We start from the raw sequence: 56489 nt of genomic DNA, 5'->3' as shown, positions 1-56489 counted from the left end.
CGGCCTGATGCCAGACAACCTTTTGACGGAGCATCTCTGTCAATTGTTCGACTTCAGTCCCTTTGAATTGTGCAGGAACTTTAAGTTCAGTCAGATAATCCTGGGCACCATACCAGGCCTGTTCTGCCGGAAGAGAAAATTTCACCTTCAGGTGTGTAATATTTACGATAAAGCCACGTCCGAATCTGCTGGAGGGTGTATTGGTTGCCATACCCCTAATTATTGAGAAACAAAGGTATGAAGGTTACATATTTATAGTTTTGATCTGGCGAAGGCTTTCCCCATAAGATAGTATGCAGGAATCATACGGGGATGGGAGAGAAGTGCTTTGATAAGGCCTGATGGACGATCCATATCTCCCTTTCTGGTGATAACTTCCTGCAAATTCGGATGTGACAAGGTTCTTATCAGAGATTCCATATCTTTTTCAGAGATCTTCTGCCGAATTTGAAAGAAGTGAAAACCCCTCAAAATCTCATGACCAAAATCAGCTTTCCAGGCATGTTCATACGATGCCATGGCCTTCGGGCTGAAGTCATCCATTTCAATACACCGGATCGCCACCTCTGCCGCGTGACGGGCTGCCCGGATACCGGTATATACTCCGCCACCTGAGGTAGGTTTTGCCATTGCTGCCGCATCTCCTGCAATAAGTATCCGATCATCATAGGATCTTGTCAAAGTACCAAGAGGGATAGTCCCGCTTACGAAGTGGGTGGCCTTGTTTTGAAAGGGTTTTATAAATTCAGAAAAGCGTTCCTTCACGTGATGAATTCCACAAAGACCTATCCGTGTTTGATCCGGATGCAAGGGGATCATCCATCCGAAAAATTCAGGAGATGCATTTGGATATATCTGCACATGGTCGGGGGGAAGAGCATGGTGCACATCACATTGCAGACCAGAAAGATATACCGGGGCACGGGGTATCCCAACCATCCGGCTAATTGAACTCCGGGGGCCATCTGCGGCGATGAGCATCGAATACGAAACATCCTCTGGTCCATTGACTCCTTTTAGATGTAGAATTCCAGATGTGCGCGAAATACCTGATGCTATCGTCTTCAATTGGATATCAGCACCGGCATCAGCTGCTGCTTTTCCCATCTCATGATCCAGTGCTCCCCGGTCAACCACATATGCCATAGTTCTACCGGCATCAAATGAGCAGGTTGCTTCTCCCGCGTGCACATCCGCACCAGAGACGGTATTGAGGACAGATGAGCAGGAGACTTCGCATTCCCGAAAAGCACTATCAGAGAGCAGACCGGCACATTGTACAGGATATCCGAAATGTGCCTGTTCTTCGATAAGTAACGTTTTAAGACCTGATTTTGCGCAAATTCGGGCGGCTGTGGATCCCACCGGCCCTCCACCTACAATGGCAACATCATATGTCCGGTTCATGTGCTGGTATAGTACTCTTCATAACCGGCAATCAACTCACCGGAGAACAGACCTTTGTACTCGTCACACCAACGTCTAAAGGCAGATGGCGACAGAACCTGAATTCAAATATAAGCAATGTATTATCATTCGTAATGATGTGAAGATGAGTTGTGGGAAAAAATGTGCTCAGGCAGGACATGCGGCAATTGGTGCATATGAAAAAAGTTCGCTGACACTTAAAAAAGCATGGATGAATGAGGGCCAGAAAAAGGTGGTTCTGAAAGCAGCAGATCAAAAGACATTATTTGAACTGAAAACCCTCGCAGAATCAGCAGGAATTGCAGCGGTTCTCATTCAGGATGCGGGAATGACGGAGATACCACCCGGCACTATTACCGCTCTTGGTCTTGGACCGGCGAAATGTGAAGACCTTGATAAAATTACCGGATCCCTCTCATTACTATGATGGAAAGTCCCTGGGATATTGATAGGGAACTTGGTCTCCATTACTATCTGACTGAATCGCCCGGCACCGGGGGAGTACTAAGAGATCTGCCTGATGATTTTGAAGTTCAAGAAATTGCAGACCATACGTATTCCGACGGGCCGTATCTTATCTGTTCACTGAACCGGAGGAACTGGGATCAACACCGTGCAATAAAAGCGATAGCATCCGGACTTGGGATCAGTCATCAGCGGATTGGATTTGCAGGGACGAAGGATAAACGGGCTGTTACCACACAATTTATCTCGATTTATAAGATCAAGGCAGAAGAGATAGCACGGCTTTCAATTCCCGATATTACCTTGACCGCCCTTGGAACATCACAACATCCGATAAAACTTGGAGATCTCCAAGGTAACAGTTTTGCTATTCGTATCAGGAAGATATCTGATTCATCGTTATTAACTTCCCTGGAAAGCTTTCAGAAATCGATCAAGGAAGGTATACCAAATTATGTAGGTTATCAGCGGTTTGGTGTCTCACGACCGGTCACACACCTTATCGGATTTGAGATACTGAAAGGGAATTACCAGGAAGCCGTCAGGGTGATGATTGGAAAACCAGGCTCGCAGATGGAGGATCATGAACAGGAAGGAAGAGCTTGTTATCTAGAAACTGAAGATGCTGCCCGGTGTCTCCATCTTCTCCCTCCCCGGTTATCACTGGAACGTTCAGTTCTACATCATCTGGTACGTTATCCGGGAGATTACCTGGGTGCCATCCTGCAACTCCCCAGGACCCTTCGTTCTATGTATGTGAGTGCGGTGCAGTCATGGATTTTTAATACTACGTTGAGCATGCGTATCCGGGATGGTCATTCATTATTCGAACCGGAAGTTGGGGATTATCTTATCTGGCCTGATGGAAGGACTGATAAAATCACACCGGCGACCATCCATGCAGCGAAGGTTCAGCTTAAAAGAGGTACATGTGCCCTCGCACTGGTTCTCCCCGGAGGATCGTATATTTCTGATGCCGGACCTGATGACAGAAATATCCACACTGTTCTCGAAGAGAAGGGTATTTCAAGTCAGATGTTTGAGAAGGTATCATCTGTTCTTGATACAAAATTTGCCGGATCATTTCGTCCCATGCTGATGAAAACAGATCTGACATATGAGATTATTGATGGAGATCTTCTTGTCAGGTTCTCTCTGCCTCCCGGTCAGTATGCTACAACTATCCTTCGTGAACTCATGAAAGCAGATCCAATGGATATGGTTTGATCTGAATGCTCTTTCAGGATCTGACCACACGCCATTTTGTGATAAGGTTTTCACCAGCCATGAAGTGAGTAATGAGATCCAGTTTCAGAAGATCTGATACATCACGGGGATGAAGGCCGGTGACCAGTGAGGGCGTATCCTCTCCTCCAGCAATGAAGGGAAGATGAATGAGCAGAAGTTCGTCGATTAAGCCTTTTTGGAACATATTGCCATTCAGGGTAGACCCTCCTTCTATCATCAGGGATTGCACGGAATATTTTTCAAAGAGTAAGCGCATCAGAATAGGAAGATCCACGAATTCATCTCCACAGATCTCTATGTAAGCACCCTTTTCTGCCAGAATCGTACACGTTTCCTTATCTGCCCGTGCAGATACTGCGATAATGGTTGGTGCATCAGGTGAGAGGACATTTGCATCCGGAGATATATCTGCTTTTGAAGACGGAATGACCCGGATTGGATTTTTACCTTCTACATGTCTGACGGTCAGAAATGAGTTATCTATCCGGATGGTATTTGCCCCGACCATGATTGCATCAGAATCAGCCCGGATCTGATGGAGCAGTACTTCAGCCTCATGAGACATAAACTGCATCAGGAGCTTTGATGAAGCGCCCCTCGTAACTGTGAGTTTTCCATCAATTGTCACTTCTGATACCAGGGTAACATAAGGGCGGTTTATATGGTCAGACATATGTAGCAGTAATGTTTGATGGAACAGGACTAATATATGCTGTGAGATTTGAACTGATATCCACGATCTCTTAGAGGAAAGTTCATCAGGAGCTGTGCAAAGGTGGCATGTTCATCGGCAGAAATATCTCATATCATTATCAACGACTGAGCGAAGAATGAATATTACTGCATTTCGGTACAGGTTTATCAGGTATCTCGAGCCGATAGCAGAAATATGTAAAAGGGCCGGGCTTTCTCCCAACATAATCACGATATTATCAATTCTGACCGGCTGTATCTGCTCAGTATCCTATATTTTACATTCATACTTTATCGGCAGTCTTTTCCTGTTCTGTTCGGCTATTCTCGATCTCGTCGATGGATCAGTTGCCAGAATGACCGGGAGGGAGACACGGTTTGGGGCAGTTTTTGATTGGATAGCAGATAAATATGTGGATACTATCGTCCTTCTGGGGGTAGGTCTTTCAGGAATTCCCATTATCTCCGGATTTCTGAAGATCTCTCCAGTCTGGGATTTTGGTATTGTGGCAGTTGCCATTATCGGGTCGATGATGAACACATTCATCAAACCAGTTACCTATGCTGAGATTGGATTTACTGAGCGAAAAGAAGGAAAGATTGATGATCCTTTGGAAGGAATCGGATTTTTTGGAAGACCTGAAACTGTCCTGGTGCTCGTTCTTGGAGGTCTTACCGGTTTTATCTGGATATCTGTTCTGATAATTGCTCTCTGTACTAATCTCTCTGCACTTCAGAGGATTGTGTATCTGTACCGACGATACTCTTAATCTCTTTTTCATACGATTGGACAAGATCTCCGGCAAAATCTCCAAGAGCAGGGATGAGCTTGAAAAGGCTGTATGCAAGAAGTATAAGGAATATCAGGGCAACCCCCTCTGCAAAAATATTGTGTGCCCAGAAAAAACTGGAGTATCCATATTCTGTATTCCCCGAAATGTCCGGCAACCATGAAAAAGACTGGCTGGTATATGTGATGATAACTCCAGCATTCCGAAACAGATTCAGGACATAGATGACCGGAGCAATGAGGAGGAATGCAAGACACTTTTGTCTGGTGGTTGTAGGGACTGCTGATGCGACACCAAGCATGATTGCGATAGCCTGAATACCCGTACATGCGAGGATTATTTCAACCCTGAAAAATCCACTTTGAAAGGTGTTCCACAACACAAGATATACAGGGTACCCCAGAAGCTGGAGGACAAGATATGTGTGGTGGACTACGGTTGCTATCAGGTATTTTCCTATCTCTTCTATAAATGCGAATGGCGCATAAATAATAAATGCTACCCCTGCAGCCCGTGTCAGCCTTATAACGGCATCATTCCCCTTCAGAAGAAGCCGTGTAGTAATGATGAGGAAAGGAATAGATAATAGAGCCATCACCGGATATAGGATATTACTATCCTCTATCCACGTCGGGAGACCGCCGATAAAGACGATAATGATTGTTATCCAGGCAATGATGGCTGCATAGGTCCGGTGTCTTCCCGGAACCAGAGCGAACAGGAAAAACAGACAGGAAATGGGAATAAGAAGTTCAAACATTTCCCATATTGTCTGGATGATAATCAGATAATCCTTCTCTCACTGGTATTATCTAACGTTCTGGTATGTCAGGCTGCTGTATGTTTTAAATGTTTCTTTGTCAGACCTTATGTGTATGTTTTGTGAGAAGTGCGGCAAATTATTAAAAAATCAGGCAGGCTCTTTCATCTGTACCTCCTGCGGCTGGGAAAAAGAAGGTCATGGTGAGACAAAGATGAAGATCACCGATAAAAGAAAGGAGAAAGAGATAGTTATCGTCGATGATACCGAATCGGTCCGCACCCTGCCCACCATTGCTGTAAAATGTCCCAATTGTGGGAATGGAGAAGCATTCTGGTGGCTCCGGCAACTTCGGTCTGCTGATGAAAGTGAGGTCCGGTTCTTTCGGTGTACAAATAGTAAGTGTAACCATACCTGGCGTGAGTACGATTAATATTTAGTCATATTATATATTTCCTAAAAATCCAATATTTTTTGTTCCTCTTTTGGAGATTCCCTATTGCAATATATCAAGATAAACCAGATAATTATCAGATATCGTGCGTGAATTGAATAGATATTAATAATATGTGTTAGATTTTACGATTTCCTCTTCTCCGGCCGGATGATATTGATCGCCTGGTCTGCACTGATGTCCTGAATCGGAGTGATTCATGCACCAGACTTTTTACCCAGGAATCCATCGAGACCTCAATCTCTTCAGGTGTCAGATTATACATGCAGGGCCATCGTAAAAGATCTGGTAACTCATCAAGTTCCCATCGACGGTTATCATATCCCTGCTTTTCATCCTTCCCCAGATTACATCTTCCAAGCCCGGTATCGGTGGTGAACACAAAGAATGCACATACAGAACAGGGTCTTATCTGACGTTTTTCTGGCGGCGTTACAACCATGATGCTGTAAAATTATTGGTTGAGGAAGTACTTACAACCCCAGTATCTGAAGATACCACAATACACCAGACAGCCCTGCCACAAATACCAGCACCACCATCCAACGCGGGAGATGAATTAATTCAGGAATGGTCTCAACCGGGAACTGACCGATTGATAGGATTTTATCATTTATGCCCGGATAGAAATGTGCAAACAGACCGGTTCCGATAAGAATTCCAACTGCACCTCCGAGTAGGGCATCCATCTGCCCTTGTCCTATCGCACCGGCCACAGTGCCAGGACAGTATCCGAGAAGGCCAAATCCTATTCCGAATAGTAATCCGCCAATAACACTGGAGCCAATTGAACCCTTAAATGTGTGAAACTCTATCAGATTGAGGCTTTTCATTACATGAATTCCTATCATGCCAACAATCATGGCAGAAACCATCACTTTTACCACGGTAAAATCTGTCAAAAGCAACTGACCGATGATGGTATCATAGTTGGTCACTCCGCCCTTCTGCAGAAAAAAACCAAACCCAATACCAATGAGGAGTCCGAGTATTAACTGAAGGCGCTCATTTGCATGACATTTTGTGAACATAATCAGCCCTCACCATGAATAGAGTATCATAGCCGTCCCGATACCGGCAATAAAAAAACCCATGACTGCAACCAGACTTGCGAGTGATAACTGAGACATTCCTGATATCCCATGGCCGCTTGTGCATCCCCATGACCACCGGGCACCAAGCCCCATCATAATACCTCCCACCAGAGCCATAAGAAAACGCAGGAGAATATTATCTCCGAATGCAGCCTGAAATGTTTGAGGAATAAAAGAGATCTGTAATGTACCTGAAAGAACCGAAGATAAACATGCACCAAGAATAATTCCAAAAACCATCATCCACTGCCATTCTATCTCAGGAGCAAACATTTTGTAGTACTCCTTGTTTTTTACCTTATCTGGGCAGAAAATACTCTCTATCATTCCGGATGTTCTGCTAAATGCAGTACTGCACCCTAAGGGTTTGTTCGAGAAGAGGAATGAGCACCAGAGCAGAACACCTATCCCTGCTCCGGCCAGATATGGAGACCACTCTGTCTCAAAGAGAAGATCAAGCATACCATTGTTCGTCTTTCTTAAGATTTGAATAGATCGTAACTATACAAAAAGATGAATTTACCGGGGTATTTGGGTTTTATTCCGGTTTAACAGGAACGTTAATAGTGAATCAATAAATTCATTTCCTCTTTTATAATGAGATATATTCTGAACTATGTCGTCTTTTGGATAATCCTGATGAGTAATTTCGGTATCTTTTTCCACGAGTTCCAGAAATATTCGGATATCAGATTCATCAAGTTCAGGATGGAACTGGAGACCGACAGTAGTATCGTTATAGATAAATCCCTGATTTGGACAGATATATGATTTGAAAAGATGGATTGCTCGGGGAGGGATTGAGAACGTATCCTGATGCCACTGAAAGACAATCAGATCAGAAGGGATTATTGATGAGAATGGGAGGTTCTCTGTTACATGAGTTGTTCGTGAAACTGAAATCCATCCGTATTCCGGGTATGATAATCTGGTAACCGCCCCTCCCAGAACATCAGAAATGAGTTGTGCACCCAGACAGATACCAAGCACAGGGATATTGCTGTCAATAACGGATCGAATGAATCTCTTCTCCTTGATAAGCCAGGGATATTTCTCATGTTCATAAATATTCATCGGACCTCCCATGATAATCAGAAAGGAAACCTCTTCCACTTCAGGAAGATCATCTCCGTTCCATAAATTGACATCTTTAACCGGTATGGATTGATGATGAAGCCATTTTGAAATATAACAGGGCTGTTCATAGGGGGCATGCTCTAGCGCGAACGCTGATTGGTTACCTGCGTTACAATGAGATGATGACGGTATATTCATAATCAATGTACCTGATTTATTGATTTTTACTCATCATAGTATAGTATGAAAGTACTATGTATCACAGGAATAATTCTGCTGACCTTGATCACTGTTTTTATCAGCACGGTCAGTGCAGATATCCAGGTTGAATCTTCCTATACCACTGGAGATTTGATTGGTATAGCAGGTACGACAAATTTCAATACTGATAATTCAGTTCTCATCGAGATCTGGCCTGCATCATTTGGACCGAAAGGGAAGTATGAGCCTTCCATGGCAGGGGGCGGATCGGTAGTAGTACCGGTTCAGAGTAGAGAGAATTTGGATTATCATTGGAATGGATCATTTGATTCATCAGGATGGGCCCCAGATACGTATATGGTCAGAGCAGAGATCATCGGAAAAGGCTATGTTGAAACTGCAATGTTTGACCTCATGGAAAAAAGTGAGGTGGAGACGACCCCGGCAGATAATGAGGTGCAGTCAGATATAAACCAGACCGAGATTACCACGGTTATAACTCCTATGATACCTGAAGAGACCCCCACAGAGAGTATTCCGGATTCCGTACCGGTTCCAACTCAAAAAAGTCCGTTGAGTGGAGGCACCATAATATTATCCCTGGGCATCCTGACCGTGAGTCTGTTTATGCTGGTGTCTCGTCGATAAATTCGTTTAATTTTCGTTTAAAAAACTTTTCAACCTCAATCATGATCTCTTTTTTCCCACGTGCGGCGATAAGATTCCTGACATCTCCTTCCATATTTGCAAAAGAGAGGGACTCAGCCCGTTCCACGAGCTCTACATCAAATGTATTGATTATCTCACGAATTATAGTCCGCGGAGTCCCCGGGGGAAAAACAAGGTCATAATATTGCTCTTCTTCCATATTTTATAATTTACGATTATTCATGGATGAGCATTTCCTTTTGAATTCGAGGAAGATGTTATCTTCCAATGGCAATACGCCTGGACATGATACATTTACCACCCCTCATTCCACCTATTGGTTTATCCGGCTTTCCAAGGGAATTCATGCACCTGCCCATCAGAGCTGCGCCTCGTGCAAGGCCATCATCGACAAATACCACATGATCTACCGGGTTCTGGAAGAGTTTTCTATCAATAATTCCCTGGAGAATATATTCCGGTTTCTTTCCGGATATTGCAGCCCTGCCAGTGAAACCAATGGAGGTCTCAGGATATATCATACCCAGTTCATGTACCACATCAATCATGCGCAGGGCCATCCTCGAACAAACATGGTCGATAACTTCATTCAGGACCGGTAATGAATATTTCGTGATAATCTCCTTTCCTATCTCACCCAGTTTAGCAAGATTTGTCCCATTGGTTCCTGCATCAACTCCTATCAATGCAACACCTGATTCCATGGCAACTTCTGCATATACCGGCACCATACCATATCGTTTTCGTTCTTTTGGAACCAGTTCAACAGATATCAGGTCATGACAGCGATCAACGTACGAGTTGACTACATCTGATGATTTACGGGATCCAATTGCTGCAGAAAGCCGGCTCTTCTCTCCAAATATGTCAAGGGCAGTTCCGTTCTTTTCATTCACTAGTCCGGTCCCTTTCACGATTGCATCAGGGATTGCTCCGGCCAGACCGCAGAAATTTCCTATGGTTTTAGCAAACGGATTTGTTGACTTCGGATCTACCGGAGAGGTGATCCGACCGTCAAGGGTTGTACCAAAGTCGATAGAGATGCAGGGGTTTCTAAAGTCTACAGGGGTCCATTTTGCACCTTCCTTGATACCCGCCATAGCCAGCTCACCCTCCATCTCATTTGCTACCATCTCAACTCCGGTGGTTCCCTGAGGGGGGACGACTCCTGCGACTGCACCTGAAAAATTTACCCGGTCTGCGAATGAAAAGGGTTGTAATTTCTGAGCCTGATTCATCTTGGACATCGGTGGGGTCATCTTCTTGGGAGGAACCCCTGCCTCAAGGCACCCGTTTGCAAGTGCAATGATAAAATCTCCGACCTGATCAGGAGAATCCATCGCCGCAACGACACCAGTACTTCTGACCACAAAATCAAGGTCTTTTTTGATGTCCAGCTTAGCATCCTTATGACATTTGATAAGCGTGTCACGCACCAACTCGGTTACTGATTCACGTGTCAGTTCAGTGCCGTCCAGGGTCCTGCCAAATATCTCTTCACCAGGACGGGGCGGTCTGACATCGCGGCTCATACTGACAGTTTTATTGATGACATAGCACATTCCGGTTTCAAGATTCACACCGGTCAGGATGCATTTTGTTGTGGTATTTCCCATCTCAACAGAGGCCACAATAAAGTATGGTTTCTCGTTATACTCCCGGCATTCCATACCCGGCCCCCTGATAATCAGAGGTGGGGGAGGACTTTCGACAATGTGTGGTTTCGGAGAGGGTCTCAAAAATTTGTCGAAGATTCCAGGATTCATAAAAACCTGTGATTCGGGGTGTACGATATAGGTTTCGATTTGACTGTCAGGAATAAAGAGTACCTATAAATGGTGCCGACATCAGAACTAATCAGTTATGGCTGATCCGCATTTCTGTCAGAATTGTCAATTCTGTGTTCCGATCTTTGGAAAAAATAAAGAGATATTAAGGCTTGAATGCTGGAGAAACCCCCCAATCCCGGTATATGCCGGGAGTGACAGTGATGGAAAATACAAGATCATTCATATCAGACCAAAAGTTGAATCTACCTGGAAATGTGCTGAGTGGAAAGAAAAGAAGATGGGATTTTGGTGAGTAGCCAGATTTGGATAGTTATGAGTTATGCCAGGCATATTCCAATCCATTATTTTATGAAAACAAGGTGAATTTTGGAAATTCTCCTGCGTCCAACGGGGTGAGATAAGAATTTTCGTTTAGTAATCTTTGAATATTATACGAATACACGGTGTACGTTCGTTTGTAGGTTATACGATTTCCCGCTCTTGTCTCCTCTCCTGATGTATCCAGAGAGAGTGGCTCAGTAATCAGGTAATAGTCAGGATCATTCAGAAATAGTTTTTTGGAATTATCCCATCCCAATCCGGTCGCAAGATACGCTTCATAGGTACCATCTGGAATATCTTTTATTCTGACTGATGTACCCCCGGGAATCAGAATTGCAAAATCCGGATGTGGCCACTGTGGTTTTTTGAGAGCGAAAACAATATCCTGGTTATTGTTTATATTATCGATAATAAGGTTATTTAATCCGCTTTTTGGAACCCGTCCATATATAATTGCACCCGGAACAATTCCGGATTCATCATTTAATGGATTTGTCAGATATACCGGTGGCGGTTCTGTGTGCGGTATCGTAACATAATGTGGGGAACTGACATAGGTCACATTCTCCGATATGAAATCCACATACTCTTCTTTTACTTCAAAAGCACTACTTACTCCCCAACCAAACAGAACCAGACATAAAAATATGACTAATATGGAAATAAATCTGTCATTCCTGAATCCTTTCAATTTAATAACTTTTTTCATACAAGAAAATTATTCATCATAGATAAAAATTTTCTGTCACAGCTCTCATATAACGGGCTTTATCTACTCTTCCGAGTACATATTAAAAAATTATTGAGAGATCTCTATGGTAGTCAGAAAAATTACTGAACGTATTTTCTCTATCGGCACTATTGATTGGGACAGAAGACTTTTTGATAGTTTGATTCCCCTACCTGATGGAACATCATATAATTCCTATCTTATCAGAGGTACTGAGAAAACTGCTCTTATTGACACTGTTGATCCTTCACATGAAGAAGAGTTTATTACTAATATTGTCTGTGCAGGTTGTGACCGGATTGATGCTATCATAATCAACCATGCAGAGCAGGACCATGCCGGAAGTCTTCCAATAATCCTTGAACTGTTTCCTGGAGCAAAAGTATATTGCACAGAAAAATGCAAGGATCTCATCGGGCACCTGCTCTCTATTCCTGCAGGCAGAGTGCAGGTTGTAAAAACCGGTGATTCTCTAAACCTTGGAGGAATGACTCTTCAGTTCTTCGAATATCCCTGGATTCACTGGCCGGAGACCATGATTACCTACTGCCCGGAAGATAAAATCCTCTTCTCCTGTGATCTCTTCGGATCCCATTATGCCACATCCTCCCTTTATATGGATGAACCATGTCGGACAGAAATATCGGCCAAACGATATTACGCAGAAATTATGATGCCATTCCGTTCGAGCATCAGTAAGTATCTGGAACCCATTTCCCAGATGGATCTTGCAATCATTGCACCCAGTCACGGCCCCTTACACAATAATCCAAAGTGGATATTAGACAGATACAAAGAATGGACCTCTGATACCGTTAAAAATAAGGTATTAATTCCCTTTGTATCGATGCATGGCAGTACTGAGCGTATGGTTCGGATGCTGACCGACCTGCTCATGGAACGGAATATCGGAGTAAAACCATTCAATCTGACTGATGCAGATAGCGGACTTCTTGCAATGGAACTGGTTGATGCTGCCACTGTGGTTCTTGCAACCCCTACAGTCCTGTTCGGTCCGCATCCGGCAATGGTCAATGCCGCCTATCTTGCAAATCTGGTAAAACCAAAAACCAGGTTTGCAACTATTATCGGTTCATTTGGGTGGGGAGGAAAAACAATTGACGTAATCCAGTCCATGATACCTCATATCAAGGCTGAAATTCTTCCCCCGGTTTACATCCAGGGTGCACCTGATGAAAAAACCAGGGATGAACTCATGAAACTTGCCGATATGATAGCAAGCAAACATGCCTCTGAACCAGCAATATTATAATTAACTGAAAAATTAAGTCCAAACCAACGTGAGATCCTGAACCTTATCATGAGTCAGCCTGAAAATTTCCGGGAAGTAATTCGGCATTCTCCATTGGTCTATCTTATTGGAGTCGCAGGAGATTCCGGTTCAGGTAAATCAACTTTTACACGAGCAATATCAGATATTTTCGGTGAAGAACTCGTCTCTTCTATCACGGTAGATGATTACCATCTCTATGACAGAAAAACACGAAGTGAGATGGGTATAACCCCTCTGCTCCATACAGCAAATAATCTGAAATTATTGGAAGAAAATCTGATGGACCTGAAGGCAGGCAGAACAATACAAAAACCGGTATACCTGCATGATCATGGAACCTTTGGTGAACCTGAACTATTCTCTCCGACGAAATTTATCATAATCGAAGGACTACATCCATACGCAACGAAATCTCTTCGCGCGCTTTATGATTACACCATCTTTGTGGATCCGGAACGAGATGTTAAATATGACTGGAAGATACGGCGGGATATGAAGAAACGAAACTACGATAAAAATGAAGTTCTTCGTGAAATTCTTCAGCGTGAACCAGATTATTTTCAATATGTGTTCCCCCAAAGGGAGGTGGCTGATGCAGTCATCCAGATTTCTTACTCATCGTATGGAAAGGAAGAAGGAGAGAAACGCAATGTATACCGTGTTATGCTCTCGATGCCGGCACAAGAATACTGCTTTGAAGATATTGAATTGAATATCGACCTGTGTGACTTATTTAAAAAATCATCCCATGATTTCTCATTATCCTGTATCTCCCATACTCCGGATTCACGAAATATGCGTGCTCTTGTTGTGGATGGAGAACTGATGCCAGACACCATCCATAAGATAGAACGGCAGATAGAATTCCAGACAGGTATATCACCAATTAATATTTTCAGAGGTCAGGAACATATCACCGGAACCGACCTTGTACGGCTGATACTCTCCTGGCAGATAATCAATGGAAGAATAGCATTATCCAATCATCTGGATCAATAAACCGGATACCTCAAATAATACGCATTATTACTGAATAGGGATGAAACAGATCGCTCTCTATGGCAAGGGAGGTATCGGTAAATCCACCACATCAGCAAATCTTTCCGCAGCCCTGGTAAACCGTGGTCTTTCAGTTATGCAGATTGGGTGTGATCCGAAACGTGATAGTACCCGGATGCTTATGAAAGGGATACTTATCCCGACGGTGTTGGATCTTATCCGTGAACGTGGTGAAGAGAACCTTACCCTTGATGATGTTGTATTCACCGGATATAAGGGGGTTCGGTGCGTGGAGGCAGGAGGACCAGAACCTGGTGTCGGATGTGCAGGCAGAGGCATTATTGCGACTTTTCAACTTCTTGAACGACTTTCAGCATTTGATGAAGACATAATTGTGTATGATGTTCTGGGCGACGTTGTCTGTGGCGGGTTTGCTATGCCCATGCGAAAAGGATATGCACAGGAAATATATCTTGTCACCTCCGGAGAACTCATGTCTCTCTATGCTGCAAATAATATATGTAAGGCAATCTCCCGGATATCTCAAAATGTCAGACAGGTCTGCAGACTTGGAGGAGTTATCTGTAACAGCAGAAATCTTCCAGATGAAGAGAAACTGGTGGGAGCATTTGCATCTGAAGTCGGTTCGAAGATAATCGCCTATATCCCGAGGAGTGGCCTGGTACAGTATGCTGAATTAAATAACCAGACAGTTATTGAATTTGCACCTGATTCATCACTCTCTGCAACATATCAATCCCTTGCCGAAGAAATAATGACGAATACAGATTTCGTAATCCCCAAACCACTAGAGATTGAAGAACTTGAAAAACTTGCCAGATCTTATCTTCCAACGATCGATCATCAGGGAATCAATCACTAAAAAAGTCTCATTTCCGAAAGTGAAAGGAAAAAATTTCCTCTATTAATTTTGGTTAAAAATGCTTTTGAAAGATAATTTAAATTTTATTCTATAATCATTATAAATTAATTTTCACTTTCACCCTGCTTTTTAAAGATTTAAATAGGGTACTGCTGACCCTCTATTATCAACTGGGTGATAATAAAAATGCTCGAAAAAGCAGGATATATGCAGAAAGCAAAAGCCGTTACCATTGATGAGGAAGGTCTTCCAACTGAGATCATAGAACTGGTCATCGACGGCAAACGATTCGGAATTGTCCTTGAAGATTTAAACCATGCAATCCGGGGTAAAATCTCTGCACGGACTTTCCAGTTACGATTAAACTGGAAGCAATATGTCAGTACAACCGCCGGACTTGCATATCTTTCATATTCAGGGAAGGCCTTAAATATTGAACTGATGGATGGAAACCGGTATACAGTTTCTCTTGATTCCCTGAAATCGCTTTTATGCCGTCGTTCTTCATATGCTCCGGTTGCCCGGCTTCCGATGAGCAGTGCTATCAAATATCCATCAATTCTTGGAGATACTCAGAGCATACTTGCTACCTGCTGACCGGTTAACAAGAGGATTTTATGCGTCTTCTTTCATATCCAAGATGTTCCCCTTACCAGCCCTGGATATCAACATCTTTTATACCATAACCTTTAATTAATTAAACCGGTAATATTTCCACGGTTTTCTATCAAAGAGATGGCTCATAAATTTTCATACCCAGTGTTATCTGAAGGCTATAAGTATCATCTTTATACTCACCTCTCTGCTGGATTACCATCGGATATCATTAGATTGCGAATATGGAGTCTGAATTACCTATGGAAAGAAATCTTGGATTTAAAGAACGTAGATATATTGAAGAGCTTAGAATTCTCACAAAATCAACAGCACTTGATTGTTTAATCGACGATAAATTTGATCGAATCATTTATGTTATTAAAGCCGGTGACATGGGATATGCCATCGGGAAAAAGGGGGATAATATCAGGCGTCTCCAGGGAGTAACCGGAAGAAAAGTTGAGATGGTGGAATATGCTGAAGATCTTCAAGAATTTCTCTCAAACATTTTCAAACCAGCCCAGGTGATAAGATTTGCCTGTGATGATCAGACAAAGAAGATGAATATCTATGTTTCAGATAAAAATGATGTTGGTATTGCGATTGGGAAAGGGGGCTGTACCATTGAAAAAGCACGAATCCTCATTCGAAGGTTTCATGGATATGAAATTGGTGAGGTTTTTCCAGAGGAGAGTGCAGCTTGAAAAAAGCTGAAATTATGGATGAGATCTGGGCGGTAATTGAAGAAAGAGCTGCTCACCCATCTGAAGAGTCATATACCTCAAAAATTCTCACTCATAGTAAGGGAATAGACAAGTCTCTTGAAAAGATAGGAGAAGAGTGCACCGAATTTATCATTGCTGTAAAAAACGGTGATAAAAACAGGATTTCAGAAGAGGGTGCGGATCTTTTATTTCATTTTATGCTTGCTCTGAAGAGATCAGGAGTTACGCTCCAGTCGGTATGGGATGAATTACAATCCAGGCGTCATTAAAATTCTGTTGTGAAGAGATGAAAATTGTGATGGACCTGTAAAAGACCGGCCCGGACAGAGGTATCGAGCCAGCCATATCCATAGCAGAGATATCCAAGTGCAGGAATGGTCTCTCCATCTTTCATCAATTCTTCACCTCTTTTTAACGATTTTTTGACTTCATTCAGGGATTTATCTGCTGCCAGAGTAAGAGGAGATCCTTTTCCCGGAAAGCAGGATACGGAGTTGATTGCAGTTTCAAGCATTGAATGATACCGCTCTGTTTTTTCGTAGAGATGAAGGGAATCATAGTGATCAGGGAATTCAATGTCTGAAAAATCAAGTGTCCCAAAAGAGATATTATATAATCCCAAAAATACCCCTGCTGAAAGCCATCCATGTGCATATACCAATGATGCATACTGATTGACGATATCGCCATTTTTTTGAAAATATACCGAATCCTGAAGATAGGATGTTATCATCTCGCAGATTTCGATTCCGAGAGCATGATACGGAGATCCTCTTGAATTTAAAAGAGTGATGTTATTAGCTGATTCCATCAGTATGAAATAATAATTACTGAGGATCATATCCGGCAAAGTTCTTCAGATATTCTTCTTCTATCTCATGTAAGCTTGCTGGCACTACCAGAATGTGAAGTGGTGGACCGAAATCAACCAGTTTTAGTCTCTCACTGGATCCTGCTGCAACAACCGGAGAGTTTGATCCGGCTCTTGCTATCCCAACAAATAAAGGAATTGAATCGGTTGATCCCTCCATGAGTTTTTCAAGAAGTTCAATGCCTTCATGAACCGACATATATCGGTTCTCCTGTATATCCAGATACACAATAGTATGCAGGTTCTGTTTCAGATTTGCAAGAATAGTATCAAGTGGAGTTTTTGGAAACCATTTGGGGGCTGGATATGGAATAGAGCAGGACTTCCCAAACCGGTAGTTCTGCAGCCCGGTAAGGCCGGAGACCGCACTTACGATGGAAGAGCCATGAATTATCTTTGTTGGGATACCCTGTTCATGTGCCCTGATGCGTAGATCTGCATGGGTGGTTGAGACCATAGGATCTCCACCGGTCAGAAATACTGCTATTCCGTTCTTAGCCGCGGTCAGAATCGGTTCGGGTTTCTGCTCAACATCTTGTCGTTTTAAAATAATGAGATCTTTGCCATACTTCTCGCGCATCTGTTCTATCGTTGTACCAGTGAGAACAGACGTATATGTTTCAAGGAAAACAGCATCTGCTTCTTTTATAGCCTGTAATCCTTTTAATGAAATATCATCCAGGTCATAAAGACCAAGACCGACAAAAATTAGCATGATAATTATGGCGTAATGAGTAAATTTCCATTTTCTATTGAGAAATGACTCCAGTTCATGGAAAGGCCCATGCTTCCCTGGATCCGGATTTTCTTCCCCTCGTCGTTGTTCTGAATTTCAACAACGATATTCATAAGTTGTTTTACGATAGCCACCGTCTTTTGATCAAATGACTCATTATTCAGTAAGAATACTCCTATAGAGCCTATCTTTCGAAGTTTTGATGTTACTACATGAAGGAACTGATAGATAATATCAATTTTTCGAAACATGAGCATAGATGTCAGGGAGAGAATACAATACCGGATTGGGGTTGGGAATAATTGATCAGGATCATCTGTAAAGTCCCCTTTCATTATCTCTTCAGTTAATTGAGAAAATTTAATGTCCATACCGGTCAGATCGCTCGGACTTCCCACATACTTTATCTTTTGCGTATCCTCTATGGCGGTAAATGAAGTCCGGGTGATTGCATCAATTATACCGATATAATTCGTATCAAATCCGTTTCCTGCAAAGAAATCAATGAGGTCTTCAGACTGGGTTTCGGTTGCAAGAACAATCATGTACTCTTTCTTTCTGGGCATAGCCAGAAATGATGCAACCAGCTCTCCATCACTGAATGATGGTGCCAGAACCAGGATATTCGTTCCTGGATTAACGCCTCCCTTCTGATCTATTATATCGATGCCAGTCAGATACTTGTACATCAGTGTTTAAAAAATGGTTTTGCTATCATATTAACCCAATGATATCTCCCGGGTTTTCGTACACATTCTACCATTATCATATCGAATCCTTTTATAGTTATCATAAAGAAGTTATAGGGCCAGTTATTCTGAAAGGATATGTGCAAATCTCATAATATAACCGAGTATAATAAGAGAATTCTAAATTTCAGAGGACAATGCATACGTTTGACCTGCAAATTTGAGAGGATACTATGATCTACCAATTTTATGAATGGCACCTTCTTCGCAATCTTGATAGTATTCCTCAGGTTATCTGCTTTATGATATCAGATGCTGAAATGGAGAATGATCCAAAACACATAAGGCACATTATTTCCTGGTGTCTGGAGATATCAGAAAAAGTCCGAAGGAAAGATCCACAAAATATCGGAATTTCTGAAATTATTATACATATCAGCACACAGAGGCCGTATACAAAACCACAATATCTCTCATATATCTACGAATTATCTGATCTCGCAACCGTTCATCTCCACTATGATGATACATCTGAAACATTCGGAACAGGCATTTCCGTTACTATCGCTATTGGAAAATCCGGTCGGGAGGAGATATCTGATGCAATACAGTCTATGGCCGATAATAATGTAGCACCTGAAGATGTCACAACTGACGTTCTTGAAAAATACCTGACATTTTCCCACACCCCTGACTGTGTCATTAAAACAGGAGGGGCGCATCTGGTTGATTTTCTTATCTGGCAGTCAGTCTATTCGGAACTCTTCTTTTTGGACCTGAACTGGGAAAAAATTAGAAAAATAGATCTGATTCGCGCGTTTAGGGATTACCAGTCACGAAACAGAAGATTTGGAGCCTGATCCTAACACGCCGATCTTTTTTTCATTTCCTGTCGTTCTGAATACACCCTGATTGCACGGAGCATGTCAAGTTTTCGAAACATCGGCCAATAGGGAGCACAGAAATATACTGCGGACTCATGGCCATTTGCAAGCCATGGAAGAAAGTTTGAAGTTCTGCACTCATTACCTGTCCTTATGATTAGATCCACCGGCGGGAGTGATACACTGTTTCCGTAGAGATTTTCTTCAAAGAGTTCTGGAGTGATGTCTTCTCTTTTTATCTTCTTTTTTCTGACATCATCCAGTATTTTGGCAGTTGTCCGGAGCATCTCATTTCGTCCACCGTATGCCAGAGCCATGTTCAGATAAAAATTATCATAGTGTGCTGTCGCCGCTTCAGCCTGCTCAACAGCACCCCGGAGGTCATCAGGAAGCATATCTTTATCCCCGATCATCTGGATTCTGATACCATATTTATGGACGCGCTCGTCGATACTGATACGACTTAATTTCTCTTTGAACAGTGCGAACAGATTCTGAACCTCTTCATCGGATCGAGTAAAATTTTCTGTAGAGAAAGTATACAGGGTTATATGCCGTATTCCCAGTTCCTGTGCCCATTCCAGAACCTCTTCGGTCCGATCAGCCCCTGCGCGATGTCCTGAAGATGTGGCAATTCCTCGTTTTTTTGCATACCTGCGATTCCCATCCTGAATTATTGCAATATGCCGGGGGATATGCATGCACTGTCTTGAAATAAGGTATTCATAGATATGCTCGATACATCTGCGAATCATACCGGTGTCACCTCAATAATAATGCCGCCATCAGGATACCGTTCAACAAAATAAGCTGAACCTGTTATCTTATCCGCTATCTCTTCCAATATCCACCAGCCGGTTTCGATCCGATCTTCAAATCGTTCGAACAGATCATCATCCAGATCACCGGGTATAGATACATGCTTCCCGTCACATTCCCAGACTCCGTAAATGATTGTACCGTCATCGGTGATCTCATCAAATTCTCTGGCAGTATTGGCTGCAATTCTTCTAAGCCGCATCCTCAGCTGGACCCGATCCTTAAAATCTGATGAACACCAGTGAACTTTTGGAAGATCAGCCATATTTTTCGCACTTTCCCATCCACCCTGAACTGCATTGGAAATATCTCCCCTGAGGAGATACCCTCTGCTTCGCATCTCATCAGCGTTGAAATCTCCCCATTCCAATTCATTGATGTTGAGAAAATCTATGCATTGAAGATATTCTTTCAGATCATCAATATTGGGAAGCGAGGGAACTTCAATACCAACATCCAGCCCGGCATCTTTTGCAAACCGGATGCTCTGATGAAAGGGTGTTTCTTTCAGATTGGCCCATAGATCACCAGGAGGGTGGAACCGGATTTCATCAACAAGCCCGGTAATAGAACGAATGATATCCTTATCCGGAGCCATCCCGGTATAGAGATGAATATGATGTTCAGGACCAAACTCTTTTTTCAGTGCTTTGGCATACTCTATCAGTCGGTCCGGGAAAAAGAATGGTTCCCCTCCGGTTATGCCGGTTCCAAGAGCTGACATCCGTTGTGCTACCCGGATCATTTCTTCAGGAGAAGAAATAAGATGTTCATTTGCATAGATGACATCCCGGTTTTTTCGTTCCTGTGAAAGCGGACAATACCAGCAGTCACGATGACATAATCCTGTGAGGAAAAGAACTAATTTTGCCCCCTCATAACAGAGTTTACATCCTGCAGATAGTCTACTATGAGGGGGAAGGTCTTCAGAAGTGTTATCATCCATTGCAAATCAGATAATCTCCTTCTATATTCACTATAGAGAGATAAATAGTATCCGGAGAAAGGTTAAAAATTAATGAGAAATTTTCTTTTCAGCAAGTCTTGTAACAGCAGTGATATCAGTTTCCTGCATAACTTCAAGCATTCCTGAATGCACCGCACTTTTTACAAACTGATCGCCAACTCCGGTTCGGATGAGAAGTGTTGTCCATCCCTCCGGTGTTCCAACACTGCCTGCGGAAATATCAGCATCTAGAGCAGTAAAATCCTTACAGGATTTACATCCTTCCCTTATTGCAGATTCTATCTCTTTCAGTGGAATGTTTTCAGTATTTCCATCTGACAGGGTCAGCTCGAGCTTCCCCTTTATGTCCATTCGAACAATTTCATACTGTTGTATATTGTGGTTCTTTTTTAGTATCTCTTCCATTAAGGGATAATAATTGAAACTCTCCGTGCAGAACAGACCGACCATCAGTCTGATTGCTTTTCCGAAGGGCCTTACCAAGTCATGAGAAGAGTCTTTCATGAGACGGGCAGCCTGCATGACACAGGGGGTGCCGATGATGGCAATCCGGGTTAACTTTTTGGTGACGACCGCTGTTTTTAATGCCTTTAATACTGGAACACTCCAGTTATATCGGCTCCCTGCATGTTCAAGCATCTCCCCGGCACTGGTAACCAGAACTGATATCGGTTTATGAGTCCAGCGATCCTCTGTAACAGTAATAACCCCATCGATGAGACCTTTCGAGAATGCGTCTGCAAGTATCGCAGTGACTGCTCCTCCACTTTGTTTATTTGAAATTTCAGTAGTTGCACGCGCACCTATACAGGAGAGATAATTACCGAGCAGTTCTCCATTTTCTGGCTTTGTCCGGGGGCATACTTCATAGCACGCTCCACATGGTACCTGATCAGTCTCCTGTTTACAATATCCGGATGAGATAGGGCGGACAATACCAGGATCATCAGGAACATAGAGAGCATCAGCAGGACATACCGCAACACATGCCCCACATCCGCTGCATATACCCGCATCCCAGACTTCTTCCTGTAATGCAGTGTAGGTTTTTTTCTTTGTCATGTCCTCACTCCCAGGTATATTTACCGGCAAATGGCCGGGCACTCACGGGTGCTATCCGGGTATAGGAGCTGTTCATCAATTTCGCAGGGTCATTGCCATAATATTGAGAGAATTCAAAGATGAATGATTTTATTCTATCAATATCCTCTGATGTTGCCGGTCTCGCACTACTTCCGATACCCAATGTCCATTCTTCAACTGACCCTCTTATGAAAATTTCACCACCATGAATACCGCTTGCGAGCCCCATCTCTGCATATGGTTCTTCATCCTGCATCCGGAACATGATAACAAGTCCGCCAGCCATATATTCTCCTAAGAATGCCTTGGCAGTCCCTCCAATAATCAGGACCGGACGTTTATCCTGATATTGTTTCATGTGAATTCCGCCACGGTAGCCGATATCATCCCGGATGAAGACTTTCCCTCCCCTCATGCTATGAGCGGTTGCATCACCACTGGCACCGTGAATGATAATTGTACCTTCATCCATGGTATTTCCAGGTGCGTGATCTGCATTCCCGAATACCTCAATAGTGGGCCCTTTCATGAACATCCCAAGATCGCCTCCGGGTACTCCATGAATGGTAATTTTTACATTGCCGATAAGCCCATCTCCGATAAAACGCTGTCCCATGACATTTTTTAAAATTATTTCAGAGACTCCGTCGCGGACAGCCTGCCTGATCTGTTTATTGAGCGGAGTATAGTGAATTCCTGCAGCATCTATAGTAATAGTTGTCATTTCAGGCTCCTATCGGTTTGACATCCAGAACATCAAGCATTGACTGATCAAGCATATACCCTCTGAGACGGTCACGGTTCCCACGAAGAGATTCAATACTATTGATTCCTGCAGCACCCATCAGTTCAGCAAGTTCCAGTGTCCATGCCTCAATGAGGTTTTTTACATTATGTGACGCTTCTTCAGGATCCAATCTTGCGACAAGATCCGGACGCTGCGTTGCTATTCCCCATGTACATAGACCACGATAACAGGTTCCACACACCCTGCATCCCATCGCTACAAGAGCTGCAGTCCCGATATAGACTGCATCTGCTCCAAGACAGATGGCTTTTGCAACATCTGCACTCTGCCTGATTCCGCCTGATGCAATGATGGAGACTTCGTTTCTGATTCCCTGTCTTCGTAGTTTTGTATCAACAGCTGCGACAGCAGCTTCTATCGGGATACCGACATGATCCCTGAAGACAGATGGTGCTGCTCCTGTTCCTCCTCTGAAGCCATCGATTACAACTGCATCTGCTCCTGACCTGGCAATCCCTGCTGCAATCGCTGCTACATTATGAACCGCTGCAATTTTGACAAAGACTGGTTTTTTCCATTCAGTTGCTTCCTTCAGACTGATTACCAGCTGTTTAAGATCTTCAATGGAGTAAATATCATGATGAGGTGCCGGACTTATGGCATCACTGCCTTCCGGTATCATCCGTGTACATGAGACATCAGCACATACTTTCTCACCTGGCAGATGTCCTCCGATTCCGGGTTTTGCTCCCTGACCTATCTTAATTTCTATGGCTGCTCCCCGTTCAAGGTAATTGACATCAACGCCAAATCTTCCTGATGCAACCTGCACAATCATATGATCCTGATACGGATACAAAGCTTCATGGAGACCTCCCTCTCCGGTTCCCATAAATGTCCCAATATCAGATACGGCTTTTGCCATGGCTTTGTGAGCATTCAAAGAGATAGCTCCATAACTCATATGACCGATCATTATCGGAGTCTCAAGTTTGAGATTCGGTACAAGCTCTGTTACAAGACTGATGTCGGTGTCAGATTTTTGGATGAACTCGAGTTGTCTGGGTTTTTTTCCGATGTACGTCCGAAGTTCCATCGGCTCACGAAGTGGATCGATTGAAGGATTTGTTACCTGACAGGCATCGAGAACCAGGTGATCGAATAAGATTGGGTATTGTGCTGCATTCCCCATACCTCCAAGGAGAATTTTTCCGCTTTCTGCCTGTTTAAAGATGTTTTCTTTCACCTGGGCAGTCCAGACCGGATGTGACCGGTAATCACAGGGACGTTCCTTGATAGTAATAGCATCCCGGGGACATTGTGATATACACCGGTGACAGGCTACACAATTTCTGGTATTCGTGATGATTTCTTCTGGTTCCATCCGAAATACGCCATATGAACAGTTATCTACACATCTTCCACAGAGCATGCACTGGTTCTTGTCAACAACAACCTGGAATTTAGTTGGTCGGGATCCAATGATCATGCCACCGTCCTCCCAACAATTGGATGGCCTGCTTTGGGCATGTAGATATTCTTAATCGCAGAATCTACCGTTCTGATTGCTGCTTCTTCACTGGAGATAAATACCTTGTTGTCATGTTCACCGATTACAAGAGGCCTGAGTTTAATTCTGTCTGAAAATCCGACAATCGAGTCTGGAGAAGCAACAGCAATAGCAAAAGGTCCGTTCATCATCGCCGAACCATATGTGAGACGAAGAGCAGTATTTAATCTCTGAATGTCTTCTGGCATTCGTTCAATTTCATCCCAGAAGGGAGGAGCAAGAGCTCGTACTGCCAGTTCCTGGGTCAGTCCGTGTCGTCGGACGAGGAGATCCATGAGATATGCAACAACTTCCGTGTCGGTATACATCGTGCAGTCATATCCAAAACTCTCGATATATCTCCTGTTGGTTCCATATGACGTAATTTCACCATTGTGGACAACACTCCAGTTCAGGAGGTTAAATGGATGTGCTCCACCCCACCATCCGGGTGTATTTGTCGGGTAACGATTATGGGCAAGCCAGAGATATCCTTCATATTTCTCGACCCGGTAAAAATCAGCAACCTCCTCAGGCCATCCGGATGCTTTGAATACTCCAATATTTTTTCCTGATGAGAATATCAGTGCTCCCTTTATGGATTTATTCACTTCCATGACAATGTGTTTTACAATTTCATCATCAGGAGTTCTGCTCCGCTGCATTAACCGTGTTTTGGGGCGGAAAAAGTACCTCCAGGGCGTATGGATTTTTGGTATTCCAGCCTGTTCCCAGGTTGGTATCTCTTCATCATGCTCTATCATCCCCCATGTTTCGAGGAGATCCTCTACCTGGGTCTTGGGTTCTACCAGATTATCATAAAAAACATGAATAGCATAAAGATCGGCGTAGTCCGGGTATACTCCATATGCTGCATATCCGGCACCTTCCCCACTTCCGCGCTCATCCATTATCGAGAGGGCATCTCTGATGGAGGAGCCATCCATGAGCTCACGCTGTTTATCTATTACTCCGATTATTCCACACATAAGATCACATAAGTCTCATTGACAGGCATTATAAGGCAACGAGCAAATTCCGGATATTTCCGGCATGGAAGCTAACTGCTTGTATGATTCTTATAAGCTTTTCATCTTTATTAACCTGTTCGCTTCCGGTATCAACTTAAAACGCTGAAATTTTATCTCATTTCTCTGAAATCCTTACCTTTTTTTTTTGAATAGTCCCCCACTCTAAATTGATTGGTGATCATTCATGTAAACCTACATGAATAAGCATGAAGAAAAAAATGAGAGAGATAAGTTAAATTTAAATGTAATTAGGTAGAAGTATGTTTCAATGTCTGATGCAAAGGTCAGCGAAATGATCGCACGGATAAAGGCTGATAATGTTAAATTCATCCGCCTGCAGTTCAATGATATCCTTGGCATCCCCAAGAATGTTGCAATACCTGTCGTTCAGGTTGAGAAGGCCCTTACTGAAGGTATCTGGATTGATGGTTCTTCAATCGAAGGATTTGCACGGATTGATGAATCAGATATGATTCTAAAACCGGATATCAGTACCTACCAGATTCTTCCCTGGAGACCGGCAGATAAGCGGGTTGCACGGTTTATCTGTGATGTTTACACATATGGTAACAAACCATTTGAAGGTGATCCAAGATCTGTTCTGAAAAGAAATCTAGATGAAGCAGCAAAATTAGGGTTTACTTTCAACTGTGGTCCTGAATTAGAATTCTTTGTCTTTAAGAGAGATGAAAAAGGACAGGCCACTACAGAATTTGTAGACCATGGGGGATATTTTGACCTGGCTCCTAGTGATGCTGCAGAAGATCTCAGACGTGAGATTGTTCTTGCATTGACTGATATGGGTTTTGAAATCGAAGCATCTCATCATGAAGTTGCAGACTCACAGCATGAGATTGATTTCAAATATGGAGATGCTCTCTCGGTTGCTGATAAAGTTATTACCTTCAAATTTGCAGCGAAAACTCTTGCACTTATGAATGGTATGCATGCAACCTTTATGGCAAAACCAATCGGCCGGATAAACGGTACCGGTATGCATACTCATGGTTCACTCAGCAAAGATGGAAAGAACGCATTCTATGATCCAAATGCAGAAAACCAGCTATCAGAAACCATGCTCTACTATATCGGGGGTCTTATGAAGCATGCAAAGGCTCTTACCCGACTTGGCAATCCGACCATTAACTCATATAAACGTCTGGTACCCGGATATGAAGCCCCAGTATATATTACCTGGAGTGCAGCAAACCGATCTGCAATGATTCGTGTCCCTGCTGCTCGTGGTAACAGTACTCGTGCAGAATTTAGAAGCCCTGATCCAACCTGTAATCCCTACCTGCTCTTTGCCGGTATGATTGCAGCAGGACTTGATGGCATTAAGAACAAGATTCTTCCTCCTGCACCAACTGATGTCAATATTTATCATCTGAGTGAAGAAGAGAGAAAAAGCAGAGGTATCGAGATGCTCCCAGGTTCCCTTATTGAGGCGAATGATGAGCTCTTAAAAGATAAAGTTATCTGTGATGCTCTCGGCCCACATATCGTCGAAAATCTGACCAAGATTGCTATTGCAGAAAATGACGAATTCCGCCTTACTGTCCATCCCTGGGAAATTGAGCGATATATCAATAATTTCTAATTTTTTTTAATTTTTCAGAATTTTGAATTTTCAGGTTTCTTATTTATAATTTTTCTCTCAAAAATATGTCTTCTTTCGTTATATGGACAGAATGAGAGGATTGGACTATATAGTTTCTAAAATAACCTATATATGATGGAAATTCCTAAGGAACAGGTCTGCGTCCTTATTCCTACCCTGAATGAAGAGCCGACAATCGGCCCTCTTATTCAGAAGTTTCATAATGCCGGGTATTATGATATTCTCGTTATCGATGGAAATAGCACTGATAATACCAGAGACAAGGCTTATCAAGCCGGGGCCAAAGTAATCATACAAAAAGGTAAAGGTAAAGGAGCTGCATTTATTCAGGCTATAGAACAGATATCAAAACCCTATGTAATCCTTATTGACGGTGATAATACATATGATCCTGCAGATGCAGATGCCTTGGTTCTTCCACTTTTATCCGGATATGATCAGACATTAGGAAATCGTCTGATCCCATCTAACCATGTCTCATTTAATCGCCTGAATTTAACAGGGAACCGTATATTAAACTGGTTATTTAAGATCAGTCATGGGCGGTACCTGTATGATATCCTGACAGGATACAGAGCATTTACCCTTGCATCTCTTCAAAGAATGCGATTATATGAGGAGGGATTTGGTATTGAAACTGAGATATCTTCTGAATCTGTTCGAAATGATGACAAGGTTGCAATAGTACCTGTATCGTATGGTGTTCGAATTGGAAGTGATACCAAATTGGATCCTATCCATGACGGGATAAAAATAGGACGAACCATCTACCGGTTGGCCAAGCTGAATAACCCGATGTTTTATTTTGGTCTCATCGGTCTCATCTTCCTTTTGGCGGGTGGAGGAATTGGGATATATATCGTTTATGAGTGGCTTTTAAAGATTGATCATATTCCGCTGACAATACTTTCAGTAACCCTTATTATTGTAGGCATTCAAATTGTCATGTTTGGCATTCAGGCTGACATTCAACTCGCAAATCAGCGAGAATTTCTTCATGAAATTCAAAAGCTAAGGAAAGAGAAGTAGATTCCGGAACAAATTGTAACATTTATCAAGGATAATCGATAATATATTTGGTGCACCTGCGGTAATAGTCTAGCGGCAGGACAGGGGCTTCCCAAGCCCTTAGCCCGGGTTCGATCCCCGGTTACCGCATTATTTTATAATTCTTGTATTTCCTTGAAATCTGATTCCTCTATACATATCTGAATGTTCAGCATATGAGTCATATTCTGAATAGTAGAATAATGAGGAACTTTATGAAAATAATTCAGATCAATATCAGTTGAAGATAAGATAGTATACAGGGAATAGATCAATTGTTTTTTAAAATTATCTCTTTTATATGTTCAATTTCCTGTATTCTTCTTTCATAATCATCAACAACTTCTTCCCTCAATTCTTCGAGGATATCTTCTGGCTTTTTAATGATGTGATAGATTTTAACAGGCCTGCCTTTTTTTTCCGTTATAAGACAAACCACATCGATCCATCTCCGCTTCATGAGTTCGGTTATTGCCAGACTTACTTCTGGTTGTCTGAGACCTGTAATCCGTTCAATCTCCCGCGAAGAAAGATCGACATCCTGAAGTAACGCGACCAGGACCAGAGCACAATTTTTTTTCATTCCAATATCTCTGAACAGGTCAGCGACCTCTTCTAATTCTTTAGATATTTTTATTGGAAGACTCGAGTCGGTCATAGTAGTCCTTTATTATATTGCATAAATAATATAAGAATAGATCTTATTTTACTATCAGAAGAATTTTTAAAATTTTTAATGCTTTTTTAGTATTCGTTAGAAAGGCTGTTGCATAACTAAAATGTCATTTCCGCAAGAGGATAATTTCCATTCGAGTGGAACCTAAAATCGGCGATAAAAAATCTGGTTTTTTCCTCATTGTACCAGCGGTTTAAAGTTATGCAACAACCTCTCGATATTGCAAATTTCGATAAATTATGGGTTCAACCGTAAGGGTCTACTAAAGATAATTGAATAAATATAGAAATTATAGAATAATCATAAGATGAATGTAAAGTATTATTAAAATTTCCTTTACTGAATGAAATTATACCACCCTTATTTTGATGAACTCTTATATTGAGTATAAAATTGAGATTTATCCCGCTTTTAATGCTAAAATTTTTCTCATATTAGAAGTATTTGGAAATATTCCATATGATCTCCAAATTTATTTGTCTGCTCTTTTATGCTGATTTATATTTCAGAATATATAGAGAAAGATTATAAATCAGGAGATGTTTTTCATATAATAGTCTCTTTATATTGTCTGAAGTATACTGCATATCTGGCGAATTACCTTTTATTTAGATGAGATAATTTCTTGTCTGACATTTCGATACATATTATTAGAGGAATATAAAATTAAACAGAGAAAATTATTGTTTTAGAATCCGGGGCCTTTTTATGTGAATTGGGAGATCTATTTAACTCCATACCATACCCGAAGCGGAAAATCCACTATATAATCTCACACATCATATGATCCATAAGGTATATGGCAATAGAAACCTTTGATGAGGGGCCGGTCACAAAGACAAATATTGGCCGATTGACCAACGGAATATTCGTATTTACTTTACTATTATTATTTAAAAATGTCCGGCTTCCCTCTTTTGCTGATACGATGCATGAAACAAAAATTGATACGTTTGGACTGATGCAAATCCCTGATATTTTGAGTTTCGTAAATGCCTTTCTCATTATTGCACTCATTTGGATAATGACTTTTCATATTTTTCATCAAATAAAAAAGGTTGATCGAAGATATATCTCCATACATTTCGGCTTACTAATCTTAATCATTTTCATCCCGATAACAAGCCATTTATATCAGATATTTGAAGAAAACTCAATAATTGCCTTCTTTTTACATACGAATATTTTTTTTATCAGTATATTTCTGATGGGTGAATGGTATCATTGTACACATACTCCAAATATAATTTCTGCTGTTGAAAATACCCAGAATTACGGGTGTTTCTCTAGAAAAATATCATATATACCGTTAACTGCTGTCATCGGTATTCTCCTGTCGCTATATGATATTGCTCTTACCAGAAATTTGTATTATGGAACCATGATAATCTTCTTTCTGGACTGGTTCCTGACAACCAGGTATCCTTGTAATGAGAGGAGGAGGAAGAGATGAAAAAGCCGGTACTATCATGTAAAGGTCCGGTTCCTCAGGATATGCTGGAAATTCTTATGAATGGGATATTTGCATTTGCGATGACACTCATTGTAAAAAATAATATTCCATTACCTTCGGGAAATGTATCAGAAGACATTTATTTTTTTATTGAATTTTTTTTCTCGATATTTTTCGACGGGTTTAGTTTTATTTTCACTTTTATTCTGCTCGCAATATTTTACATACTGGCTTTTGAAATCATGCGTCATTGTGTTTCGGTAGACCGCATCTGTGTATATTTGATTTTTGGTTTTCTTCTGACAATTATTTTTATTCCCTTATCATCCCTGCTCTGGAGCATTTCTGATGCTCCTATTCCTTATGGGATTCTTTTCCATGCAAATATTTTAATCTCCGGGTTGACTCTTTTGTGTTTGTGGGTTCATATATTCAACTCACCCGGGATTCTTTTTAAAGGCACGTCTCAAGGATATATAAAAAATTTATCATTTCGGATAGGCATCTTTCCCCTTACTGCATTGATCGGTATTCTTATTGATGGAAATGAAATTTCTTTCGGGATTATTCCAATAATAATCCTATATCTTATACCAATAGTTATTTGTGTCAGAAATTCTCGAGATTTCTGATTTTAATACCATTATATCCAATTATTCTCTATGTTCAACGGATAATACTTATACCCTTACTATCCAAGGATAACCTATGGATCAGGATATGCCATCAGATAATACAATAGATCGTATTACATCTGATTCGCTCAACCTGTTTGGTTCTGAAGTAATTATTCAGGAGGTGACTGAAGAACCTGAAATACCTGATGATCAAGCCCTGATTCAGGAAGAATCCGATGAAATACAATTTAAAGAAGAACCAGATCTACAAGAAAATTCTGAATCAGCCTCTCATCCCTATCTCGCAATAGGGATTCAGCTTATCAGGGATCATGAATGGATTAAAGCTCTTCCTTACCTTTCAAAAGTCATTGATTCTGATGAGGAGGCACCACTTGGATGGTTATATCTTGGCATGATTCATTTACATTTAAGTAATTTTGAGCAAGCCCGGGAGTATCTGCAGAAAGCATTCAGTTTTGAAAGAACTCGATCCATTTCATTATATTATCTTGCATTTGGGGAATATCGTCAATCTGATTTTCAAAAAGCCCTCACATATCTTGAGCAGATACCAGCAGGTGATATTAAAAATGAAAAGAAATTATTCCTTAAAGGCCTTTGTCATTTTAAACTTCGTCAATATCAGTCGGCAATACAGGAATTCCATGAACTTCTTATAAGCGATCCGGACCACAAAAGAACTCTTTTTCTTATTGCATATAGTCAGCTCCTGTCAAATTTCCCAGAGGAAGCATTAAAGAATGTTGATCATCTGCTCGAACTCGATGATCGATTTGTGCATGCCTGGGAGTTAAAATCCCGTATACTCATTAAACTGGAGAGATATTCTGAGGCGTTATCTTCAACGAAGAGGTTGCTGTGGCTAAAACCAAAGGCATATGCAGGACTCTGGATATCCTGTTTTTCACTTTTGAAAATGAACCGATATGAAGAAGCACTGAATACTTCCCGCCTTATCACGACCTATTATCCGCTTCATTCGACAGGATGGAATCTTATGGGGCTTGCATATATGGGTTTAAACAAATTTCAGGATGCACTCAAACCACTTGAACGAGCGCTTCAGATAAATCCGCATGACTCAGCATCTCAGGCATATCGTATCATCGCTCTTAGAAAATTGAAGAGGTATGGAGATCTTCTCCAATATTATGAATACCTCACTGAAGAAGAACCAGATAATCTGAAAGCCTGGTTTAACAGGGGGGTGTTGTTACATCGTGCAGGTCGTTTTCTTGAAGCTATTGAAAGTTATCAGAAAGTGTTGAATAAGAATCCTGCAGATTCCCGTGCACTTTTAAATAAAGGACGGGCGCATCAGGCATTGCATGAAACGCATAAAGCCATTACCTTATTTAAGCAGGTTATCCATATACACCCTGAAAATTCAGATGCCTGGTTTTATTTAGGACAGATTTATACAAATCTTGTCAGACTAGCCGAAGCAATCGTGTGTTTTGATCAGGTACTCCGGATTGATCCACGACATGTAAAAGCTATGATCTACAAAGCTAAAATTCTAAATGAACTAGGAAAAAAACAACAGGCTTATCAAATGGTTCATAAAGCGAAGAGCCTTGATCCAGATATTACAAATCAGATGGCTGGATCACTGGTTCATGATTAGTACATGATGATTTCGATGTCAAAACCCAATAATTTATTTATAATAAAAATAGGATTTAAATTCAGGCTTTTATTAATATTTATGTAATTTTATATGCCCTATTGCATGGCATATTTTTATATATTCATAAAAGGCAGATAAGCTGGGGGGATTGATGAGACCCGTGAAAAAGATCCTTTCTTCAATACGGGCTCGTCATCTTCATTGAATTCTTCTCCTAATTTTATCTTCATTTTTTATATCAAAACTAACGATTTAAAGGATATATTTAAGTCTATCTAAATTCATATGAGGAATATTTTTTAAATTCTGTTTCAGATACCCTGCCTCTTTTATGAAAAGTATAAAAGTTAAAACATACTATTCACAATCAGATATATCATGCTAGAGTTGTATCATTGTAACATCTGCGGGCAGATGGTGCTTATTGTTAATGAAGGAAAAGGAACCCTGGTTTGCTGTAATCAGCCGATGATACACATTCCAGAGAAAATGGGTGAAGAAGAAGGGACAGAGAAACATATTCCAGTTATTGAAAAAACTAATTCAGGAATTAAGGTAAAAGTTGGATCGGTACCTCATCCAATGGTAGATGATCATTATATCAAGTGGATAGAAGTAATTGGGGATACGTATCTACAGACATCAACGTTAAAACCGGGTGATGCTCCTCTAAAAGAATTTTGTGTTCCATTTGATTCGGTGAAGAAAGTTAGAATCTTTTGTAATAAACATGGATTCTGGATAACCCATTAAATTTTTATTCATTGATTAATTAATCATTGATTCCGAATAATTTAATATATTCACATACCATTTCATTTCAGTGAATCTGCATGAAAATTTTTTCATTGATAAGATGGGGGTTAGTCTTGATTTTTACCTGTATGGCAATTTCCAATGTGTATGCAGATACAAATTATTCATCAGGATTATTTGGTTCCTATATGATTAATTCAGAACCATCAGGGGCTGATGTATACATTCTTGAGAAATATTATGGGAAAACCCCTCTCCTTTACATCCCGGATAATACAGCAGATCACCCATATATAATAGAATTTCGAAAAGATGGATATAATAGCAGCATCCTTTCAATTAATGAGAATATTACTCCCGGAACTCAGAAGGAAGTATTTGCTCACCTCTCTCCTGCTCCTAAATTTACCTCCATTTTTGTCAGTTCTGATCCTGATGATTGTCTTGCTCAATTAGATGGGGGTTCATCTGTTCCTCTCCCCTATTCTTTCACATCCGTTTCTGAAGGAACCCATACCCTTCTTGTGTATAAAACCGGCTATAAATCATATCTAAATGAACAATTATCAGTCCGGTCAGGCTCAAACACTACGATGAAGGTTATCCTTATTCCAAATTATGAGCGGAAAGAACTTGTCGTTACTTCTACTCCGTCGGATACAGAAGTTCTTGTAGATGGCATCTTCAGAGGAACTACCTCAGGAAATATTCCTCTTATGATTGGACCACTGAATGATGGTCAGCATACTGTACTTGGACGTATTGCCGGATATCAGGAGAAAAAAGAGATGGTATTTACCCGGCATGATCTTTCATCAAATGTTCATCTGAATATGATCCCAATAACTCTCATGCCTGTGTCATCAACTGTAAAGATACGGTCAATTCCGTCAGGATCAGATGTTCTTCTGAATGGTATCTGGTTTGGTGAAGTGCCTGCTCAGGGATATCTGGAGCTGAATGACATTCCTCTAAACCGATATAAACTTGTAATATCCCATTCCGGCTACACTGATCATATAGAATGGATATTTCCCGGACCAGGTGAGACCATTACCATAGATACGGTGCTATTACAGTCCTGATGATTATTTGTTAAAAATTTTAGTGATATTAAAATAATTCAGGCTCTGGAGCTCTCCCCATGCTGGGAAATATCCAGACCAACATATTCTTCCTCTTCTTTAACCCGCAGGCCTATAATTTTATCTATAGCTAATGCAAGGATCCATGTTCCTATGAATGAATAGGCAAGAATGACAAATGCAGCTCCTGCTTGAGTGATGAGTTGCTGTGGGTTACCTGCAATAAGTCCATTAACCCCGCCTATTGCAGCCGTTGCAAAAATGCCTGCTGCCAAAGTTCCCCAAAGCCCTCCTGATCCATGAATAGCCCAGGCATCAAGACTTTCATCCCATTGACGGGCAAGTCTGAAAACCAGAGCATAATAACAGATAATTCCTGAAACAGTCCCTATGATAAAAGCTTCCATGGGCCCTACAAACCCCGCAGCAGGGGTAATTGCACCAAGACCGGCGATTGTTCCGGATATCATAGAGAGAGAACTTGGTTTTCCATAATACCAGGATGTGAGCATATAGGAAAAAGTTCCTGCAGCTGCAGAGATATTGGTGACAATAAATGCATTGACTGCAATCGTGTTCACAGCAAGAGCTGATCCTGCGTTAAACCCAAACCATCCAAACCAGAGTAATCCGCCTCCAAGAAGCGTTAATGGAATATTATATGGTGAAAGAGTATATTCTCCAAACCCTCTTCGTTTTCCGATGACAAATGCCAGAGCAAGGGCAGAAAAGCCGGCACAAATATGAACAACAATACCCCCTGCAAAATCAAGAACTCCCATCTGTTGTGCCCAGCCGCCTCCCCAGACCCAGTGGGCGATAGGATCATAAATTATCGTAGACCATGCTAATCCAAATAGGAGAAATGAGGATAATTTAATACGTTCTGCTACTGCGGACGTTACTATGGCTAAAGTAATACCTGCAAATGCCATCTGGAATACCATGAATACCATCTCCGGAAGCTTATCCCCATCTAACGAGACATTCATCAGGGCAATTTTTTCTGTTGAACCGATTATCCCCATGATATCGGTTCCAAATGACAGGGTATATCCGAAAAATATCCATTGTAATGAGATTAATGCAAATGATATAAAAGAAAGAGTAATCATTGAGATAATGTTTTTCCGATGGACGAGACCTGCATAAAAAAATCCAACTCCAAATGTCATCAAAATGACAAGTGCTGTACAAAGCAATACAAATGCGGTATCAACTGCCTGCATACAATATTCACCATACACAACAGATCCCGGTATTCTTAGGATCACGTGATAGAAAGAAAGTAATTTCCACCATATATAAAATTTATTAAATTGTGGAAGGGAAACTATCCTTATCGATATTTATTGAGAGAATTATTTAGAAAAACCTTAAGAGCGCAGAAGTAATTGGGAAAATGTATTTACATGAATGGAATTTTGTAGAGATATCTGGTGTAACTAATTTTTAAGAGGGCACATATCTTCAGTAATTACAACACCGAAGATGTAATTCGGAGTGTTATCACCTGCGGATACCGGAGACTTTTCAATAATTACATCTCCGATTGTTCCATCAGGTCTGAAAAACCGGGTTACCATATGTATATGAGAAACAGCACTTTGTTTTACCAGATCATCATTTCCTTTCAAAAATTCCTGAGCAATCTCATCGGGCATTACCTGATATACATTTTTTCCGATTACTGAATCAGATTCTGCCTTTATCAGCTCACAAAATGCTGCATTTGCAATAAAAAATACTCCATCCTCCCGGATGATAAAAATGGGATGCGGAAAATTCGTCATAAGACGCTGTATCAGATTTGCCTGGAGTAATTGGGCCTCTTCTTGTTCTTTCCACTGTGTCATATCAGTGATAAGAATATATCCACGGATTGCATCACCAAAGGGAACAAGTTTGACACGAATTGAGAGATAGATCGACTCTCCGTCTTTTCTTTTTGCCCAGAACCGCAGTTCTCTCATGGATCCTTTATTGTGCTCGGCATCCCTGAGAGCCTTTTCAAATCGTTCCTTCTCTTCTGGTATCGCCAGATTTTCTGGTCGCATCTTATGGATTTCATCTGCTGAATATCCCGTAATCTCACACAGGCGCTGATTATGAAAGATTACTTTCTTCTTTCCGGATTTTATCTCAGATACAATAAGACCATCAGAGAGGTGATCTGAAACACTGCGGAAGAACTCCTCACTTTCCTGAAGGGTTGTAAGTGCTTCCTTTTCCAATGTCACATCTTCAAGAATTATGGTATCAGCAGAGCTGCCATCCTCAAAGACGGTTGGGATAATTTTCCCCCGAAAAAATCTTCGTTCATGGCCCTCTCGAACAATTTCAAAAGTCTCCTGCCTTGATATGAGTAAATCTGACAGAATTTTTAAGAATTTTTTATTTTCCGGATTCGGGGGGAGTATCTGGTCAATTTTTTTCTGAAGAGCAGAACTTCCTTGGATTTCAAGTAAGTCAAAAAAAGGATCATTTCCCTGGATAATTCTCATGTCACAGTCCAGAACAAGGACAAGATCAGTCGTGTAGGAGAGAAGGGCTGAGAGGGGGACTCGTGATGAAAGGGTGAACACTTTCGCCATTCCAAAAGTCCTCAGGTCTACATGTCCTGCAGCATGGAGGATATCCAGGTAACGCCCGGTTGAGTGCTTGTTCCGCCCAAGAGCAGATGCTATCTCAGTTACACTCATCCCTTGCGGATGATTACGGAGTAGATCCTTGATGTGGGCCAGTTCATCAGCCAACCGATGCATACCTAGTGATTTGCATTCGTTACACAAATAAGTTACCCATATTACTAACACACATATGATACATTCATTTGTTACATATAAACAAAACAATTATATACTCATCTATACCACGAACTTATACACAAGTGAAACCAACTCAGGTGTACCATACATGATAAAACCAGTGTTTTCAGAATGTATCTCGAAAAAAAACCTGGATTCTTTCAGGGTGCCATCTATTATCCTTATTGGGTTATGTCTGGCAGTATTTTGTATTTCTCCGGTATCAGCCGGAACAAAATATCTTTCAGGTGAGCCGAATTTATCTGCTGCCATCTCCGGAATTAATGAGTTTACCCCGGGATCGACGATAGAACTCCCGATTCTGATAGAAAACAGCGGTCTGAATTATATAAAAATGGTTCAGTCAGGAATCGTTGATCGGGATGATATTCCATCTACTGCCAAAATGGTCAGAGTAACCCTTCTCCCTGACGGGGCACCTATCCTTATCAAGTCAGATACCCAGATGGTCGGTGATATTGAAGGTTCTGAATCTAAACCGGTGAAGTTCCAGATACGTGTCAAAGATGATGGTCAGGCAGGAACATACAGCCTCCCGGTCAGAATTGAATATACCTATCTTGCTGCAGCTGAGCAGGTTGGAACCGACAGTGTTGTCAACCGATATAATACCAAGAAGATCGAACTGAACGTTCCTTTTATCGTAAAATCTGCAATAAACCTGGACGTTATAAAAGTCACCCCTGAAGATATCAATGCAGGCGGTGAGGGATTTGTAACCATTACCCTGCGGAACAGTGGGGCAGACACCGGTCGTAAGGCGATTGCAAAATTATCCAGATTTGGAAATTCTCCGGTAGTTCCTGTAGATAGTACGGTATACATTGGTGACTTTAAACCTGGAGACGAGTTCGATGCAAAATTCAAGGTATCAGTCACCCGCGATGCAGAACCACAGGAATACCCGCTTGAAGTACTGGTAACCTATCAGAATGCTGATGGAGAGAACCTTGAGACTCCCGCTGAACAGATCGGTATCCCGGTCGGCGGAAAGATCAAGTTCACCATGGTAAATGATCCGCCAAAAGTTACGATAGGCAGCAAACAGGTGATTGAGGTGGAATACCGTAATGATGGCGATGCAACGGCGTACAGCTCTGAAGCCCGTATCAGTGCGGTTGATCCTTTCTCAAGTGATGATGACCTTGCATACCTGGGAGACATAAAACCGGGTGAATCTGCAATAGCCAGATTTAAAATGACAACCAATGCTGAGGCAATCGAAAAAACATACGGACTTGACTCAGAGATCAGATACCGCGATGCTCTTGATAACAGCCAGATATCAGATACCATCAAAGTACAGATAACCGCTGGCAAACCAGAGGGTTTCTCAGCATTACTCTCCAACCCAATCATCATCGCCGTCATTTTGATTATAATCATTGGTGCCGCTTACCGGTACCACACCTCCCGCAGAAAATCTGCGTCTGTTTAAGGAACCTTGTGGAGAACCACCATGCGTTCCATTTTTGAAAGCATCTCATCCCTCGTAGTGAACCGGCCTAAACTGGTTCTTGGAGCACTTTGTCTCATTTTTATTGCCTCGATTGTGGGAATGTCGATGCTTAAGATGCAAACCGGAAATGAAACATACCTTGACAAGAATACCCCGAAAGGTATTGCATTCTCTCATTATGAGGATACTTTCAGTCAGGATACTCTCGTCATTCTTATTGAGAGTAATGATCCATTAAACCCTGATGTTATCGCATACCTGGATAAAATTACTCCGGGACTGAAGAATTTACAGTATATTAACTCGGTTTCAAGTATAGCAGACCTTGTAAAACAGGCAAATAACGGGAATATACCAAGGTCTTCAGGAGAAATTAAAAATATTAAAGAGAGTATTTCCTCGGAAGTTTTAAACCATTACATTCCTTCCAATCTGCTGACTATGATGATGGTCAAACTTGATGTGGGAATGACCGATCAGAAACAGAAGAGTGTCATGAATAATGTCAGGTCATTTCTGAACAGTTCACATCCTCCACCGGGTGTTACGGTAACATTAACCGGTAATCCGGTATTCCAGCAGGAGATGGGGCAGGAACTGAGTAAATCCATGGGAACCCTGATTATGGGTGCCATGGTCCTGATGGTTATAGTGCTCGGTCTTCTATTTGCCTACGTCAGTCACCGGTTCATTCCGGTTTTAATTGTTGCAATCGGATTAATCCTTACCTTTGGTATCATGGGACTATGCGGTGTACATCTTAACACTGCAGTTATTGCCGCATTCCCGGTCCTTATAGGGCTTGGTATTGATTATGCGATACAATTCCATGCCCGGTTGGAAGAGGAGGCACGAAAAGGATCATTAATTGATGCGGTCAGAATTACTATTACCAGAACCGGTCCGGCAGTTCTTTTTGCAATGATTGCAACGACGATGGGTTTTATTGCAATGTTCATCTCTCCGGTGCCCATGATCCGTTCATTTGGTCTGGTCGCAATCATCGGGGTTGCCGTCTGTTATATGACGTCGCTCATAGGCATTCCACTTATCGCGATATTAATCAAATATAAACCGAAAGGAATATCTGGAGAGGAGAAGCCGACAAAAGCAGATTTGGTTCTTTCAAAGATTGCAGTCACCATTGCGAAAAATCCGCTTCCTATCCTTATGGTTGCCATTCTCTTTGCGTTTATCGGGCTTCAGGTTGATCCATCAATTCCCATCTCCACAAGCGAACGGACCTTTGTTCCGTCTGATATGCCGGCGAAGATCTCTCTTGATAAAGTCAGCAGAACTATCGGTTCGACTACACCGGTTCCCATCCTTGTTACTGGTAATAATGTCCTCTCTCCTGATGTACTTACATGGATAGAGACCTTCCAAAAGAACGAACTCAGTTTGTATATGGAGATTACCGGGTCCACCAGTATTGTAGATTATATCAAAATTTACAACAATGGGACCGTGCCGCAAACGCAGTTTGAAATTGATGAAGTAATATCCAAAATACCAGAGGGAGTCAGGAACGAGTTTTTAAATGGCAGAACAGAGACAATTATTGAATTTTCTACAAAGCGTCTTGAGATGCCTCAGCAGGATGAACTCAAGACACAGATGACGAATGATCTGGTTCTTCTCACTCCGCCACCCGGTATTAGTGCTTCAATCACCGGAAGTTTTGATCTCTTTACGACTTTGATATCAGATATTTCTGAAAGTAAGGAGCAGATGACATTACTGGGCTTTATTCTGATAGTGGCGTTCCTTGCACTTATTTATCGGAAGATTCATGCCGTTACTCCTATCGTTCCCATCGTCTGTATTGTCGGGTGGAATGCTGTAGCCATGCTCATCCTAAACATCGATTATACACCGATGACTGCTTGTCTTGGTTCTATGACCATAGGGGTTGCAGCAGAATACACGATTCTTATTATGGAACGATATCTTGAAGAACGAGAGACAGCAGCAAGCACTATTGATGCAATTCGTGAGAGTGTTCGAAAGATTGGGTCCGCTATTATGGTATCCGGATTTGCAACATTCTTTGGATTTTCTGCACTCATGCTCTCGAACTTTAATATGATAAGTAATTTTGGTCTGACAACCGTTATTGCCGTGTTATTCTCACTGATTGGAGCGGTTGCGATAATGCCGGCTGTGCTGTCTGTTCTTGATGAACTTATCAAGGATGTCCATACTATTGAGGATAAAGTTCTTCATCATCCTCATAAAGAATAACCCAATTTTTCTGATACTCTCATTACCTGTTAAAACTAACATGATAGTATGGATCAGGTGCGGAAAGATCGCTACCTTGATAAACTAAATTGGATTTATGATCGATCCAGACTTATCGGTATCTGGCAGGAAGATCTTTCCGATTTTCAAACACTACAGGATATCAAAACGGTTTTAGCTATTTTTAAAGCATTTCAGGAGATAACAGAAGCTTTTATGGATTGTATTGCCATGTATCTGAGGGATAATAACATCCCTCCCAGAGATGATTATACGAATATTGATCGTGTCGATTTATTTTCGAACGAACAAAAACAACTACTCAGAGAGATGAATGGTCTTCGAAACCGTATCATTCACCGATATAATGGGACCGATGATACTCTGGCACTGACAGGAATATGTCAATCTTTATCAGATATGATCTCATTAACCAAGACGCTCCAGGTATGGATAGACAACAGTTAATTTCATCAATACTTGGAGATTTATCATTTATTCCTCAAAGTATACCTGGAGTTTTTTTATACGGTTCATATGCTACAGACTCTGCTGATGCGAGAAGTGATATTGACATTTGTATCGTATCTGGTAAGGAGTTTGAGCCCCAGGATCTCCAATCACTGGCTTGGAGAAATATCAAATCAGAAAAATATGACATCCGAATTTTTGAACTACTTCCATTATTCATTCAAATTAGGGTTTTAACACAAGGGATTCTCATATATTCACCAGATAAGGCGGCTTTATGTGAATATCTCTATGGTTATAGAAAATTATGGGATGACCAGAAATGGTATCAATCACCAATTCCTGGTGCATAAAAGAGTACCAATAATTATTCCAGTTTCCGTTTTATCTCGGTCCATAAACTCACGAGTGAGAGACTTATCAGATTCAGTGTGGTTGCACTATACCATAAAATAGCCTCATTCTTATTCAGATAGACTATCCACCCGGACCATAAGGCAAGGCAAATGATTGAAAAGGTGATCAAAGTATCTATTGCGAGGAAAAGAGTTGAAGCATTCAGATATCTTCCTATCTGAGCCAGAGTACAGAATTCAATCTTTCCCGCACTGCCAATTATATCAAATCCGGCTCTGGTAAGATTCATGAGAAGATCAGCCCCAGCCCAGATCATGAGAACCCATCCGGCATAGATAAAATAAGGCTGACTATGAATCTCTGCTGCCCGAATAAACTGGATTCCAAAGAGAATTTTGAACAAGCAGAACGGAACCCCAATCGTAAGTGACAGAAACACCGGCCGGGTAAAAAATGAGCTATTTGCATTTGTTCTACTCACTTTTTCTGAACTCTCACCCATGGCAGACTCCATGCACTTATGGATATATCCTGCTCATGTTATAAGAAATAATGAGGGGATTACTCCCCTGATTCATCATACAACCGGGTAAAGTACCGGGATTCAAAGATGGTGAGTAATGGCCAGAGGAATAATGCGATGATTATGCCAATAAATGGAGCTTCCATTACCAGATTGATGAGCATCCCCAGGATGAAGGAGATCACATAGATGATGATAAGAGCGATGATGTATGTTCCCCATCCGATCTTTCCGATTGTCTTTAAAATCTCACGGAAATTGAAGACCTCAAAAAAACGGTTCATTCGTGCCATTCTAATGATTCCAATGGTAAATATCAGGGTAACGATGATCCCAAGGATGATGGCAACGATTACTCCTCCAATGACCGGCATCAAGAAGGGGAGAAAAGCTTCGTAATTTAATTCAGCCGATTCAGAAGTTATCTGGCTGATGAATTCCTTAATTACAGGGATAAACGTAATAAGAAGGACGATTATCACAGGAATTGAGTATATGAGTCCTGCAACCAGGTACTTGATTCCGTCGATAAACCGTCTTACCCAGTCATTGCATTCCGGAGGAACAGTACTCCCACGGAATATATCCATGATGTATCCACCAAGAAGTGGGAATATGATCGTCCAGATAACTAAAAGAATCCATCGCTTCCAATTTCCCCATACTGTGTCATGGGTAAATTGTGCAGCATCCATGAGGGCATTTTATTAATCCATGATCTATCAGGAGAAGGTTAGAATAGGTCGCATATAAGGATATCCTACACGATTCTCATAAAAATAATGGTATTCTCATCGTATTGTACAGGAAACCATTAATAGGATTGTGTACAAGTATTATTCACTATCTTGTAATACAAGATACATAAAAACAAAAGGAACCTGTCAATTTAGAGATGAAAAAACAAATATCGACATTAATCATTCGAAACCTGATCGGGGGAGGGAATGAACGCGCAATTTAAGAAAGGTGTTCTGGATATGTGTGTCATGGCATTACTCGGACTTCGTGACCGGTACGGATATGAATTGGTTCATGAAATTTCAGAGCGGTTTGAGATATCTGAAGGGAGTATCTACCCACTCCTTCGTCGTCTCTTAACCGAAGGATATGTCACCACATATCTCCAGGAATCAGATGAAGGACCTGCACGAAAATACTACTCACTTACAACGCAGGGTATCATTGCCCGTGATGAATTAATCAGGGAATGGAGAGAATTTTCGGCTGCGGTAAGCGATCTCATCGGAGAAATGACCAATGCAGAAGGATGAATATCTGAAAAAATTAGGCCTGGCACTTTCAGGAATTTCAGAAACTGAACGGCAGGATATCCTCGCCGATTATGCCGAACACTTTGAAATGGGTGCTTTGGATGGCAGAACTGAAGAAGAAATCGCAGAATCATTAGGAGATCCCAAAACTATCGGCAAAGAATATACTGCCCTATCATTCGTGAAAAGAGCAGAACATTCCCCATCGGTCGGAGGTATTGGAAGAGCAATTCTGGCAACAATTGGTCTAGGTCTCTTCAATCTTATCGTCGTATTAATTCCGTTCATCTGTATCATCACCATTCTTGCCGTTTTATTGGTAGTCGGATTTTCTCTCTGCTGTGCAGGACCGATTCTCACCGGGGGAGCAGTGCTTGAGATGCTCGGAATTGTTTCGGGAGTCATTTTCTTCTCAGCCCCCGCAGGGATATTTCTCGGAATTGGGCTTACTTGTCTTGGATTATTGATCGTTATTGGAGAATTCTGGCTTGCCCGGATTTTGTATCGTATCGGGATAAGATATCTGAAATGGAATATTGCCATTATCCACGGGAGTGAGAGCATATGATAGCATTCCATCTTCCAAATCTGCGACAGGTTTTCGGGTGGCTCTTCATCATCATGATTCTGAGTTTTGGAATCGGCGGTGTCCTTTTGATCCTGGAAACCGATTCACCAAATTCGCTCCGTGAAGGGTATTCTGAATTCAATTTCCCCTCTAAGGACATTGAGAAAGCGAGAGTCAATCTGGCCGTAGATACCGGATCTATACACATTTCCGACCAATCGATGGAATATCTTCTTTCAGGAGATGTTCATGTTGAGGCAAAGCATTATCTTCCCCGTCTCACTCATTCGGTTACCAATAAGACGATGAATATTGCAATTGACCGACCACGTGACATATTCCATGATATCATCGGCGGAGAGGAGAGATGGGATGTCAAAATCCATAACCAGACTCCAATAAGTCTTCTCCTCTCTGTCGGGACAGGGGATATTTACATACAACCAGGTAATGCGCAGATTTCAGAGCTGTCTCTTGAATCGGGAGCAGGTTCACTCTATTTGGATATTCATGAATGGAAGGGGGATTCCCTTCCCATCAGGATTGAGAATGGGGCTGGCGATATTACCATCCTGTTTCCAGAAAGATCCCGGGTAAATGTAGCTCTTGACAGGGCGATCGGGAATATATTCCTGACCGGGTTTACCGGAGATGACACTGGATATTATCATGAGACAAGAGATCCTGATGCCCCAGTCATTCATGTCACGATCTCGCAGGGAATTGGAGATATCACTTTACGGACGGTGGAGTGAATGACTATTATCCCTGTGATGAGAGTATATCAGAATAGGGTGCAGTAACTATGGAATAGATAGATGAATGAATAGTATACATCATACAAAGATTATTATGAAGACGAGCAAAAACCACACAAGAACAAAAGTACACAGATATGCGAAAACAGGAACGTTTATTCTTCTCGCTCTTGTCTGCATGCTCCCCCTGGTATCTGCCGCACCTCAGATATCAGTTATTGTTGCTGATTACAAAGTATCTCCGGCAGTTCTTCTACCAGGGGAAGAGGGTACTCTGACGGTCACTCTAAAGAGCGTTGCAACGGGTACAACTACCAGTTCAGTATCATATGGACAGGATATAAGTCAGACAACATCCAGTATCACGCCATATATTGACAGTGTGGTCCTGAAATCCAAAGACTTTGACATATTGGGAGGAGACTCAAAGTTTGAAGGAAATATCGGCCCTGACCAGCCGGTTCCCGTTACATTCCTGATTCGTGCACCACAACGAAGCGGGATGTATTTCCCGGAAGTCTGGATTCGGGTACGTGATGGTCAAAGTCTGAAATATCCGGTTCCGGTCAATGTCAACACCCAGTTATCAGTTTTGAAAACCCCATCTCTTGCACTTGAAAACACATTTCCGATACCGGTGAAACCTGGAACAAAAGTTGAGGGCACCATCAGAATTTCAAATGAAGGTTCAACGCAGGCAGATAATATCCGTGTTTTTGTGAATGGCAGTCCGCCCATGGCAATCCCGGCAGGAATCAGTTCATTCATGATTGATAGACTTGCATCAGGCATGTCAAAAGAAAAGAACCTCTCTCTTCTCATTGACAAGAACACTCCGACAGGAATCATCGAGGTACCGGTCCGAATGACCTATGCTCTGCTTGATGGTACTATTATTGAAGATACCGGATCTATAGGGCTTGATGTCAGAGGGGAATCTGAGATCAGTATCACCTCTGTTGAGACAACGCCATCCAGAGTAAACCCTGGTGAACCATTTAATCTCATCATCAGGGTTCAGAATACCGGAACTGGTGAGGCGAAATCAGTCAGTGCAACGATTGATCTCCCTATCCAGGGAGCAAAAGAGGCTTTTATCGGACGTATTAAATCAGGAAATGATGCTCCTGCCACATTTGTTCTTGAAGGAACTGAAGCGGGAGAGTACACCTATCACACAACCATTACCTATACTGATGACTGGGGCACCCATACCCTCGATAAGGATCTCATCCTTACCATTGCATCCGGTGGCGATTCATCCGGAATGATTATCCTGATCCTGCTTATTGTCATTGCCTGTGCAGGGGGATTTTTGTACATGAGGCATAAAAACGAGGATGACTGATGCTTCTCGACCTCAGGGTTTCATTTTTTTTAGCACTCCGGGGAATTCTCAGAGGGAGCAGGGGGAGCCTGTATCTGACGGTACTGATCATCGCCATGGTCTTTACCAATATGATCTTCATGCCCTCTATTATCCTTGGGTTTATCAAGGTCGCTGAAGACCAGATCATCACCTATCAGACCGGGAATATTCTCATCTCTCCTCATGAGGATGAACTCTATATTGAGGATGTCTTTTCACTACTGGAGAAGATAAACAGAATTCCCGGAGTTCTCAGGGCATCCGCCCATTATGGGACCGGAGTGACGCTCAGGTACAAAGGGAACAGCCTGGGATCGACAGTTGTTGCGATAAAACCGGATGATGAACGCCTCGTGACCGACGTATACCGGAAGATGGCGGATGGAGATTATCTGGCAGATGGAGAGAATGACGAGATAATCATCGGTATACAGACCTCCGGTCATAAGGATGAAAGTCTTGACATGGGACCCACTCTTGGATATCTGAAAGCAGGTGACCCGGTCACTGTTGAGTATACCAATGGGGTAAGCAAGGTGTATCATGTCAAGGGTATCATAGAGACTGGTTCATATTATGCAGACCAGGGAGCCTATATCACCTGGGATGAATTGGAATCGGTTTTTGGGAGAAAAGTTGATTATGCGACCGATGTCATAATTAAAACCGACCCTGACTCCTATGAACCGGATGTGAAAACACAGATATACAGGTTTGGGATCAGGGAGAAAGTCCAGACCTGGCAGGATATTCTTGAAGAGGCGATGGGACGTGCGGTTCAGAACTTTGCTATGCTCAACTCAATTACCATTGTTGTATCGTTGATTATTGCCATTGTGGTGCTTTTCATCGTTATTATGATAAAGACATTGAACAGCAGAAGGCAGATAGGTGTCTTAAAAGCGCTTGGAGTTGAGAAGAGTATCATTATTCATAATTATGTCTTCCAGGTTCTGATTCTGACTACGCTTGGGATTATTGTCGGGACGACACTCGTGGAGTCCATGGTTGCAATATTGACGGTGTACCCATTTCAGTTCCCTGATGGTGAGGTGACACCCGTGGTTGCCACATCAGATCTTATCAATAATACAATTATGTTGTATATTGCGTCATTTATAGCCGGCTACATTCCTGCCTGGCGGGTCGCATCTGAAGATATTCTTACCGCAATGAGGAGCTGACAATGATTATCGCAGAGAACCTGACCAGAGTGTATGATATGGGAAAAGTGACGGTTCATGCACTCCGGGGAGTATCCCTTACCATACAGAAGGGTGAATTTGTCGGTATCATGGGTGCAAGCGGATCTGGAAAGTCCACCTTACTCCATCTGCTCGGTCTTTTGGACAGACCAACAGAAGGGAAGATACTTCTTGGCGGTATTGATGTCAGGACCTTAGACGAACGACAAAGAACGCGGTTCAGGCTGAAGAGACTGGGTTATGTGTTTCAGGATTATGCTCTCGTGCCTGAATTAACCGTCGAAGAGAACGTTTATCTGACATCAATGATCCGGGGAACTTCAAAGGAAGAGTACCAGGCACAGACATTACAGATTCTTGACCGGATTGGTCTATCAGATCGGCTGACTCATAAGCATAATGAGCTCTCAGGAGGACAGCAGCAACGAGTGGCCATTGCACGGGCGATGGTGAATAAACCGGAGATCCTCTTTGCAGATGAACCATGTGCAAATCTTGATTCAGAGAGTTCAAGAAACGTGCTTGATCTCTTTAAACAGATTAACAAGGAGATGGCCCAGACGATTGTGATGGTCTCCCATGAGGACTGGCATATGGAGTATTTTGACCGGGTGATAATCCTTCGTGACGGAAAAATTGTATCCGATGGTCCTCCACCGGAAGAGATTTTGGAAAAAGCGTGTAAATATAAGTGATTACAAGAATTTATCAATAATTCCAGTGATCATTCCCATCTCCTCATTGCCAACCCCCAACGCTGGAAGAACTGTTTTAATAAGAGACCCGAAGGCCCTTTTCCCTTCCGGGGTTCCTACCATCTTCTTGATGGTGTTTATTCCATCAGGAGATGAGATAAAGTCCATAATCATCTTCTGGCCTTCTGGAGAGGAAAGAAATTGTTTGGCCATATTTTCCATTCCGAGCATAAGGTGATAATTGATCTATCTGGTATTAATATATTGTGATTAATCCGATCAGGATTTTTTTTATATCTCATATACCTTACGGGCTAAATTTTTCAAGAGATAAGAGAATCATACCATCCGTGACTGATAACAATATATATGTCCCTTTGCCATTATTCTTTCAGGAGAACGATGACGATCACAGAACCCATATCTAAAGTAAATCTGGAGCGGATCACCAATGGGATTTTTGCATTTACTATGACCCTGCTCGCCAGGGATATTGTAACTCCAGATCAATATGCAAAAGCGTCTACAATTACTGTAGATCAGTTTTTTTCAAACACGATATCATCAATGTTAGACTTTTTTGGAGTTTTTGTCATTCTTGCGATGTTCTGGATGCTCTTCTTTCAGATGTTTCATCGGATGAAGACATACGATTATCATTTTCTTCATGTGCATATGCTGGCTCTGATGGCAATTGTGGTCATCCCATTCTCTTCAGCATTTAGTAATCTGGGCCTTGAGAAGTACACCTTTGCAGATTATTTCTTTCAGATAAATTATTTTATTCTCGGCATTATTCTTCTCTATCTCTGGCATTATGCTAGTTCTTCCCCTCATCTTCGTGAACCATTACTGACTGATGAAGATGCTCATTTTCTCTTCATGAAATGTCTGATTCCTCCAGTTGTTGCTTTTATCGGTATTCTCTGGGTCTATGCAGATCTAGAAAACATCGAGATTCTCTATTATGTTCCTTTTGTGGTATTAGGGGTTTTTTTTAGAACTCCGCCGTTTGAGAAGAAGATGAGGTAATTTTTTCTCAAATAACAACACTTATACCACGAGACTACTAATGACCTCATCTATGAAATATTTTTTCAGGATGCCTGCAGTCTCCTTCTCCTGATGACTCTTGAGTACATCAGGTTTTCGAGACGTTGCGGGGATAGATAATAATGCCACAATTACAGCATTTGAGGAACAGGGGTTCGAAGTACAGGAAGGGTTCTTGGCCACTACAAACCCCATCGGTCTGTTTGAAGCGGGCATTACTCCTTCTTGTTACGGGAACAATCCAACCAATCCTTATATGCAATTTAAGGTTCCAAAAGCACCTGGTCAGACGGTAAATAACACCATCTCCGATGCACCGATCAATCCGCAGGATGCATGATTGTGGCTTGATTACCGGATGAGGCCTGATAAAGCCATCGTCTATGTTGGGATCACACCGCCGGAATGTGAATATTTCAGCTATATTGAATATATTGCCTTACGATATTCAGAAGAACTGAGCACGTATCACCGGATATTTACAAGTCTTGGAGATTCTATCAGTTTATCCAGGTTACAGAGTGAACCGGCATACAAAACCAATGTCTTCTCCGAACCGATTATCATTATCTTCACCGCTGACAAGGTTGCAGATCAAAATGCACGAGAGGCCCTCATGAATGCCGGATATCCGGAGGAGATTATGCACACGCTGGTCATTCCAAAGGACCTTGTTTGCATGGGACTTGTTGCTGAATCAGACACGTTTTCAACACTGAGCCGGATTGCGTTATTCAAAGATCAGTCTGAAGGGGAAAATTTCATCAACAGTACTCCTGGTATCGTCTACCGTCTGACTCCGACTATTGAAGGAGAACCGGATTATTATATTCCTGATTCAGCTATATTCCTCATAGATTCGATGTTAAAAATATATGACAACCTCCAGGTTGAGATTAAAAGGATCGAGGAAAGAATCAAATTTTACCTCAAGGATAAAGAGAATGAATTACGAATTTTGATGTCAGTTCCAGAGATTGGAATAGTAATTGGATCTAATTTGTTGGCAGAAATAGGTGATATCCATGATTTTCCAACCGCAGATAAATTAGCCAAATGGGCAGGACTTACCCCATCTGTTTACCAGTCTACAAATACCAATTACACTGGATCATCACGAAACATGGTTCCAATTATCTTCGATGGGCTCTTATTGAAGCTGCACACTCTGCGATTAGAAGACCAGGGAAATTGAATGACTATTTCAACGGTCTCTTACCCCGAAAGGGTTACAAAAAAGCAATTGTTGCTGTTGCTCGTAAGATTTTACGGATTGTTTGGTATCTTCTCATCAATAATGAAATATTTGAAGATGGAATTCCTAGAGTGAAAACTGTTAAGATTCCCAATTTTCCAGAAAAAATTGAGAGAGTTGGATTCACAAAGATTATTCAGCTTTTGTCCAGGGGAGCTGAGATAATTGTTCAAGAGGAAGGTAAGGAGATTATGCGAATTAATAGTTCATGTCAACCTACTTGATCCCGATTTTCATGGGAAATATTCGATTTCTCATGTCATTTTTTATTAATCCTTCTGTTTTTCCGGAATCACTCCGCTGACCCCTCCCCTTTGATCTGCCATATCCCCGAAATACCGGGGGATGACATGAATATGCAGGTGCATTAGCGTCTGACTTGCCGGTTTACCTTCGTTTATCCCGATATTATACCCGTCCGGAGAATATTTCCGGTTCGGGAGTGCAGAAGATACAGGTTACAGGGTCCATGCAGGATATCCTCTGGTATCAATGAGATATTTGCTTTTCTCAATAAGTCCGGAGAATGCAACATCGTTCCAGTTCCCGGTTCTGTAATCCCGTATTCCGGTGAGGGATGAACCAAACGGAATATTTTCTCTATTCACTCTTCTTTTACTCATAAGGAGCCAAAACTATGCTTTGTGTTATGAATCATTTTATTCCTGTGGAAGTCACATATCTGGGGATTAAGAATCCATAGTTTTGGTTCTATTGAAAAGTTGATGAAGTCAGAAGGAAGATGAAATAATAATGAGTGAAGCAGTGGAGATCCCGGACCCCGTGATGCATCTGATTGAACATTTAAAAAATAGGCCTGATGAAAAACCTATCGAGGTGATCACGAGGGTTCTGGAATTTTATAGCGATGATTATATCGATGAAGAGACAGAAATAGCCATAAAAGAAGGCATAGAAGAATATAAAGAGGGTAAATCAACTTCTCATGAGGATCTTGGGAAGGAATTAGGATTTATCTAATGTATACTCTCCATTATTCAAATCATGCCAAACGGGCACTAAAAAATCTTGATCACCAAGTTGGTAAACGGATATACCAGATCCTTGAATCAATAAAGGAGAATCCCCGAGCCCATATTGAGGAGATGAAACGTCCGAAAGGTGCTGAAATACTATATAAGTACAGAATCGGAGAGTATCGGGTAATAATGTCTCTTTATGATAATGAACTGGTTGTTCTGGTCATCGATATAGGACCGAGAAGAATTATTTATAAAAAATATGGTGGAAAGGGATAATTTCGATCTTGGGATATTGTGATGCATCTGATTGAACATATAAAAAACCGCCCTGATGTGAAATCTATCGAAAGATCACGAGGTCCCATAATTCATATTATTATTGTATATGAACCGTATGCTCAGGTATCGGATAGTGAATACCGGAGGAGAGTATGAAATGTGCAATTTGTAAACATGGAATTTGTAAACATGGAATTTGTAAACATGGAATTTGTGAACCAGGCAATATTGCTGTCACATTAGAACGAGAATCTACCACCGTGGTAATCAAACAGATCACAGCCATAGTGTGTAATACCTCTGGCGAAGAATATCTGAATGAAGAGATTACTGATACGTTCCTGTCTATTGCTGAATATGATGTCAAGGTTGGTATTTTGGAAGATATCAGGGGATGTCGGATTGCCTGTGCTTCCATATAATTCAGAATCTTTTAAGTTTAAGATGGACATGACCTGACAGACATATAATGGTCTTCGCTAAATTTTCTGATGCTTTAAAAGAATGGTCTTGGTGATAGATGATTTCCGGATGACTTCTGTTATCATCAGTATTCGGACCACCTATGAGACCTGTACGCAAATAATACTAGATTTCACTTGTGCGTCGGATATCTACAAAGGATATATGATTCTTCTGAATAGTTAGAAGAAAGATTAAGGGATATTTAATCCTCAAGGTGAATAAATTACACTAAAAATCCTTGAATTACCTTATTTACAACATTTATAAAAATTCCCTCTCTTTGATTTTATTGTTACCGGGCCAATATTGTTTCTTCCGGGATTAGGTAGGAATTTATTATAGATTTATTACGGGAATCAAGAAAATCACTTGATAATGTATTTATATTTCCGCTTATGAAATCAATGTAATGTTATTAATATAGTAATTTATAACTTTATGTATATTTTTGAACCTTTTTTTATACAAATGTATTTATCCCAAACCGTCAATCTAATATCATAAGGAGGGGGAAGATGGAGGATATATTTACCCAGGAGGGTCAGAACTGGAGAGAATATCAATTATTCCGGATATCAGATCTGCAAAAATCCGGATTATATGATGAGGCTATGGCTGTTGCTGATGAAAGCCTAAAAGTCTGGGTTGATGACCCGGTCCTGCTCTTTTATAAATCCTTAATCCTCCTTGATCTTCAGCTTCCGGGTGAAGCAATCAGGGTGCTTCGAAAGATTCAATCAGTAATTCCGTTTGATATGAGAATTCAGGATTATATCGGGAAAAATCTTATGCTCCAGGGGTATTATTATACTGCCCTTAAGACCCTTTCCCACTTTGATGTTATGTCGATAGGGTCAGCAGGAGAATCCTCCCTTACTCTGCATGTATGCAGGTTTTTCACTGGTGACACTCAAGAGGCAGAAAAATTCTGTGACCTGGTTTTGGGATTCCATACGGATGATGAACAATATGGTGAATTTCTCGCTACATTCCGGGCTTTGAAAATATTATGTCTGCTCACAAGAGGAGAAGAAAAGGAAGCCCAGGACCTTAGTGATCTTATCATGTATTCATATCCTGATTGCCCACTCGTAGCATACGCAGCAGGCATATCAGCCAGGGCTGTTGGTGATCTTGACCATGCTGTCATGTATTTGAAAAAGGCAGTTGAAGTACAGCCACTTGACATGCGAGCTAGATCGGATTTAGCAGATGTTCTTATGCATCTTGGTAAAATCGAAGAGGGGATGACTTTCAGGCAGAGCATAACAGGATTCTTTGGAGCAGAAGAGAGTGATCCATGGCCAGGACTTCGGGGGGAAGAACTGCTTATGGCCGGGCGGTTTGAAGAGGCTTTTCTAATCTACAAGAGAATATGTGAGGAAGATCCTGATAATCCGGAGTTTCTCATCCCATTCATTACTGCTCTTCATTTCAGCGGTAAATATGATCAGGCAATAGTCTATGCAGAGAAAGCTGACCATAATCCAAAAGCGTGGAAAGCAATCTATTTGAAAGATGCATCTTTGTACCAGCAGGGAAAGGTGATCGAATCATTCCAGTGTATATGTTCAGCTGGAGCCAGAGATCGTGGATTTATATTCTACACTCTGTTCGGCATGGAACAGGAAGGGTGGTTTAAAACCACAGATAACCTTTCAGGTGACGCACTAGCATTTCAGGGTATGATACAGGATGGTCTGGAATCTGCAATTCCACTCTTTGAAGCTCTAAGCGATGCACATCCGGACATACCTGAATATCATGCCATGCTTGTTCTGCTTTATTCATTTACCTGTCGCTATGTTGATGCTGTTTTGGCTTCAGATAATCTGGAAGGGCATGATAATCCAGATTTTGCCTTAATCCGGATCCTTGCTATCAGGACTGCAGGATGTCTCAATGACGCAGAAATGGAAGGAAAGAAAATTCTGGACAAGTATCCTGATTATCCTGCTGCATTGAATATGTATACACGAATTCTCCTGGAACAGGAACGGTACCGGGAGGGATATACTCTCCTCCTCTCTCAAAACCCTCCTGTCATTCCTGATGCTAACCTGCAGGAGGTATATGTCAGATGTCTTATCCGTGCAGGTTCATTTCATGATGCATCAATAGCAGCATCTCTGATTCTTACGGAAAACCGGGGAAGACCCCTTGATTACTCTCTTCTTATCCGTTCTTTCATGCTTGAAGGTGATTATTCTGCGGCATTATTTGCTGCACGAGAAGGGATTCTTACTACTGGCGCTTCTCAAGATTTATTTCTCCCCTATGTAAAAGCTCTTCTTCAGACCAAAAATCCGGACGAAGCAGCAGGAATACTACAGGATCAACGAGCACCTCTTCCTGACACACCGGAAGTGAGATATCTGAAATCCGCCGCTGCAATTCTTTCAGGAAACGATGAGCAGGATATATCGGTTCCAGAATATGCAGCACATGTATTTCAGGCAGAAAATGGGACGCTCCGGACTTATATCGGGGATTATCTGACAGCTGCACGAATGCTTGAAATTGAGATTTTTCAGGAACCATTAGATTATTCGCTCCGGATAGCCTATGCCGGAGTTCTTTTCAAAATGGAACGGTATTCTGAAGGGATGCATCAGCTCTCCCTGATCCCGGATCATATGAGCAGTGATGATCAGGTACAGATGCTGTTGAAAGAGGGATCCGAATCTCTCTGCCTTGAGACCGGACTTGCGGATTTGGTCAGGCTTGGCGGCGATTCTCTGACTAGGCAGGTTGAACTGATACATGAGCGAGCGACCAGGCTTAAGGATTTCGGGATTGATAAGCTCGCTATTGAGGCATATAGATGGATTATCAATCAAACTACGAAAGATTCAGTCATTCGTCGTTTTATAGCCGATGCTTTTCATATGCTTGGAGATCTTGAGGAGAATCCTGATCGGTTTAATGAGGCACTGGTTGTCTACAACGAACTGCTGGCTGAAGATCCTGATAATATTGTACTACTAACTGAAAAAGGACTTATTCTGAATAATTTGAATAGGTTCGGGGAGGCGGAAACGATTCTTCAAAAAGCAGTCGAACTGAATCCTTTGTCCGGTTTTGCATCCTCTGCTTTATGCTGGTCCCTTTCCTGTCTGGAGAAAAATGAGGAAGCCCTGGAGTTAGGAAATAGGGCTGTTTCATTGATACCTCATATATGGGCATCCTGGAATAATCGTGGAATGGCGAAATTCGGTCTTGGTAATTTCGAAGATGCGGCATCCGATTTCAGGCAGGCAATCAGATGCTTACCATCAGAAAAAATTGGGAGGTTAGGTCTTCTGGCAACGCTCATGGAACTGAAGAGTGACGACGCTCAAGATGTGTATGGTGATCTGATCGTTAGATTCGGAAATATCAATTTTTCGAGAGATGAGTATGGTAATGATGACAATGATGAAATTAAAAATCCTTCAGGGAGGAGAAGAGTTTTTGAGACGGTAGCAGGGTATATGGATGGATATTTGTGATAAAACGTAAACTTTTTTTAATTTCATGGATATTTGGTTGTGGAGGCATATGAATTCAAAATGGTGTAATTATCTCTCCAACTATTTATCAGGTTCAATTTTTTCTTTTGGTTTCATAGTATATCGCGCTTGTAAAAATTCCTGAAGGTCTGATTCTGCAATTCTATATGATTTCCCGATTTTTATTGCGGATAGTTCCTTTTTTCTTATCAGATCACGAATTACCTCAGGTTCAATATCAAGAATCTCGGCAACGGTATCTGTCCGGAAGAATTTACCCTTTTTTAGTTCAAAGTAGTTTCTCACTTTACGTTCTGGAGATAACTGCACTATATATGGGCCATTATCGGGTTCAGATTCTGTAGTTGTATTTTTATTGATCCTCTGTGAAGTCATTATTTCATATCGTCTTATAGGTATTTGTATGATATCTACTTGAATGTATTGTGATAAGGTAGTGTATAAATTTTCGTCGGTATTCCTATACCTGTATGCCGGAGGATGTTAAATTCCATTTTAGCATAGAAATGAGATGAAAATGATATAATTTTATAATAATTTAGATTTACCTTTTTTTCATTTTTGGTGAAGACATTTTTTGATTCATGTTATTCACTTTTACCCTATCTTTTATTGCGCTTTTCATTGTTTTAATGAGAATCTTCTTTCTAAATTTAGGCTATATTTTCTTATAATATTGTAGATTC

65 protein-coding genes, 1 tRNA gene and 1 pseudogene (1 of these 67 running past the window's edge) are annotated in these 56489 nt (G+C 41.5%); 38 read left to right on the top strand and 29 right to left on the bottom strand.

All coding sequences use genetic code 11. The features are described from left to right. Both MHUN_RS04245 and MHUN_RS04240 read right to left on the bottom strand, forming a co-directional pair. Positions 1-211: the 5' portion of a hypothetical protein gene (locus MHUN_RS04245; protein ID WP_011447842.1), read on the bottom strand. 119 nt of this gene lie to the left of the window's left edge; only the first 211 of its 330 coding nucleotides appear in the window; it begins with the start codon at positions 209-211; its stop codon lies off the left edge, out of view. Between the two features lie 41 nt (positions 212-252). Then, complete coding sequence (locus MHUN_RS04240; RefSeq protein WP_011447841.1) at positions 253-1407, bottom strand: NAD(P)/FAD-dependent oxidoreductase; 1155 nt, start codon at positions 1405-1407, stop codon at positions 253-255. Positions 1408-1492: 85 nt separating this feature from the next. On the opposite strand from MHUN_RS04240, the gene pth2 reads away from it, so the two are divergent. Continuing rightward, positions 1493-1855: a peptidyl-tRNA hydrolase Pth2 gene (gene pth2, locus MHUN_RS04235; protein WP_011447840.1), complete on the top strand. Its 363-nt coding sequence runs from the start codon at positions 1493-1495 to the stop codon at positions 1853-1855. Further along, entirely contained in the window at positions 1852-3120 is a 1269-nt protein-coding gene (gene truD / locus MHUN_RS04230) for a tRNA pseudouridine(13) synthase TruD (protein ID WP_011447839.1), read from the top strand. The genes pth2 and truD overlap by 4 nt, the downstream gene beginning before the upstream one ends. A gap of 13 nt (positions 3121-3133) precedes the next feature. Here the strand turns inward: truD and MHUN_RS04225 are convergent, their stop codons facing one another. Then, on the bottom strand, positions 3134-3814 hold the full coding sequence (locus MHUN_RS04225) for a RibD family protein (protein ID WP_011447838.1): 681 nt from the start codon (positions 3812-3814) through the stop codon (positions 3134-3136). A gap of 157 nt (positions 3815-3971) precedes the next feature. On the opposite strand from MHUN_RS04225, the gene MHUN_RS04220 reads away from it, so the two are divergent. Beyond that, a complete protein-coding gene (locus MHUN_RS04220; protein ID WP_011447837.1) occupies positions 3972-4604 on the top strand; it encodes a CDP-alcohol phosphatidyltransferase family protein in 633 nt (210 codons plus the stop codon). On the opposite strand, the gene artA is transcribed toward MHUN_RS04220, so the two are convergent. Beyond that, entirely contained in the window at positions 4552-5385 is an 834-nt protein-coding gene (gene artA / locus MHUN_RS04215) for an archaeosortase A (protein ID WP_011447836.1), read from the bottom strand. The two genes, MHUN_RS04220 and artA, sit on opposite strands and share 53 nt — an antisense overlap. A gap of 109 nt (positions 5386-5494) precedes the next feature. Between artA and MHUN_RS04210 the strand changes: the two genes are divergently transcribed. Next, a complete protein-coding gene (locus MHUN_RS04210) occupies positions 5495-5818 on the top strand; it encodes a transcription factor S (RefSeq protein WP_011447835.1) in 324 nt (107 codons plus the stop codon). A gap of 139 nt (positions 5819-5957) precedes the next feature. Here MHUN_RS04210 and MHUN_RS04205 read toward each other — a convergent pair whose 3' ends face one another. From MHUN_RS04205 to MHUN_RS04190, 4 genes are read right to left on the bottom strand one after another with little or no spacing between them, the layout of a single operon-like run. Next, the gene (locus MHUN_RS04205) at positions 5958-6281 is read right to left on the bottom strand and encodes a hypothetical protein (RefSeq protein ID WP_011447834.1); all 324 of its coding nucleotides are present in this window, start codon (positions 6279-6281) and stop codon (positions 5958-5960) included. A 31-nt stretch (positions 6282-6312) separates the two neighbouring features. Continuing rightward, positions 6313-6870, bottom strand: coding sequence for a YeeE/YedE thiosulfate transporter family protein (locus tag MHUN_RS04200; protein WP_011447833.1), 558 nt, complete (start codon positions 6868-6870; stop codon positions 6313-6315). A 9-nt stretch (positions 6871-6879) separates the two neighbouring features. Continuing rightward, positions 6880-7395 (bottom strand): YeeE/YedE thiosulfate transporter family protein, encoded by a 516-nt coding sequence (locus tag MHUN_RS04195; protein ID WP_011447832.1) that lies wholly within the window; start codon positions 7393-7395, stop codon positions 6880-6882. Between the two features lie 57 nt (positions 7396-7452). After that, positions 7453-8208: a type 1 glutamine amidotransferase gene (locus MHUN_RS04190; RefSeq protein WP_011447831.1), complete on the bottom strand. Its 756-nt coding sequence runs from the start codon at positions 8206-8208 to the stop codon at positions 7453-7455. 45 nt (positions 8209-8253) lie between these two features. On the opposite strand from MHUN_RS04190, the gene MHUN_RS04185 reads away from it, so the two are divergent. Continuing rightward, a complete protein-coding gene (locus MHUN_RS04185) occupies positions 8254-8859 on the top strand; it encodes a hypothetical protein (protein ID WP_011447830.1) in 606 nt (201 codons plus the stop codon). On the opposite strand, the gene MHUN_RS04180 is transcribed toward MHUN_RS04185, so the two are convergent. Both MHUN_RS04180 and MHUN_RS04175 read right to left on the bottom strand, forming a co-directional pair. Next, positions 8837-9079: a hypothetical protein gene (locus MHUN_RS04180; protein ID WP_011447829.1), complete on the bottom strand. Its 243-nt coding sequence runs from the start codon at positions 9077-9079 to the stop codon at positions 8837-8839. The two genes, MHUN_RS04185 and MHUN_RS04180, sit on opposite strands and share 23 nt — an antisense overlap. A 58-nt stretch (positions 9080-9137) precedes the next feature. After that, complete coding sequence (locus MHUN_RS04175) at positions 9138-10646, bottom strand: methanogenesis marker 14 protein (RefSeq protein ID WP_048067271.1); 1509 nt, start codon at positions 10644-10646, stop codon at positions 9138-9140. Positions 10647-10743: 97 nt separating this feature from the next. Between MHUN_RS04175 and MHUN_RS04170 the strand changes: the two genes are divergently transcribed. Continuing rightward, complete coding sequence (locus MHUN_RS04170; protein ID WP_048067270.1) at positions 10744-10962, top strand: hypothetical protein; 219 nt, start codon at positions 10744-10746, stop codon at positions 10960-10962. 54 nt (positions 10963-11016) lie between these two features. On the opposite strand, the gene MHUN_RS04165 is transcribed toward MHUN_RS04170, so the two are convergent. Further along, positions 11017-11700 carry a hypothetical protein gene (locus tag MHUN_RS04165; protein ID WP_011447827.1) on the bottom strand — a complete coding sequence of 228 codons (684 nt, stop codon included), beginning with the start codon at positions 11698-11700 and terminating at the stop codon, positions 11017-11019. Positions 11701-11806: 106 nt separating this feature from the next. Here MHUN_RS04165 and MHUN_RS04160 point away from each other — a divergent pair, with 106 nt between their 5' ends. The 6 genes from MHUN_RS04160 to hisE all read left to right on the top strand — a co-directional run bounded on the left by MHUN_RS04160 (position 11807) and on the right by hisE (position 16488). After that, positions 11807-12994, top strand: coding sequence for an FprA family A-type flavoprotein (locus tag MHUN_RS04160; RefSeq protein ID WP_011447826.1), 1188 nt, complete (start codon positions 11807-11809; stop codon positions 12992-12994). 48 nt (positions 12995-13042) lie between these two features. Next, positions 13043-14014 carry a phosphoribulokinase gene (locus MHUN_RS04155; RefSeq protein ID WP_011447825.1) on the top strand — a complete coding sequence of 324 codons (972 nt, stop codon included), beginning with the start codon at positions 13043-13045 and terminating at the stop codon, positions 14012-14014. A gap of 40 nt (positions 14015-14054) precedes the next feature. Continuing rightward, the gene (cfbC, locus tag MHUN_RS04150) at positions 14055-14897 is read left to right on the top strand and encodes a Ni-sirohydrochlorin a,c-diamide reductive cyclase ATP-dependent reductase subunit (protein ID WP_011447824.1); all 843 of its coding nucleotides are present in this window, start codon (positions 14055-14057) and stop codon (positions 14895-14897) included. A 207-nt stretch (positions 14898-15104) separates the two neighbouring features. Continuing rightward, positions 15105-15494, top strand: a complete 390-nt coding sequence (locus tag MHUN_RS04145) for a hypothetical protein (RefSeq protein ID WP_143709348.1) — start codon at positions 15105-15107, stop codon at positions 15492-15494. Positions 15495-15754: 260 nt separating this feature from the next. Then, entirely contained in the window at positions 15755-16198 is a 444-nt protein-coding gene (locus tag MHUN_RS04140; RefSeq protein ID WP_011447822.1) for a NusA-like transcription termination signal-binding factor, read from the top strand. After that, positions 16195-16488 (top strand): phosphoribosyl-ATP diphosphatase, encoded by a 294-nt coding sequence (hisE, locus tag MHUN_RS04135; protein WP_048067269.1) that lies wholly within the window; start codon positions 16195-16197, stop codon positions 16486-16488. The genes MHUN_RS04140 and hisE overlap by 4 nt, the downstream gene beginning before the upstream one ends. Here hisE and MHUN_RS17210 read toward each other — a convergent pair. From MHUN_RS17210 to MHUN_RS04120, 3 genes are read right to left on the bottom strand one after another with little or no spacing between them, the layout of a single operon-like run. After that, a complete protein-coding gene (locus MHUN_RS17210; RefSeq protein ID WP_011447820.1) occupies positions 16485-17060 on the bottom strand; it encodes a DUF357 domain-containing protein in 576 nt (191 codons plus the stop codon). The two genes, hisE and MHUN_RS17210, sit on opposite strands and share 4 nt — an antisense overlap. Then, the gene (dph5, locus tag MHUN_RS04125; protein ID WP_011447819.1) at positions 17047-17805 is read right to left on the bottom strand and encodes a diphthine synthase; all 759 of its coding nucleotides are present in this window, start codon (positions 17803-17805) and stop codon (positions 17047-17049) included. Before dph5 ends, MHUN_RS17210 begins: the two co-directional genes overlap by 14 nt. A 5-nt stretch (positions 17806-17810) precedes the next feature. Next, positions 17811-18515, bottom strand: a complete 705-nt coding sequence (locus tag MHUN_RS04120) for a DUF7504 family protein (RefSeq protein WP_011447818.1) — start codon at positions 18513-18515, stop codon at positions 17811-17813. A gap of 233 nt (positions 18516-18748) precedes the next feature. Here MHUN_RS04120 and MHUN_RS04115 point away from each other — a divergent pair, with 233 nt between their 5' ends. Continuing rightward, on the top strand, positions 18749-19375 hold the full coding sequence (locus tag MHUN_RS04115; protein WP_011447817.1) for an undecaprenyl diphosphate synthase family protein: 627 nt from the start codon (positions 18749-18751) through the stop codon (positions 19373-19375). A gap of 2 nt (positions 19376-19377) precedes the next feature. On the opposite strand, the gene uppS is transcribed toward MHUN_RS04115, so the two are convergent. The 6 genes from uppS to MHUN_RS04085 all read right to left on the bottom strand — a co-directional run bounded on the left by uppS (position 19378) and on the right by MHUN_RS04085 (position 25554). Next, positions 19378-20154 carry a polyprenyl diphosphate synthase gene (uppS, locus tag MHUN_RS04110; protein WP_011447816.1) on the bottom strand — a complete coding sequence of 259 codons (777 nt, stop codon included), beginning with the start codon at positions 20152-20154 and terminating at the stop codon, positions 19378-19380. Next, the gene (locus MHUN_RS04105; protein ID WP_011447815.1) at positions 20151-21164 is read right to left on the bottom strand and encodes a radical SAM protein; all 1014 of its coding nucleotides are present in this window, start codon (positions 21162-21164) and stop codon (positions 20151-20153) included. The genes uppS and MHUN_RS04105 overlap by 4 nt, the downstream gene beginning before the upstream one ends. 69 nt (positions 21165-21233) lie before the next feature. After that, entirely contained in the window at positions 21234-22247 is a 1014-nt protein-coding gene (locus MHUN_RS04100) for a Coenzyme F420 hydrogenase/dehydrogenase, beta subunit C-terminal domain (RefSeq protein ID WP_011447814.1), read from the bottom strand. A gap of 4 nt (positions 22248-22251) precedes the next feature. Further along, positions 22252-22992 (bottom strand): hypothetical protein, encoded by a 741-nt coding sequence (locus MHUN_RS04095; RefSeq protein WP_011447813.1) that lies wholly within the window; start codon positions 22990-22992, stop codon positions 22252-22254. A gap of 1 nt (position 22993) precedes the next feature. Continuing rightward, entirely contained in the window at positions 22994-24505 is a 1512-nt protein-coding gene (locus tag MHUN_RS04090) for a glutamate synthase-related protein (RefSeq protein ID WP_011447812.1), read from the bottom strand. Continuing rightward, entirely contained in the window at positions 24502-25554 is a 1053-nt protein-coding gene (locus MHUN_RS04085) for a class II glutamine amidotransferase (protein WP_011447811.1), read from the bottom strand. Before MHUN_RS04085 ends, MHUN_RS04090 begins: the two co-directional genes overlap by 4 nt. Positions 25555-25864: 310 nt before the next feature. On the opposite strand from MHUN_RS04085, the gene glnA reads away from it, so the two are divergent. The 3 genes from glnA (at position 25865) to MHUN_RS04070 (ending at position 28375) form a co-directional block, all read left to right on the top strand. Then, on the top strand, positions 25865-27196 hold the full coding sequence (gene glnA, locus MHUN_RS04080) for a type I glutamate--ammonia ligase (protein WP_011447810.1): 1332 nt from the start codon (positions 25865-25867) through the stop codon (positions 27194-27196). Positions 27197-27328: 132 nt separating this feature from the next. Further along, entirely contained in the window at positions 27329-28246 is a 918-nt protein-coding gene (gene aglJ, locus MHUN_RS04075; RefSeq protein WP_011447809.1) for an S-layer glycoprotein N-glycosyltransferase AglJ, read from the top strand. 58 nt (positions 28247-28304) lie between these two features. Then, positions 28305-28375: transfer RNA gene (locus MHUN_RS04070), tRNA-Gly, on the top strand. Between the two features lie 160 nt (positions 28376-28535). Here the strand turns inward: MHUN_RS04070 and MHUN_RS04065 are convergent. Then, entirely contained in the window at positions 28536-28922 is a 387-nt protein-coding gene (locus MHUN_RS04065; protein WP_011447808.1) for a hypothetical protein, read from the bottom strand. An 817-nt stretch (positions 28923-29739) separates the two neighbouring features. Between MHUN_RS04065 and MHUN_RS19945 the strand changes: the two genes are divergently transcribed. The 5 genes from MHUN_RS19945 (at position 29740) to MHUN_RS04040 (ending at position 34505) form a co-directional block, all read left to right on the top strand. After that, entirely contained in the window at positions 29740-30393 is a 654-nt protein-coding gene (locus MHUN_RS19945) for a TMEM175 family protein (RefSeq protein WP_011447807.1), read from the top strand. Then, entirely contained in the window at positions 30390-31025 is a 636-nt protein-coding gene (locus MHUN_RS19940) for a TMEM175 family protein (RefSeq protein ID WP_011447806.1), read from the top strand. The genes MHUN_RS19945 and MHUN_RS19940 overlap by 4 nt, the downstream gene beginning before the upstream one ends. A 76-nt stretch (positions 31026-31101) precedes the next feature. Beyond that, positions 31102-32661 (top strand): tetratricopeptide repeat protein, encoded by a 1560-nt coding sequence (locus tag MHUN_RS04050; RefSeq protein WP_011447805.1) that lies wholly within the window; start codon positions 31102-31104, stop codon positions 32659-32661. A gap of 381 nt (positions 32662-33042) precedes the next feature. Next, the gene (locus MHUN_RS04045; RefSeq protein ID WP_011447804.1) at positions 33043-33417 is read left to right on the top strand and encodes a desulfoferrodoxin; all 375 of its coding nucleotides are present in this window, start codon (positions 33043-33045) and stop codon (positions 33415-33417) included. A 131-nt stretch (positions 33418-33548) separates the two neighbouring features. Further along, positions 33549-34505 carry a PEGA domain-containing protein gene (locus tag MHUN_RS04040; protein ID WP_158498154.1) on the top strand — a complete coding sequence of 319 codons (957 nt, stop codon included), beginning with the start codon at positions 33549-33551 and terminating at the stop codon, positions 34503-34505. 38 nt (positions 34506-34543) lie between these two features. Here the strand turns inward: MHUN_RS04040 and MHUN_RS04035 are convergent, their stop codons facing one another. Together MHUN_RS04035 and MHUN_RS04030 are read right to left on the bottom strand one after the other, a co-directional pair. Next, positions 34544-35734: an ammonium transporter gene (locus MHUN_RS04035; protein WP_011447802.1), complete on the bottom strand. Its 1191-nt coding sequence runs from the start codon at positions 35732-35734 to the stop codon at positions 34544-34546. A 216-nt stretch (positions 35735-35950) separates the two neighbouring features. Beyond that, positions 35951-37270, bottom strand: coding sequence for a PAS domain S-box protein (locus MHUN_RS04030; protein WP_011447801.1), 1320 nt, complete (start codon positions 37268-37270; stop codon positions 35951-35953). A 151-nt stretch (positions 37271-37421) separates the two neighbouring features. On the opposite strand from MHUN_RS04030, the gene MHUN_RS04025 reads away from it, so the two are divergent. The 4 genes from MHUN_RS04025 to MHUN_RS04010 are packed head-to-tail and all read left to right on the top strand — an operon-like array spanning position 37422 to position 41860. After that, entirely contained in the window at positions 37422-38771 is a 1350-nt protein-coding gene (locus MHUN_RS04025) for a COG1361 S-layer family protein (protein ID WP_011447800.1), read from the top strand. 21 nt (positions 38772-38792) lie between these two features. Next, complete coding sequence (locus MHUN_RS04020; protein WP_011447799.1) at positions 38793-41036, top strand: efflux RND transporter permease subunit; 2244 nt, start codon at positions 38793-38795, stop codon at positions 41034-41036. A gap of 48 nt (positions 41037-41084) precedes the next feature. Beyond that, positions 41085-41504 carry a DUF86 domain-containing protein gene (locus tag MHUN_RS04015; RefSeq protein ID WP_011447798.1) on the top strand — a complete coding sequence of 140 codons (420 nt, stop codon included), beginning with the start codon at positions 41085-41087 and terminating at the stop codon, positions 41502-41504. Then, positions 41486-41860, top strand: a complete 375-nt coding sequence (locus MHUN_RS04010) for a nucleotidyltransferase domain-containing protein (protein WP_011447797.1) — start codon at positions 41486-41488, stop codon at positions 41858-41860. Before MHUN_RS04015 ends, MHUN_RS04010 begins: the two co-directional genes overlap by 19 nt. A 14-nt stretch (positions 41861-41874) precedes the next feature. On the opposite strand, the gene MHUN_RS04005 is transcribed toward MHUN_RS04010, so the two are convergent. Together MHUN_RS04005 and MHUN_RS04000 are read right to left on the bottom strand one after the other, a co-directional pair. After that, the gene (locus MHUN_RS04005; RefSeq protein WP_143709347.1) at positions 41875-42378 is read right to left on the bottom strand and encodes a hypothetical protein; all 504 of its coding nucleotides are present in this window, start codon (positions 42376-42378) and stop codon (positions 41875-41877) included. Between the two features lie 47 nt (positions 42379-42425). Further along, positions 42426-43082 carry a DUF4013 domain-containing protein gene (locus tag MHUN_RS04000; RefSeq protein ID WP_011447795.1) on the bottom strand — a complete coding sequence of 219 codons (657 nt, stop codon included), beginning with the start codon at positions 43080-43082 and terminating at the stop codon, positions 42426-42428. 252 nt (positions 43083-43334) lie between these two features. Between MHUN_RS04000 and MHUN_RS03995 the strand changes: the two genes are divergently transcribed. The 6 genes from MHUN_RS03995 (at position 43335) to MHUN_RS03970 (ending at position 48256) form a co-directional block, all read left to right on the top strand. Further along, complete coding sequence (locus MHUN_RS03995) at positions 43335-43661, top strand: PadR family transcriptional regulator (RefSeq protein ID WP_011447794.1); 327 nt, start codon at positions 43335-43337, stop codon at positions 43659-43661. Beyond that, positions 43648-44229, top strand: coding sequence for a DUF1700 domain-containing protein (locus MHUN_RS03990; RefSeq protein WP_011447793.1), 582 nt, complete (start codon positions 43648-43650; stop codon positions 44227-44229). The genes MHUN_RS03995 and MHUN_RS03990 overlap by 14 nt, the downstream gene beginning before the upstream one ends. Further along, positions 44226-44984 (top strand): toast rack family protein, encoded by a 759-nt coding sequence (locus tag MHUN_RS03985; RefSeq protein WP_011447792.1) that lies wholly within the window; start codon positions 44226-44228, stop codon positions 44982-44984. Before MHUN_RS03990 ends, MHUN_RS03985 begins: the two co-directional genes overlap by 4 nt. Before the next feature lie 97 nt (positions 44985-45081). After that, entirely contained in the window at positions 45082-46335 is a 1254-nt protein-coding gene (locus MHUN_RS03980) for a COG1361 S-layer family protein (protein WP_143709346.1), read from the top strand. Continuing rightward, positions 46335-47540, top strand: a complete 1206-nt coding sequence (locus tag MHUN_RS03975; protein ID WP_011447790.1) for an ABC transporter permease — start codon at positions 46335-46337, stop codon at positions 47538-47540. The genes MHUN_RS03980 and MHUN_RS03975 overlap by 1 nt, the downstream gene beginning before the upstream one ends. A 2-nt stretch (positions 47541-47542) precedes the next feature. Next, a complete protein-coding gene (locus MHUN_RS03970) occupies positions 47543-48256 on the top strand; it encodes an ABC transporter ATP-binding protein (protein WP_011447789.1) in 714 nt (237 codons plus the stop codon). Here MHUN_RS03970 and MHUN_RS03965 read toward each other — a convergent pair whose 3' ends face one another. Continuing rightward, a complete protein-coding gene (locus MHUN_RS03965) occupies positions 48257-48487 on the bottom strand; it encodes a hypothetical protein (RefSeq protein WP_011447788.1) in 231 nt (76 codons plus the stop codon). Positions 48488-48658: 171 nt separating this feature from the next. On the opposite strand from MHUN_RS03965, the gene MHUN_RS03960 reads away from it, so the two are divergent. The 3 genes from MHUN_RS03960 to MHUN_RS17205 all read left to right on the top strand — a co-directional run bounded on the left by MHUN_RS03960 (position 48659) and on the right by MHUN_RS17205 (position 50504). Next, positions 48659-49288, top strand: coding sequence for a TMEM175 family protein (locus tag MHUN_RS03960; RefSeq protein WP_011447787.1), 630 nt, complete (start codon positions 48659-48661; stop codon positions 49286-49288). A gap of 196 nt (positions 49289-49484) precedes the next feature. Next, complete coding sequence (locus tag MHUN_RS18925; RefSeq protein ID WP_158498153.1) at positions 49485-49649, top strand: hypothetical protein; 165 nt, start codon at positions 49485-49487, stop codon at positions 49647-49649. Continuing rightward, on the top strand, positions 49650-50504 hold the full coding sequence (locus tag MHUN_RS17205; RefSeq protein WP_011447786.1) for an IS110 family transposase: 855 nt from the start codon (positions 49650-49652) through the stop codon (positions 50502-50504). Positions 50505-50833: 329 nt separating this feature from the next. Here MHUN_RS17205 and MHUN_RS18140 read toward each other — a convergent pair. Both MHUN_RS18140 and MHUN_RS18920 read right to left on the bottom strand, forming a co-directional pair. After that, a pseudogene (locus MHUN_RS18140) lies at positions 50834-50983 on the bottom strand (HIT family protein); the annotation flags it as partial. Positions 50984-51022: 39 nt separating this feature from the next. Continuing rightward, positions 51023-51172: a hypothetical protein gene (locus MHUN_RS18920; RefSeq protein ID WP_158498152.1), complete on the bottom strand. Its 150-nt coding sequence runs from the start codon at positions 51170-51172 to the stop codon at positions 51023-51025. Between the two features lie 145 nt (positions 51173-51317). On the opposite strand from MHUN_RS18920, the gene MHUN_RS03940 reads away from it, so the two are divergent. The 4 genes from MHUN_RS03940 to MHUN_RS03925 all read left to right on the top strand — a co-directional run bounded on the left by MHUN_RS03940 (position 51318) and on the right by MHUN_RS03925 (position 55782). After that, positions 51318-51545: a hypothetical protein gene (locus MHUN_RS03940; RefSeq protein WP_011447784.1), complete on the top strand. Its 228-nt coding sequence runs from the start codon at positions 51318-51320 to the stop codon at positions 51543-51545. Next, positions 51545-51823: a type II toxin-antitoxin system RelE family toxin gene (locus tag MHUN_RS03935; protein ID WP_011447783.1), complete on the top strand. Its 279-nt coding sequence runs from the start codon at positions 51545-51547 to the stop codon at positions 51821-51823. Before MHUN_RS03940 ends, MHUN_RS03935 begins: the two co-directional genes overlap by 1 nt. 155 nt (positions 51824-51978) lie before the next feature. Next, a complete protein-coding gene (locus MHUN_RS03930) occupies positions 51979-52248 on the top strand; it encodes a type II toxin-antitoxin system MqsA family antitoxin (RefSeq protein WP_011447782.1) in 270 nt (89 codons plus the stop codon). 558 nt (positions 52249-52806) lie between these two features. Then, complete coding sequence (locus MHUN_RS03925; protein ID WP_011447781.1) at positions 52807-55782, top strand: tetratricopeptide repeat protein; 2976 nt, start codon at positions 52807-52809, stop codon at positions 55780-55782. A gap of 81 nt (positions 55783-55863) precedes the next feature. On the opposite strand, the gene MHUN_RS03920 is transcribed toward MHUN_RS03925, so the two are convergent. Beyond that, positions 55864-56178 (bottom strand): helix-turn-helix domain-containing protein, encoded by a 315-nt coding sequence (locus tag MHUN_RS03920; protein ID WP_011447780.1) that lies wholly within the window; start codon positions 56176-56178, stop codon positions 55864-55866. Positions 56179-56489 lie beyond the last annotated feature (311 nt).

This window comes from Methanospirillum hungatei JF-1 (assembly GCF_000013445.1).
GTDB lineage: Archaea > Halobacteriota > Methanomicrobia > Methanomicrobiales > Methanospirillaceae > Methanospirillum > Methanospirillum hungatei.
The sequence above is the reverse complement of the archived record's forward strand: the minus strand, read 5'-3'. Positions and strand labels throughout refer to the sequence as shown.

Coding starts and splice junctions, on each gene's coding strand:
- MHUN_RS04240 (WP_011447841.1), bottom strand. CDS start 1,407: ATGAACCGGACATATGATGTTGCCATTGTAGGTGGAGGGCCGGTGGGA.
- pth2 (WP_011447840.1), top strand. CDS start 1,493: ATGGCGACAGAACCTGAATTCAAATATAAGCAATGTATTATCATTCGT.
- truD (WP_011447839.1), top strand. CDS start 1,852: ATGATGGAAAGTCCCTGGGATATTGATAGGGAACTTGGTCTCCATTAC.
- MHUN_RS04225 (WP_011447838.1), bottom strand. CDS start 3,814: ATGTCTGACCATATAAACCGCCCTTATGTTACCCTGGTATCAGAAGTG.
- MHUN_RS04220 (WP_011447837.1), top strand. CDS start 3,972: ATGAATATTACTGCATTTCGGTACAGGTTTATCAGGTATCTCGAGCCG.
- artA (WP_011447836.1), bottom strand. CDS start 5,385: ATGTTTGAACTTCTTATTCCCATTTCCTGTCTGTTTTTCCTGTTCGCT.
- MHUN_RS04210 (WP_011447835.1), top strand. CDS start 5,495: ATGTGTATGTTTTGTGAGAAGTGCGGCAAATTATTAAAAAATCAGGCA.
- MHUN_RS04205 (WP_011447834.1), bottom strand. CDS start 6,281: ATGGTTGTAACGCCGCCAGAAAAACGTCAGATAAGACCCTGTTCTGTA.
- MHUN_RS04200 (WP_011447833.1), bottom strand. CDS start 6,870: ATGTTCACAAAATGTCATGCAAATGAGCGCCTTCAGTTAATACTCGGA.
- MHUN_RS04195 (WP_011447832.1), bottom strand. CDS start 7,395: ATGCTTGATCTTCTCTTTGAGACAGAGTGGTCTCCATATCTGGCCGGA.
- MHUN_RS04190 (WP_011447831.1), bottom strand. CDS start 8,208: ATGAATATACCGTCATCATCTCATTGTAACGCAGGTAACCAATCAGCG.
- MHUN_RS04185 (WP_011447830.1), top strand. CDS start 8,254: ATGAAAGTACTATGTATCACAGGAATAATTCTGCTGACCTTGATCACT.
- MHUN_RS04180 (WP_011447829.1), bottom strand. CDS start 9,079: ATGGAAGAAGAGCAATATTATGACCTTGTTTTTCCCCCGGGGACTCCG.
- MHUN_RS04175 (WP_048067271.1), bottom strand. CDS start 10,646: ATGAATCCTGGAATCTTCGACAAATTTTTGAGACCCTCTCCGAAACCA.
- MHUN_RS04170 (WP_048067270.1), top strand. CDS start 10,744: ATGGCTGATCCGCATTTCTGTCAGAATTGTCAATTCTGTGTTCCGATC.
- MHUN_RS04165 (WP_011447827.1), bottom strand. CDS start 11,700: ATGAAAAAAGTTATTAAATTGAAAGGATTCAGGAATGACAGATTTATT.
- MHUN_RS04160 (WP_011447826.1), top strand. CDS start 11,807: ATGGTAGTCAGAAAAATTACTGAACGTATTTTCTCTATCGGCACTATT.
- MHUN_RS04155 (WP_011447825.1), top strand. CDS start 13,043: ATGAGTCAGCCTGAAAATTTCCGGGAAGTAATTCGGCATTCTCCATTG.
- cfbC (WP_011447824.1), top strand. CDS start 14,055: ATGAAACAGATCGCTCTCTATGGCAAGGGAGGTATCGGTAAATCCACC.
- MHUN_RS04145 (WP_143709348.1), top strand. CDS start 15,105: ATGCAGAAAGCAAAAGCCGTTACCATTGATGAGGAAGGTCTTCCAACT.
- MHUN_RS04140 (WP_011447822.1), top strand. CDS start 15,755: ATGGAAAGAAATCTTGGATTTAAAGAACGTAGATATATTGAAGAGCTT.
- MHUN_RS17210 (WP_011447820.1), bottom strand. CDS start 17,060: ATGATCCTCAGTAATTATTATTTCATACTGATGGAATCAGCTAATAAC.
- dph5 (WP_011447819.1), bottom strand. CDS start 17,805: ATGCTAATTTTTGTCGGTCTTGGTCTTTATGACCTGGATGATATTTCA.
- MHUN_RS04120 (WP_011447818.1), bottom strand. CDS start 18,515: ATGTACAAGTATCTGACTGGCATCGATATAATAGATCAGAAGGGAGGC.
- MHUN_RS04115 (WP_011447817.1), top strand. CDS start 18,749: ATGATCTACCAATTTTATGAATGGCACCTTCTTCGCAATCTTGATAGT.
- uppS (WP_011447816.1), bottom strand. CDS start 20,154: ATGATTCGCAGATGTATCGAGCATATCTATGAATACCTTATTTCAAGA.
- MHUN_RS04105 (WP_011447815.1), bottom strand. CDS start 21,164: ATGGATGATAACACTTCTGAAGACCTTCCCCCTCATAGTAGACTATCT.
- MHUN_RS04100 (WP_011447814.1), bottom strand. CDS start 22,247: ATGACAAAGAAAAAAACCTACACTGCATTACAGGAAGAAGTCTGGGAT.
- MHUN_RS04095 (WP_011447813.1), bottom strand. CDS start 22,992: ATGACAACTATTACTATAGATGCTGCAGGAATTCACTATACTCCGCTC.
- MHUN_RS04090 (WP_011447812.1), bottom strand. CDS start 24,505: ATGATCATTGGATCCCGACCAACTAAATTCCAGGTTGTTGTTGACAAG.
- MHUN_RS04085 (WP_011447811.1), bottom strand. CDS start 25,554: ATGTGTGGAATAATCGGAGTAATAGATAAACAGCGTGAGCTCATGGAT.
- glnA (WP_011447810.1), top strand. CDS start 25,865: ATGTCTGATGCAAAGGTCAGCGAAATGATCGCACGGATAAAGGCTGAT.
- aglJ (WP_011447809.1), top strand. CDS start 27,329: ATGATGGAAATTCCTAAGGAACAGGTCTGCGTCCTTATTCCTACCCTG.
- MHUN_RS04065 (WP_011447808.1), bottom strand. CDS start 28,922: ATGACCGACTCGAGTCTTCCAATAAAAATATCTAAAGAATTAGAAGAG.
- MHUN_RS19945 (WP_011447807.1), top strand. CDS start 29,740: ATGGCAATAGAAACCTTTGATGAGGGGCCGGTCACAAAGACAAATATT.
- MHUN_RS19940 (WP_011447806.1), top strand. CDS start 30,390: ATGAAAAAGCCGGTACTATCATGTAAAGGTCCGGTTCCTCAGGATATG.
- MHUN_RS04050 (WP_011447805.1), top strand. CDS start 31,102: ATGGATCAGGATATGCCATCAGATAATACAATAGATCGTATTACATCT.
- MHUN_RS04045 (WP_011447804.1), top strand. CDS start 33,043: ATGCTAGAGTTGTATCATTGTAACATCTGCGGGCAGATGGTGCTTATT.
- MHUN_RS04040 (WP_158498154.1), top strand. CDS start 33,549: ATGGCAATTTCCAATGTGTATGCAGATACAAATTATTCATCAGGATTA.
- MHUN_RS04035 (WP_011447802.1), bottom strand. CDS start 35,734: ATGCAGGCAGTTGATACCGCATTTGTATTGCTTTGTACAGCACTTGTC.
- MHUN_RS04030 (WP_011447801.1), bottom strand. CDS start 37,270: ATGCATCGGTTGGCTGATGAACTGGCCCACATCAAGGATCTACTCCGT.
- MHUN_RS04025 (WP_011447800.1), top strand. CDS start 37,422: ATGATAAAACCAGTGTTTTCAGAATGTATCTCGAAAAAAAACCTGGAT.
- MHUN_RS04020 (WP_011447799.1), top strand. CDS start 38,793: ATGCGTTCCATTTTTGAAAGCATCTCATCCCTCGTAGTGAACCGGCCT.
- MHUN_RS04015 (WP_011447798.1), top strand. CDS start 41,085: ATGGATCAGGTGCGGAAAGATCGCTACCTTGATAAACTAAATTGGATT.
- MHUN_RS04010 (WP_011447797.1), top strand. CDS start 41,486: ATGGATAGACAACAGTTAATTTCATCAATACTTGGAGATTTATCATTT.
- MHUN_RS04005 (WP_143709347.1), bottom strand. CDS start 42,378: ATGGAGTCTGCCATGGGTGAGAGTTCAGAAAAAGTGAGTAGAACAAAT.
- MHUN_RS04000 (WP_011447795.1), bottom strand. CDS start 43,082: ATGGATGCTGCACAATTTACCCATGACACAGTATGGGGAAATTGGAAG.
- MHUN_RS03995 (WP_011447794.1), top strand. CDS start 43,335: ATGAACGCGCAATTTAAGAAAGGTGTTCTGGATATGTGTGTCATGGCA.
- MHUN_RS03990 (WP_011447793.1), top strand. CDS start 43,648: ATGCAGAAGGATGAATATCTGAAAAAATTAGGCCTGGCACTTTCAGGA.
- MHUN_RS03985 (WP_011447792.1), top strand. CDS start 44,226: ATGATAGCATTCCATCTTCCAAATCTGCGACAGGTTTTCGGGTGGCTC.
- MHUN_RS03980 (WP_143709346.1), top strand. CDS start 45,082: ATGAAGACGAGCAAAAACCACACAAGAACAAAAGTACACAGATATGCG.
- MHUN_RS03975 (WP_011447790.1), top strand. CDS start 46,335: ATGCTTCTCGACCTCAGGGTTTCATTTTTTTTAGCACTCCGGGGAATT.
- MHUN_RS03970 (WP_011447789.1), top strand. CDS start 47,543: ATGATTATCGCAGAGAACCTGACCAGAGTGTATGATATGGGAAAAGTG.
- MHUN_RS03965 (WP_011447788.1), bottom strand. CDS start 48,487: ATGCTCGGAATGGAAAATATGGCCAAACAATTTCTTTCCTCTCCAGAA.
- MHUN_RS03960 (WP_011447787.1), top strand. CDS start 48,659: ATGACGATCACAGAACCCATATCTAAAGTAAATCTGGAGCGGATCACC.
- MHUN_RS03940 (WP_011447784.1), top strand. CDS start 51,318: ATGAGTGAAGCAGTGGAGATCCCGGACCCCGTGATGCATCTGATTGAA.
- MHUN_RS03935 (WP_011447783.1), top strand. CDS start 51,545: ATGTATACTCTCCATTATTCAAATCATGCCAAACGGGCACTAAAAAAT.
- MHUN_RS03930 (WP_011447782.1), top strand. CDS start 51,979: ATGAAATGTGCAATTTGTAAACATGGAATTTGTAAACATGGAATTTGT.
- MHUN_RS03925 (WP_011447781.1), top strand. CDS start 52,807: ATGGAGGATATATTTACCCAGGAGGGTCAGAACTGGAGAGAATATCAA.
- MHUN_RS03920 (WP_011447780.1), bottom strand. CDS start 56,178: ATGACTTCACAGAGGATCAATAAAAATACAACTACAGAATCTGAACCC.